49 protein-coding genes and 3 tRNA genes (1 of these 52 running past the window's edge) are annotated in these 57,671 nt (G+C 53.9%); 31 read left to right on the top strand and 21 right to left on the bottom strand.

The features are described from left to right. Positions 1-303: the 3' portion of a hypothetical protein gene (locus ACN0UH_RS05770; RefSeq protein ID WP_417661164.1), read on the top strand. It extends 27 nt beyond the left edge of the window; only the last 303 of its 330 coding nucleotides appear in the window; the start codon falls outside the window, past its left edge; the stop codon is at positions 301-303. Positions 304-415: 112 nt separating this feature from the next. On the opposite strand, the gene ACN0UH_RS05765 is transcribed toward ACN0UH_RS05770, so the two are convergent. Next, positions 416-760: a pilin assembly protein gene (locus tag ACN0UH_RS05765; RefSeq protein ID WP_417661163.1), complete on the bottom strand. Its 345-nt coding sequence runs from the start codon at positions 758-760 to the stop codon at positions 416-418. Positions 761-960: 200 nt separating this feature from the next. Here ACN0UH_RS05765 and ppc point away from each other — a divergent pair, with 200 nt between their 5' ends. From ppc to ACN0UH_RS05740, 5 genes are all read left to right on the top strand, one after another. After that, positions 961-3,597 carry a phosphoenolpyruvate carboxylase gene (ppc, locus tag ACN0UH_RS05760; RefSeq protein WP_417661162.1) on the top strand — a complete coding sequence of 879 codons (2,637 nt, stop codon included), beginning with the start codon at positions 961-963 and terminating at the stop codon, positions 3,595-3,597. 269 nt (positions 3,598-3,866) lie between these two features. After that, positions 3,867-4,514, top strand: coding sequence for an adenylate kinase (gene adk / locus ACN0UH_RS05755; protein WP_417661161.1), 648 nt, complete (start codon positions 3,867-3,869; stop codon positions 4,512-4,514). Between the two features lie 215 nt (positions 4,515-4,729). Continuing rightward, positions 4,730-5,410 (top strand): tRNA (adenosine(37)-N6)-threonylcarbamoyltransferase complex dimerization subunit type 1 TsaB, encoded by a 681-nt coding sequence (gene tsaB, locus ACN0UH_RS05750; RefSeq protein ID WP_417661160.1) that lies wholly within the window; start codon positions 4,730-4,732, stop codon positions 5,408-5,410. Between the two features lie 126 nt (positions 5,411-5,536). Further along, a complete protein-coding gene (locus ACN0UH_RS05745; protein WP_417661159.1) occupies positions 5,537-5,881 on the top strand; it encodes a hypothetical protein in 345 nt (114 codons plus the stop codon). Continuing rightward, on the top strand, positions 5,881-6,762 hold the full coding sequence (locus ACN0UH_RS05740; RefSeq protein WP_417661158.1) for a DUF72 domain-containing protein: 882 nt from the start codon (positions 5,881-5,883) through the stop codon (positions 6,760-6,762). Before ACN0UH_RS05745 ends, ACN0UH_RS05740 begins: the two co-directional genes overlap by 1 nt. 12 nt (positions 6,763-6,774) lie before the next feature. On the opposite strand, the gene ACN0UH_RS05735 is transcribed toward ACN0UH_RS05740, so the two are convergent. The 8 genes from ACN0UH_RS05735 to ACN0UH_RS05700 all read right to left on the bottom strand — a co-directional run bounded on the left by ACN0UH_RS05735 (position 6,775) and on the right by ACN0UH_RS05700 (position 15,661). Continuing rightward, entirely contained in the window at positions 6,775-9,915 is a 3,141-nt protein-coding gene (locus ACN0UH_RS05735; protein WP_417661157.1) for an efflux RND transporter permease subunit, read from the bottom strand. Next, entirely contained in the window at positions 9,912-11,402 is a 1,491-nt protein-coding gene (locus ACN0UH_RS05730) for an efflux RND transporter periplasmic adaptor subunit (RefSeq protein ID WP_417661156.1), read from the bottom strand. Before ACN0UH_RS05730 ends, ACN0UH_RS05735 begins: the two co-directional genes overlap by 4 nt. Continuing rightward, positions 11,399-12,655 (bottom strand): TolC family protein, encoded by a 1,257-nt coding sequence (locus ACN0UH_RS05725; RefSeq protein ID WP_417661155.1) that lies wholly within the window; start codon positions 12,653-12,655, stop codon positions 11,399-11,401. The genes ACN0UH_RS05730 and ACN0UH_RS05725 overlap by 4 nt, the downstream gene beginning before the upstream one ends. Before the next feature lie 124 nt (positions 12,656-12,779). Beyond that, on the bottom strand, positions 12,780-13,109 hold the full coding sequence (locus ACN0UH_RS05720; RefSeq protein WP_417661154.1) for a hypothetical protein: 330 nt from the start codon (positions 13,107-13,109) through the stop codon (positions 12,780-12,782). 20 nt (positions 13,110-13,129) lie between these two features. After that, the gene (locus tag ACN0UH_RS05715) at positions 13,130-13,645 is read right to left on the bottom strand and encodes a DoxX family protein (RefSeq protein WP_417661153.1); all 516 of its coding nucleotides are present in this window, start codon (positions 13,643-13,645) and stop codon (positions 13,130-13,132) included. A gap of 12 nt (positions 13,646-13,657) precedes the next feature. Then, on the bottom strand, positions 13,658-14,437 hold the full coding sequence (locus tag ACN0UH_RS05710; protein ID WP_417661152.1) for a DNA-binding domain-containing protein: 780 nt from the start codon (positions 14,435-14,437) through the stop codon (positions 13,658-13,660). Then, positions 14,434-15,330, bottom strand: coding sequence for a DUF692 domain-containing protein (locus tag ACN0UH_RS05705; protein ID WP_417661151.1), 897 nt, complete (start codon positions 15,328-15,330; stop codon positions 14,434-14,436). The genes ACN0UH_RS05710 and ACN0UH_RS05705 overlap by 4 nt, the downstream gene beginning before the upstream one ends. 25 nt (positions 15,331-15,355) lie before the next feature. Further along, positions 15,356-15,661: a DUF2282 domain-containing protein gene (locus tag ACN0UH_RS05700; protein ID WP_417661150.1), complete on the bottom strand. Its 306-nt coding sequence runs from the start codon at positions 15,659-15,661 to the stop codon at positions 15,356-15,358. Between the two features lie 378 nt (positions 15,662-16,039). Between ACN0UH_RS05700 and ACN0UH_RS05695 the strand changes: the two genes are divergently transcribed. Next, entirely contained in the window at positions 16,040-16,795 is a 756-nt protein-coding gene (locus tag ACN0UH_RS05695) for a class I SAM-dependent methyltransferase (protein WP_417661448.1), read from the top strand. An 18-nt stretch (positions 16,796-16,813) separates the two neighbouring features. On the opposite strand, the gene ACN0UH_RS05690 is transcribed toward ACN0UH_RS05695, so the two are convergent. Further along, entirely contained in the window at positions 16,814-17,452 is a 639-nt protein-coding gene (locus tag ACN0UH_RS05690; RefSeq protein WP_417661149.1) for a TetR/AcrR family transcriptional regulator, read from the bottom strand. Positions 17,453-17,544: 92 nt separating this feature from the next. Between ACN0UH_RS05690 and ACN0UH_RS05685 the strand changes: the two genes are divergently transcribed. The 3 genes from ACN0UH_RS05685 to ACN0UH_RS05675 all read left to right on the top strand — a co-directional run bounded on the left by ACN0UH_RS05685 (position 17,545) and on the right by ACN0UH_RS05675 (position 22,464). Further along, complete coding sequence (locus ACN0UH_RS05685) at positions 17,545-18,648, top strand: efflux RND transporter periplasmic adaptor subunit (protein WP_417661148.1); 1,104 nt, start codon at positions 17,545-17,547, stop codon at positions 18,646-18,648. A 4-nt stretch (positions 18,649-18,652) separates the two neighbouring features. After that, positions 18,653-21,727: an efflux RND transporter permease subunit gene (locus ACN0UH_RS05680; RefSeq protein ID WP_417661147.1), complete on the top strand. Its 3,075-nt coding sequence runs from the start codon at positions 18,653-18,655 to the stop codon at positions 21,725-21,727. 224 nt (positions 21,728-21,951) lie between these two features. Continuing rightward, positions 21,952-22,464: an ATP-dependent zinc protease gene (locus tag ACN0UH_RS05675; protein ID WP_417661146.1), complete on the top strand. Its 513-nt coding sequence runs from the start codon at positions 21,952-21,954 to the stop codon at positions 22,462-22,464. Between the two features lie 81 nt (positions 22,465-22,545). On the opposite strand, the gene rimO is transcribed toward ACN0UH_RS05675, so the two are convergent. Further along, positions 22,546-23,865 carry a 30S ribosomal protein S12 methylthiotransferase RimO gene (rimO, locus tag ACN0UH_RS05670; RefSeq protein WP_417661145.1) on the bottom strand — a complete coding sequence of 440 codons (1,320 nt, stop codon included), beginning with the start codon at positions 23,863-23,865 and terminating at the stop codon, positions 22,546-22,548. A gap of 269 nt (positions 23,866-24,134) precedes the next feature. Between rimO and ACN0UH_RS05665 the strand changes: the two genes are divergently transcribed. Then, positions 24,135-24,617, top strand: a complete 483-nt coding sequence (locus ACN0UH_RS05665) for a VOC family protein (protein WP_417661144.1) — start codon at positions 24,135-24,137, stop codon at positions 24,615-24,617. A gap of 88 nt (positions 24,618-24,705) precedes the next feature. Here the strand turns inward: ACN0UH_RS05665 and ACN0UH_RS05660 are convergent, their stop codons facing one another. Further along, the gene (locus ACN0UH_RS05660; RefSeq protein ID WP_417661143.1) at positions 24,706-25,260 is read right to left on the bottom strand and encodes a cytochrome b; all 555 of its coding nucleotides are present in this window, start codon (positions 25,258-25,260) and stop codon (positions 24,706-24,708) included. A gap of 179 nt (positions 25,261-25,439) precedes the next feature. On the opposite strand from ACN0UH_RS05660, the gene ACN0UH_RS05655 reads away from it, so the two are divergent. Beyond that, on the top strand, positions 25,440-26,630 hold the full coding sequence (locus tag ACN0UH_RS05655) for an NnrS family protein (protein ID WP_417661142.1): 1,191 nt from the start codon (positions 25,440-25,442) through the stop codon (positions 26,628-26,630). A 9-nt stretch (positions 26,631-26,639) separates the two neighbouring features. Further along, the gene (locus ACN0UH_RS05650) at positions 26,640-27,077 is read left to right on the top strand and encodes a CopD family copper resistance protein (protein ID WP_417661141.1); all 438 of its coding nucleotides are present in this window, start codon (positions 26,640-26,642) and stop codon (positions 27,075-27,077) included. 7 nt (positions 27,078-27,084) lie between these two features. On the opposite strand, the gene narL is transcribed toward ACN0UH_RS05650, so the two are convergent. Further along, positions 27,085-27,720 (bottom strand): two-component system response regulator NarL, encoded by a 636-nt coding sequence (gene narL, locus ACN0UH_RS05645; protein WP_417661140.1) that lies wholly within the window; start codon positions 27,718-27,720, stop codon positions 27,085-27,087. Beyond that, positions 27,717-29,519: a HAMP domain-containing protein gene (locus tag ACN0UH_RS05640; RefSeq protein WP_417661139.1), complete on the bottom strand. Its 1,803-nt coding sequence runs from the start codon at positions 29,517-29,519 to the stop codon at positions 27,717-27,719. Before ACN0UH_RS05640 ends, narL begins: the two co-directional genes overlap by 4 nt. 240 nt (positions 29,520-29,759) lie before the next feature. On the opposite strand from ACN0UH_RS05640, the gene ACN0UH_RS05635 reads away from it, so the two are divergent. The 8 genes from ACN0UH_RS05635 (at position 29,760) to moaA (ending at position 41,254) form a co-directional block, all read left to right on the top strand. After that, complete coding sequence (locus ACN0UH_RS05635) at positions 29,760-31,028, top strand: MFS transporter (RefSeq protein ID WP_417661138.1); 1,269 nt, start codon at positions 29,760-29,762, stop codon at positions 31,026-31,028. Positions 31,029-31,040: 12 nt separating this feature from the next. Then, complete coding sequence (locus tag ACN0UH_RS05630) at positions 31,041-32,465, top strand: NarK family nitrate/nitrite MFS transporter (RefSeq protein WP_417661137.1); 1,425 nt, start codon at positions 31,041-31,043, stop codon at positions 32,463-32,465. Positions 32,466-32,520: 55 nt separating this feature from the next. After that, the gene (locus ACN0UH_RS05625) at positions 32,521-36,288 is read left to right on the top strand and encodes a nitrate reductase subunit alpha (protein WP_417661136.1); all 3,768 of its coding nucleotides are present in this window, start codon (positions 32,521-32,523) and stop codon (positions 36,286-36,288) included. A 10-nt stretch (positions 36,289-36,298) separates the two neighbouring features. Continuing rightward, on the top strand, positions 36,299-37,837 hold the full coding sequence (gene narH, locus ACN0UH_RS05620; RefSeq protein WP_417661135.1) for a nitrate reductase subunit beta: 1,539 nt from the start codon (positions 36,299-36,301) through the stop codon (positions 37,835-37,837). Between the two features lie 2 nt (positions 37,838-37,839). Next, entirely contained in the window at positions 37,840-38,595 is a 756-nt protein-coding gene (gene narJ / locus ACN0UH_RS05615) for a nitrate reductase molybdenum cofactor assembly chaperone (RefSeq protein WP_417661134.1), read from the top strand. Further along, positions 38,588-39,268 (top strand): respiratory nitrate reductase subunit gamma, encoded by a 681-nt coding sequence (narI, locus tag ACN0UH_RS05610; protein ID WP_417661133.1) that lies wholly within the window; start codon positions 38,588-38,590, stop codon positions 39,266-39,268. The genes narJ and narI overlap by 8 nt, the downstream gene beginning before the upstream one ends. Before the next feature lie 10 nt (positions 39,269-39,278). After that, positions 39,279-40,199, top strand: a complete 921-nt coding sequence (locus tag ACN0UH_RS05605; RefSeq protein WP_417661132.1) for a peptidylprolyl isomerase — start codon at positions 39,279-39,281, stop codon at positions 40,197-40,199. 62 nt (positions 40,200-40,261) lie between these two features. Next, complete coding sequence (gene moaA / locus ACN0UH_RS05600) at positions 40,262-41,254, top strand: GTP 3',8-cyclase MoaA (RefSeq protein WP_417661131.1); 993 nt, start codon at positions 40,262-40,264, stop codon at positions 41,252-41,254. 159 nt (positions 41,255-41,413) lie between these two features. Here moaA and ACN0UH_RS05595 read toward each other — a convergent pair. The 3 genes from ACN0UH_RS05595 to ACN0UH_RS05585 form a co-directional block, all read right to left on the bottom strand. Then, positions 41,414-41,490, bottom strand: a tRNA-Met gene (locus ACN0UH_RS05595). 225 nt (positions 41,491-41,715) lie between these two features. After that, positions 41,716-41,792: transfer RNA gene (locus ACN0UH_RS05590), tRNA-Met, on the bottom strand. 120 nt (positions 41,793-41,912) lie between these two features. Beyond that, positions 41,913-41,989, bottom strand: a tRNA-Met gene (locus ACN0UH_RS05585). A gap of 247 nt (positions 41,990-42,236) precedes the next feature. On the opposite strand from ACN0UH_RS05585, the gene ACN0UH_RS05580 reads away from it, so the two are divergent. Then, positions 42,237-42,446, top strand: coding sequence for a hypothetical protein (locus ACN0UH_RS05580; protein ID WP_417661130.1), 210 nt, complete (start codon positions 42,237-42,239; stop codon positions 42,444-42,446). Between the two features lie 14 nt (positions 42,447-42,460). On the opposite strand, the gene ACN0UH_RS05575 is transcribed toward ACN0UH_RS05580, so the two are convergent. After that, complete coding sequence (locus ACN0UH_RS05575) at positions 42,461-43,198, bottom strand: GntR family transcriptional regulator (protein ID WP_417661129.1); 738 nt, start codon at positions 43,196-43,198, stop codon at positions 42,461-42,463. Positions 43,199-43,374: 176 nt separating this feature from the next. Between ACN0UH_RS05575 and ACN0UH_RS05570 the strand changes: the two genes are divergently transcribed. The 4 genes from ACN0UH_RS05570 to dinB all read left to right on the top strand — a co-directional run bounded on the left by ACN0UH_RS05570 (position 43,375) and on the right by dinB (position 47,322). Further along, on the top strand, positions 43,375-44,199 hold the full coding sequence (locus tag ACN0UH_RS05570; protein ID WP_417661128.1) for an amidohydrolase family protein: 825 nt from the start codon (positions 43,375-43,377) through the stop codon (positions 44,197-44,199). A 31-nt stretch (positions 44,200-44,230) separates the two neighbouring features. After that, on the top strand, positions 44,231-45,532 hold the full coding sequence (locus tag ACN0UH_RS05565; protein ID WP_417661127.1) for an SLC13 family permease: 1,302 nt from the start codon (positions 44,231-44,233) through the stop codon (positions 45,530-45,532). Positions 45,533-45,632: 100 nt separating this feature from the next. Further along, positions 45,633-46,196: a DUF3087 family protein gene (locus tag ACN0UH_RS05560; RefSeq protein ID WP_417661126.1), complete on the top strand. Its 564-nt coding sequence runs from the start codon at positions 45,633-45,635 to the stop codon at positions 46,194-46,196. A 58-nt stretch (positions 46,197-46,254) separates the two neighbouring features. Further along, positions 46,255-47,322 (top strand): DNA polymerase IV, encoded by a 1,068-nt coding sequence (gene dinB / locus ACN0UH_RS05555; RefSeq protein WP_417661125.1) that lies wholly within the window; start codon positions 46,255-46,257, stop codon positions 47,320-47,322. Positions 47,323-47,371: 49 nt separating this feature from the next. Here dinB and ACN0UH_RS05550 read toward each other — a convergent pair whose 3' ends face one another. From ACN0UH_RS05550 to ACN0UH_RS05540, 3 genes are all read right to left on the bottom strand, one after another. Beyond that, positions 47,372-47,776 (bottom strand): META domain-containing protein, encoded by a 405-nt coding sequence (locus ACN0UH_RS05550; protein ID WP_417661124.1) that lies wholly within the window; start codon positions 47,774-47,776, stop codon positions 47,372-47,374. A 2-nt stretch (positions 47,777-47,778) separates the two neighbouring features. Beyond that, positions 47,779-48,210 carry a hypothetical protein gene (locus ACN0UH_RS05545; protein ID WP_417661123.1) on the bottom strand — a complete coding sequence of 144 codons (432 nt, stop codon included), beginning with the start codon at positions 48,208-48,210 and terminating at the stop codon, positions 47,779-47,781. A gap of 139 nt (positions 48,211-48,349) precedes the next feature. Then, on the bottom strand, positions 48,350-51,121 hold the full coding sequence (locus ACN0UH_RS05540; protein ID WP_417661122.1) for a response regulator: 2,772 nt from the start codon (positions 51,119-51,121) through the stop codon (positions 48,350-48,352). Positions 51,122-51,296: 175 nt separating this feature from the next. Here ACN0UH_RS05540 and cysM point away from each other — a divergent pair, with 175 nt between their 5' ends. From cysM to ACN0UH_RS05515, 5 genes are all read left to right on the top strand, one after another. Continuing rightward, positions 51,297-52,202, top strand: a complete 906-nt coding sequence (gene cysM, locus ACN0UH_RS05535) for a cysteine synthase CysM (protein WP_417661121.1) — start codon at positions 51,297-51,299, stop codon at positions 52,200-52,202. After that, positions 52,202-53,560, top strand: coding sequence for a 23S rRNA (uracil(1939)-C(5))-methyltransferase RlmD (rlmD, locus tag ACN0UH_RS05530; RefSeq protein ID WP_417661120.1), 1,359 nt, complete (start codon positions 52,202-52,204; stop codon positions 53,558-53,560). Before cysM ends, rlmD begins: the two co-directional genes overlap by 1 nt. A gap of 229 nt (positions 53,561-53,789) precedes the next feature. After that, positions 53,790-56,036, top strand: coding sequence for a GTP diphosphokinase (relA, locus tag ACN0UH_RS05525; protein WP_417661119.1), 2,247 nt, complete (start codon positions 53,790-53,792; stop codon positions 56,034-56,036). A gap of 6 nt (positions 56,037-56,042) precedes the next feature. Continuing rightward, entirely contained in the window at positions 56,043-56,873 is an 831-nt protein-coding gene (mazG, locus tag ACN0UH_RS05520) for a nucleoside triphosphate pyrophosphohydrolase (RefSeq protein WP_417661118.1), read from the top strand. A gap of 166 nt (positions 56,874-57,039) precedes the next feature. Continuing rightward, a complete protein-coding gene (locus tag ACN0UH_RS05515) occupies positions 57,040-57,579 on the top strand; it encodes a DUF2058 domain-containing protein (protein ID WP_417661117.1) in 540 nt (179 codons plus the stop codon). Positions 57,580-57,671: the final 92 nt, after the last annotated feature.

The following is a 57,671-nucleotide window of genomic DNA, read 5'->3' as shown; positions in this document are numbered from 1 at the left end:
ATGATTCTGACTGCTGTAGCCACCGTCTGCGCCACCGTTGCGGTGCTGACTTATTACGGTTATGTGCAATTCTCCAAACCGCAGGATGCACTGCTTTTGTCCGAGTTCACCATGCTTAAGACGGTGCCGGGAGAGGACTATAAAGTCTCCCTGAAAGCCGCTTCACAAGTGGCGCAGTGCGTTGACGGTATCGTGGTGATGTTTGATACCGAGCAAAAGGGCTTGAGTGGTGTGTTGGTCAATAATCGCAAGCAGGCGGTGCATTGTTTGGGTGAAAAAACACCACAGCAAATCGAACCTTAAGCAAACGGCTTTGGATAACGGGTTGGCTTTCGAGCGATAACAGATTTGCCACGCAGGCTTGTGCGCCTGCGTGCGATCTAAAACACCAAACGGCTGAGCTACGTTGTTTGGCTCAATGGTCGGTGCTTTTCAGTTGCTCATTCAGGTCATGCAGGTACTTACGTGACAGCGCTAAAAAGCGTGGCGTAGGGCCGATGTCTTCGTAAAGCGGGTCGCCGAGCTCATCGGTTGCCACAACATGGCTGCCTTTGACGTAAGGCAAGCTGGCCTCCAGTTCTTCAAGCGCGGCGCCAATCAGTTCGCCGAGCAACTCTTCTGGGCTGCGCTTGGGGTACATTTCAGCCAAGGCTGCGACTCGTGCAGCAGCTTCGACATCCAGACGAATTTGATAAGGGCTGCGGGTCAGGCGACCTTTAGCGTTCTGCTCCCAATGGCCAGCAAGTTCGCGAATTCTCATTTCTAGCTCATCCTTTGCCTGCTCGTGGCAGGCTTCAGTGCGATCTTGGTTCAGCGTGATTTTCTAAACCACACCTACTACACAAGACTAGACCGCTATTTGGCTGGGCGAGTTCGATGTCGTGTGCTTGTAACCGATTGCCGCAATGGGGCACTCTTGGGGCATGCATTACTCTGTTTACAGCAACGGGGAGCCCGGATATGACCGAAATTGACGCGCGCTTGCGCGAAAACGTCCACCAGCTTGGTGAGTTGCTTGGGCAAACTATCAGCACTCAGTACGGCGCAGAGTTTCTCGAGAAGATTGAGCGTATCCGCAAAGGCGCAAAGGCTGCGCGGCGCGGTTCTAAAGAAGGGGCGAAACAGCTTAGCGAAACCCTCAATAGCCTTAACGACGAAGAGCTGCTTCCCGTTGCGCGCGCGTTTAACCAGTTTCTCAACCTGGCTAATATCGCAGAGCAGTATCACCGCATTCGCCGGCGTACCAGCAGCGAGCCTGAGCCCTTTGAGTCCCGTGCGCTGGGCGAGTTATTGCAGCGTTTACTCAGCACTGGCCACAGCGCCGACGAGTTGGCTCGGCAATTAAGCGGTCTGGACATTGAGCTGGTGCTCACTGCACACCCAACGGAGGTTGCACGGCGTACTTTGATTCAAAAGTACGACGCTATCGCTGCTGAACTGGCGAACCAAGATCATCTCGACCTGACTGACAATGAGCGCAAGCAGATCAGTGAGCGCTTGCGCCGGTTGATTGCCGAGGCTTGGCATACCGAAGAAATTCGTCGTACACGGCCAACTCCCGTCGATGAGGCTAAATGGGGCTTCGCAGTCATTGAACACTCGTTATGGCAGGCGGTGCCAAATTTTATGCGCCAGGCCGACATTGCCTTGCATGCTGCGACGGGTCTGCATTTGCCGCTTGAAGCCGCGCCCATACGCTTTGCCTCCTGGATGGGGGGCGACCGTGATGGCAACCCCAATGTAACGGCCCCGGTAACCCGCGAAGTGCTATTGCTGTCACGCTGGATGGCTGCGGATTTGTATTTGCGCGATATTGACCAACTCGCGGCTGGATTGTCGATGCAAGAAGCCAGCCCTGAACTATGCGCGGTGGTAGGTGAAACCGCTGAGCCATATCGGGCATTGCTCAAACAGTTGCGTGAGCGGTTACGGGAGACTCGACGCTGGGCGCAGGACGCACTACATAGTGATGCGCAAGCCAGTGAAGCGGTGCTGTCTGATAACCGTGAGCTACTTGAGCCATTGCAGCTGTGTTATCACTCACTGCATGAATGCGGTATGGGTGTGATTGCCGATGGGGCATTACTGGATTGTCTGCGTCGTGCGGCGACATTTGGCTTGTTCTTGGTTCGCCTCGACGTGCGTCAGGACTCTTCGCGGCATGCCGCAGCGCTTAATGAAATTACCGATTATCTCGGCCTTGGCAGTTATGCCGAGTGGGATGAAGATCAGCGCTTGCAATTCCTGCTGACCGAGCTGGAAAACCGTCGCCCGTTATTGCCGGAGCATTTCAAGCCCAGTGCCGATACCGCTGAGGTGCTGGCAACCTGCCGTGAGGTGGCACGTGCGCCAGCGGCATCTCTGGGTTCTTATGTGATTTCCATGGCGGGCGCTTGTTCAGATGTGCTGGCGGTGCAGCTGTTGCTCAAGGAAGCGGGCTTGCAACGGCCTATGCGTGTGGTGCCATTGTTTGAGACTCTTGCTGACCTGGACAACGCAGGGCCGGTGATTGAGCGCTTATTAGGCATAAAAGGCTATCGCGCCAAGTTGCACGGTCCGCAAGAAGTGATGATCGGTTATTCCGACTCCTCCAAAGATGCTGGTACTACTGCCGCAGCGTGGGCGCAGTACCGCGCTCAGGAAGCATTGGTTGATATTTGCAAGGCCCACGACGTCGAGTTGTTATTGTTCCATGGTCGTGGCGGCACGGTCGGACGTGGTGGTGGCCCCGCGCATGCGGCGATTCTGTCGCAGCCACCGGGTTCGGTTGCCGGGCGGTTTCGTACCACAGAGCAGGGCGAGATGATCCGCTTCAAGTTCGGGCTGCCAGATATTGCCGAGCAGAACCTTAATCTGTACCTGGCCGCCGTGCTTGAAGCCACACTCTTGCCACCGCCAGCCCCGCAACCAGCGTGGCGCGAGATGATGGATAAACTGGCAGCGGATGGTGTTGCCGGTTATCGCGCCGTTGTACGCGAAACCCCAGAGTTTGTTGATTACTTCAGTCAGGCCACCCCAGAACAGGAGCTTGGGCGCCTGCCTTTAGGCAGTCGTCCGGCAAAACGCCGCGCGGGTGGTGTCGAGAGTTTGCGGGCTATTCCGTGGATCTTCGCCTGGACCCAGACGCGGCTGATGCTTCCCGCATGGCTGGGCTGGGAAAGTGCTTTAAACAATGCACTGCAGCGTGATGAAGGGGGTTTACTGGAACAAATGCGTGAACAGTGGCCGTTCTTTCGTACCCGTATCGATATGCTTGAAATGGTGCTTAGCAAGGCTGACGAGGCAATCGCCGGGCTTTACGATGACCGGTTAGTCGATCCGGCGTTGCAGCCTTTGGGCGCGCATTTACGCGACCTATTGTCGCAGGCCTGTGCGTGCGTGCTAGGCCTGACTCAGCAGTCGCAACTGCTTGGTCACAGCCCAGAGACACTTGAGTCAATCACCGTGCGCAATACTTATCTAGACCCGCTGCATCTGTTGCAGGCAGAGTTATTGGCGCGCTCAAGAATGCGTGAAAATCAGGCTGATACCCCTCTGGAGCAGGCTTTGTTGGTCAGTGTGGCCGGTATTGCTGCAGGTTTGCGCAATACCGGATAACCCAGTACCTGTCTGCACCTGCGTAATACACGGCTTTCATCGCTGCAACACCCGTTTCAAGGGGTATGCAGCGCTGGAGTCGTAAGTGGGGGGGAGCTGCGGTTGTAGGCGTATCCGACTTTCGGTGGCTTGTGCAGGGGGGGACTGCTGTGTATCTTGATCGGCCTTTGGCAGTTTGTTGCGCGAGTGTGCCGCTGCCCTGAATATTCTGAGATTGGCCCCAAGAGGCGAGTCCACTGATTACTAATTACAATTTGAGGAGCACATCGATGCGCGTGATTTTGCTAGGGGCGCCCGGTGCCGGAAAAGGTACCCAAGCGGGCTTCATTACCAAGAAGTTCGCTATTCCACAGATTTCAACTGGCGATATGCTACGTGCCGCAGTTAAGGCCGGCAGCCCACTTGGCCTCAAAGTCAAAGGCGTTATGGACAGCGGTGGTTTGGTATCCGATGAGATCATTATCGACCTGATCAAAGAGCGCATCACCCAACAAGACTGCGCCAATGGTTTTCTGTTTGATGGTTTCCCGCGCACTATTCCGCAGGCAGAAGCACTCAAGCAAGCTGGCGTGGCTATTGACCACGTGGTTGAGATCGCTGTTGCAGACGAAGAAATCGTCGGCCGCATCGCTGGTCGTCGCGTACACCCTGCTTCTGGCCGTGTGTATCACACCGAACACAATCCGCCGAAAGTCGAGGGTATAGACGACGAAACCGGTGAAGAACTGATTCAGCGTGAAGACGACAAAGAAGAAACCGTGCGTCATCGCTTGTCGGTCTACCATTCGCAAACCAAGCCGCTGGTGGATTTTTACCAGAAGATGGCTGCAGCTGATGGTACGCCTAAGTACAGCGCCATTGCTGGTGTTGGCTCGGTTGAAGAGATTACTGCCAAGGTTTTGGCTGCACTCTCTTAAGGCAAACGCGAGAGCACTGGATTCGGCAGCTTTTGCCGGATTGCCAGTATGCATTGACTCAACGGCTCGCTTAGGCGGGCCGTTGTTGTTTATATCTGTTTGTGAGCATTAAGCCTGTTGAGGCCACCACTGATAGACCGCTGTAAGGCCGCACGCCTACAGCTTATTGTGCTCAGCGTTTATACTGCGCGACCATCTGCTTGCTGGATTCACTCATGACCACCTTGTTGGCCCTCGATACCGCCACTGAAGCCTGTTCAGTCGCCTTGCTCCATGATGGCAAGGTGATTAGCCATTACGAAGTGATACCTCGTCAGCATGCTCAACGTCTGCTACCGATGATCAAAACGTTAATGGCCGAGGCCGGTATACCGTTGTCGGCACTCGATGCCATTGCTTTTGGCCGTGGGCCGGGCGCGTTCACTGGTATCCGTATTGCTATCGGTGTGGTGCAGGGGCTTGCGTTTGCGTTGGACCGCCCGGTTCTCCCTGTGTCAAATCTAGCCGTGTTGGCTCAACGCTCGATGCGTGAACATGGCGCCGAGCAAGTTGCCGCTGCGATTGATGCGCGCATGGATGAGGTTTATTGGGGCTGCTATCAGGCGCAGCAAGGTGAGATGCGCCTGCTCGGGCGTGAAGCTGTACTGGCCCCCGAGCTAGCCGCTCTACCAGAAGGTGCAACCGGTGACTGGTTTGCCGCCGGAACGGGGTGGGGCACCTTTGCAGAGCGTATTGGGGTCAAACCCAGTGCTCAAGATCCATCAATGCTGCCGCATGCACAAGACTTGCTGACATTGGCGCAGTTTGCCTGGGCGCGCGGTGAGTCGCTGGTCGCGGATGAGGCACAACCTGTTTACTTGCGTGATCAAGTCGCGACGCCGAAAACCTCACGTTAGCCAGTTTTTTCAGGCCGTTGGTGCAAAAAAGCCAACGGCTGATCAGTTGTTGATTGCCAACCCGCTCACGCACAGCTAAATTGCAGCTGCAAGTACCGTATTTACTGAATTTCAGAGCTTTAATAGATGCGCATTGACGGCTCCATACCTTCATATTCGCCGGACCGCGGCCCTCGCTCGGGGACTGCTGTCACCCCGTATCGCGAAGCCCAACGCGAGACTGAAGCGCGCCGTGAACAACCTGCAACAGTTGGTGCGACTCAAGGCTTTGAACAAGCGCCGCAGATTCGTCGAGTGCAAGCCTCTAGCGAAGGCGGACAGAGCCGCACGATGCAGACGCAGGATTTAACCTTTCAACAGCCCGCCATCAGCAGTCGCGCTTCACAAGCGATTGCCAGTTACAGCAGCACGGCTGAATTCATTACCGAAACCGATGCGCAGCAGGTGCTGGGTCTCGATCTTTACGCCTAGTGCTCCCGTATTTTCTCGGCTGCCCGTCATGGAGCGAATCTGCCTGGCGTGGTGCGGTTTATCCACAAAACAGCACGTCTGCTGATTATCTCAAACAATATTGCCAACTGTTCAATGCGGTAGAAGGAAACACCACGTTCTATGCGCGCCCTGCGCCTGAAACCATTGCCAAGTGGTCTGTGGCGATGCCCGAGCATTTTCGCTTTTGCGCCAAACTGCCCCGCGATATCAGTCATGCCGCCGACTTACGCGAGCAATTCCATGCAATTGATGATTTTCGTCGATTGCTAGCACCTTTAGGTCCGCGTGTTGCGCCTTACTGGTTGCAATTGCCAGCAAGCTTTGCCCCGCAGCGTTTGTTTGAATTGGCGATGCTGATTGAACATTGGGGCACCAGCGCGGAGCATTTTGGTGGCAAGGCATTAGCCATAGAGGTGCGTCACCCGGATTTTTTTGCCAAGGGCGATGCCGAGCGGGCGTTAAATCGGTTACTGCTTGATCAGGGCGTAGAGCGTATTTGTCTGGATTCACGAGCGCTGTTCAGTTGTCATTCCAGCGACCCGGGAATCGTCCACGCGCAAGATAAAAAGCCGCGCTTACCCACTCGTCCCACCGCGTTTAGTCAGGCGCCGCAATTGCGTTTTATTGGTCATCCTCAATTGCTTGAGAATGATCCATTTATGACGCCGTGGCTGGATAAAGTCGCCGGTTGGATCGAGCAAGGCCTGAGCCCCTATGTGTTTTTGCACACCTCGGATAACCGTCTGGCGCCACAATTGGCCCGGCGTTTTCATCAGCAACTGATGACACGCTTACCCGGCATGCCGGAGTTGCCTGCGCTCAACGTAGAAGCCCCAGTTGAACAGTTGGGGCTTCTGTAGTTGGCTTAGTCGTTAGTCACGGGGGAGTCCTTGCGGCTTGCTTCTTCTCATCAACAAGTATGCCGCCGGCACTACGAACAACGACAGCAGCGGTGCGGTAATCATGCCGCCAATCATTGGCGCGGCGATACGGCTCATGACTTCACTGCCGGTACCGCCACCCCACATGATCGGCAGTAAGCCCGCAATAATCACCGCCACCGTCATCGCTTTTGGCCGCACGCGTTGCACTGCGCCTTCGCGAATCGCTTCGATCAAAGCACTTTGACCAGTTCGGCCCTGCTCAAGGCGCTCCAGCCAGGCGTTTTTCAGGTACAGCAACATGATCACGCCAAACTCGGCGGCAACTCCAGCCAAAGCGATAAAGCCAACGCCGGTGGCGACCGAGAGGTTGTAATCGAGCAGATACAGAAACCAGATACCGCCAGTTAGCGCAAAGGGCAGTGTGGCCATGATCAGCAATGCTTCGCTGAAGCGTGAAAAGGTTAAGTAGAGCAGCACCAAGATAATCATCAGCGTTGCTGGCACCACTAATTTCATGCGCTCATTGGCCCGTTGCAGGAACTCGAACTGCCCGGCGTAGCTCAAGCTCATGCCTGGTTGCAGGCTTACCTGTTGATCAATCGCGCTACGCAGATCAGCCATCACTGATGCCAAGTCGCGACCCCGTACATCAACGTAAACCCAGCCGGAAGGGCGTGCGTTCTCGCTTTTGAGCATTGGCGGGCCATCTGTAATCGTCACCTCGGCAACACTGCCGAGGGTGATCTGGCTGCCCTGTGCGGTGTAGATCGGCAAGGTTTTCAGGCGGCTTAACGAGTCGCGCCATTCACGTGGGTAACGCACGTTGATTGGATAACGGGCCAGTCCTTCAATGGTCTGGCCGACATTGGCGCCACCCACGGCGCTGGCGACGATGGCCTGTACGTCAGCAATGTTTAGCCCGTAGCGGGCCGCTGCCTGACGGTTTATGTCGACATCGATATAACGCCCGCCAGTGAGACGTTCTGCGAGCGCTGAGCTGACGCCATCGACCTGTTTTGCAACCTTCTCAACGGCTTGGGTCACCTCGTCTATTTGCAGCAGATTAGGGCCAGCCACTTTGACCCCAATCGGGCTTTTAATACCGGTTGCAAGCATGTCGATGCGGTTACGAATCGGCGCAATCCAGATATTGCTAAGCCCTGGCACCTTAACAACACGGTCGAGCTCTTCAATCAGTTTTTCGGCGGTCATATCTTCGCGCCACTGATCACGCGGCTTGAACTGGATAGTGGTTTCAAACATTTCCAGCGGGGCCGGATCGGTGGCGCTTTCGGCACGGCCGGCCTTACCAAATACCCGTGCGACCTCAGGCACCGTTTTAATCAGCCGATCGGTTTGTTGCAGCAGTTCGGCAGCCTTTTGCACGGACAAGCCGGGCAGTGCCGACGGCATATAGAGCAGATCGCCCTCATCCAATGGCGGTAAGAACTCGCCACCGAGTTGCGACACTGGCCATGCCGCGCTGAGAAATACCAGCACAGCAACAACCAAGGTGGCTTTGGGTTTGCGCAGTACCGCGTCCAGTGCTGGTTGGTAGATGTTGATTAACCAGCGGTTGATCGGGTTTTTTTGCTCACTGGGAATCCGTCCGCGAATCCAGTAGCCCATCAGTACCGGAATCAGCGTAATCGACAGGCCGGCAGCCGCAGCCATCGAGTAGGTCTTCGTATAAGCCAGTGGCGCAAACAAACGACCTTCTTGCGCCTGCAGGGTGAATACCGGAATGAACGAGAGGGTGATGATCAGCAGGCTGAAAAACAACGCTGGCCCAACCTCGACGGCGGCATCACAGATAACTTGCCAATGTTGCTCGCCGCGTAGCTCCTGATCGGGGTGTTTGGCATGCCATAGCTCAATCTTTTTGTGCGCGTTTTCGATCATCACCACGGCGGCATCGACCATGGCTCCAATTGCGATGGCGATACCGCCCAAAGACATGATATTGGCGTTAATCCCCTGCTGCTGCATGATGATAAATGCGATCAAAATGCCAACCGGGAGTGAAACTATTGCCACCATTGATGAGCGTAGATGCCAAAGAAATATCAGGCAGACCAAGGCCACCACGATGAATTCTTCGAGTAACTTGAAGCTAAGGTTGTCGATGGCTCTGTCGATAAGTTGGCTGCGATCGTAGGTGGTTATAATCTCCACGCCGGGCGGTAGGCTGGCTTTGAGTGAGTCGAGTTTGTTCTGCACCGCCGTCAGTGTTTCGCGAGCATTCTTGCCGCTGCGTAAAATCACCACCCCGCCAGCGACTTCACCTTCGCCATCAAGCTCAGCAATGCCGCGGCGCATTTCTGGGCCGATTTGAATGCTGGCAATATCGCCCAGGGTAATCGGGACTGAGTTGGCATCCAGGCGTAGCGGTATTGTGCGGAAATCATTGAGGTTTTCTAGATAGCCCGAGGCTCTGACCATAAAGTCGGTCTCGGCCATGGCCATAACTGCACCGCCAGTCTCTTGATTCGCTAGGCTGATTGCATCTGTCACTTCGCGTTGAGTGATGCCCAGGCTCGCCATCTTCAGTGGATCGAGCTGGACTTGGTATTGCTTGACCATGCCGCCGATACTGGCAACTTCGGCAACATTGGGCAGGGTTTTCAACTCAAACTTGAGGAACCAATCCTGCAGTGAGCGTAATTGACTGAGGTCGTGCTTACCGCTGCGATCGACCAGCGCATATTGGTAGATCCAGCCGACTCCAGTCGCGTCAGGACCGAGTGATGGCTTAGCCCCTTCAGGCAGTTTTCCCTGAATCTGGCTGAGATACTCAAGCACCCGTGAGCGCGCCCAGTACAGGTCTGTACCATCTTCGAACAACACATAAACATAGCTGTCACCGAAGAACGAATAACCACGAACAGTCTTCGCCCCCGGCACCGATAACATGGTTGTTGTCAGCGGGTAGGTGACTTGATTCTCGACAATCTGCGGTGCTTGCCCGATGTATGGGGTGCGGATGATCACCTGCACATCGGACAAGTCGGGCAGGGCGTCGATTGCGGTGTTCTGTACCGCCCAAACGCCCCAGGCAGTGGCAAAGATAGTGGCAAGCAATACCAGAAAACGATTGCCGATCGACCAACGAATCAGTGATGCGATCATGGTTGCATCTCCATTTTCATTGGCTCTATTTGCTCAATCAGTAAGCCGTTATCGCCTTCGCTTACCGCGACTCGTACGGAATCTCCAACCTGCAACCCTTCAAGTAGTTGAGGGCTTGCGACTGGGAATTGCATGGTCATGCCGGGCATCGCCAATGTCTTGAATGGGCCGTGGGCGAGGGTAATGTTGTCTTGCCCAAGCTTGACGATTTTGCCTTCCGCTGGGTGCAATGCAGGGCTTATCGCATTGTTTTGTGGATTGCCAAGCGCTGTGATCTCGATGCCGCGTAAGCTGGCTTCCGAGTCGAGCAGGAACTGACCGGAGGCCACGACTTTCTGACCCGCCTCCAGGCCTTGGGTGATCTCGATCTGCTCGCCAGATTCTTGGCCCAGCGATACCTGCGTGGCTTGATAGCGTCCTTTTTCGGTTACCAGCATCACCAACGCACGTCGGCCGCTGCGGATAACCGCTTCGCTTGGTACCAGTAAAACGGGAGTTGTTGAGGTCTGCGCAAGACGCACGTTGGCGGTTTGCCCCGGGCGCAGTTTGCCGTCACGGTTATCCAGTTCGACGCGCACGCGCAGTGTGCGCGATCGCAAGTCAGCCTGGGGCAAAACTGCGCTGATACGACCTTTGATCACCTCGCTGGCAAGCCCGGGCAGGCGGGCCTCAACAGATTGGCCAGCAGCCAAGCTTGCACCTTGTGCTTCAGGAACCGCTACATCCAGCCAAACGCTGCTTAAGCCGTTTATTCGCGCGAGGGTCATGCCGGCGGCCACAGTCATGCCCTGACGAACATCGAGCTGTTCAATCACTCCGGCGATCGGGCTGGTAACTGTCCATACCGCGTGTAACTTGCCATTGCGTTCGACTTTGCTAATGAGCCCTGCTGGCATGCCGACCAGCCGCATTCGCTGTTTGGCAGCAGCGATAAGACTCCCCGCACCGCTGTTGCGCAGTGCCAGGTAATCTTCTTGGGCGCTGGCCCATTCAGGCACGAATATGTCCGCCAACGGCGCTCCAGCCGGTATTACATCTTGTGCCGCGCGTGCATAGACGCGCTCTACAAACCCCATGCTGCGTGCTTGCAGGATCGCAACATCGCGATCATTCAAGGTCAGGGTGCCCGATGCCTGTATTTCTCGATTAATCGAGCCCAATGTTGCCTCAGCCAGGCGCATCCCCAGGTTTTGGGTGACGCTTGAGTCGATGCTGATGCCCGCGGCTTCGCCATCTTCGTCGCCGTAACGGGGCACCAGTTGCATGTCCATGAAGGGTGACTTACCGGGTTCATCAAACTTCTGCTGCGGGAACATCGGGTCATACCAGTACAGTACTTTCTTCTCTGCGCTGGTAGTTTCAGCAGACTCCTCTGTGGCCATAGCGTTGCCTGCGGCTGGCAGGCTTGCCAACCAGTAGCCAGCCGCTGCGCCGATAGCAAGCAATAAACTGGTGATGATCAAGCGTTGATAAAATTTAGTGCTCACAGGCCTGCCTCCATGTCAGTGAAATACAGGCGGGCGCTGGTGAGTGCGCGCTGCTGTTCGATATCAATCTGTTTGAGTTGTGCCTCGATAAGCTCTTGGCGGGCGCTGATAACGACTGATAACTGGTTGCGGGCGGCACGGTAGTCCGCCATCGACAGCTTTACTTTGTCTTTGGCCAGTGGAATTAAGGTTGTCTGGCTGCGTTTAAATGCACGGTCCAGACGTTGATAGCTAGCCAGGTCGTCCTCTAGCTGTTGAGTGTGCAGGCGCAGTTGTGCTTCCTGCTCAGCTTCGATTTGACTCAGCTTGGAGCTACGTGCGGCAATTTTGGGGTCCTGCCGTGAAGCGCTAAAAATTGGCAGATCAATACTGAGTTGCAGGCTGACCATGTCGCCGAAATCCTGATCGCGATTCTGGTAAGCGACTTCCCAGCTCCAGTCGGATTTTTTTTCAGCCTTGGCTTCACGCAATTGCGCTTGTGCCTCGCTGGTTATTGATGCGAAGGCTGCAAGCTCAGGGTGACGTTCCAGGTTGTGTTTGTAGTACTGCGAGTCGACAGGCCAGTTAGGCATTTGCCCGGTCAGCTTTTCATTTGCGCGCCCCCCGACCCAGCGCCGCAATGCGGCACGCTGTAGCGCAAGGTCTTGGCGTAACTGGTCTTCTTGCTCTTCAAGCAGCGCTGCTTCCATTTGCGGTGCAATGGTGTCTGCAGTCTGCCCATTGCCACTAGCGAGGCGAGCTTGAACCGCTTTGCTGAGCAACTGGTTTTCGCTATAGAGGGTCTTGAACAGAGCAATTTTACGCTCGACAGCCAGAGTCGATATCCATGCCAGCGCCGTTTCGCGGCGTACATTCAAGCGTTCGATCTGCTCTTCAATCTTTGCCCGTTCGACGCTGGCCTGAGCCCTATCAACCCGTGCTTTGCGCTTATCGCCGTTGAGCATTTGCTGCATCACACCGATTTTTGTTGATGTCATCGGCATCGCATGCAGCTCGCCACGATCAGGGCCGTTGATAGGATAGTTTTGCAAACCAAGGAGCAGTTTGGGGTCGGGCAGCTCGCCCGCAGGTATCGCGTCGTTTCTTGCTGCTTCAACTTGTGCGGCTTGGGCCGCAAGTGACGGTGCATCACGTTCGGCCTCACGCATGGCTTCTGCGAGTGACAGCGCATAGGCGCCATGGCTGGCTAGCCCCGATAGCACAGTCGCCAGTGCCCACAGCAATTTGTGCAGGCATGCATATCGAAATTTCATTGTGGCGATTCCAATCATGTGGAGGTCACGCCGAGTGCTGCACCTGAATAACCGGTAGCCGAGCACGCAGCGCCCAACCGTGATCGCTATGGATCCGGCTGGAACTCAATACATAGAAAAGGAATCAGGCCCGGGGAGGGCGCCAAACGCTATCGGGGGCCGTTGATGCTATGAAATCGGTTTGCGCCGATACAACTGGCTGATGAGCAAAATTTGCAGGGGATTTAAAGCTTAGAACTTGAACCATGATGCTATTGGCTTGGCATTCGAGGCCGCTCTTGCAGAACTTCTCGGCCATGTCCATTTGCTCTGCGCAGCACTCCATAGCGTCGTGCTGCACCGTGTTGCCTTCGTTCATTGGGCACGGTAGGCGCACATCTGCTTGCACCAGACCATTAAAGGCCAGTGTCAGGCAGATCAAGATGCGCAGCGCATGCCGAATCAACAGGTTCATTTAACTACTCTAACCGTTTTTTAATGCTTGTAGCCATAGCGACGTGCAATCAAGTGGTCCAGCGATAACATGCCAGGACCTTTGCTTATAAGCATTAAGAACACCGCAGCCCATACCCCGTGAGTTGGATAAGCGCTCGGATAAACCAGCAGCTGAATCACTAGTGTCATCACCAGCAAGCCCAGGGCTGAAAAGCGCGTGGCAAACCCAAACAGGATCAGCACGGGTAGAAAGTGCTCCGCGCATGCAGATAGCGTGGCAGCAAATTCAGGGGATAAAAAAGGCAATTTATATTCATCCGTGAATAGTGGAATTGCCGAAGGGGAGAGTGAGGGAACACCGAAAACGAATGTGCCGGAGACAATATCGATTTCAAGGCCGGAAATTTTTGTCTGTCCGGATTTCCAGAACACGGCAGCGATAGAGAATCGCCCGATAAATGCAATCAGGCTGTAAGGGATTCTTTTCAGCAAATCGATCGCGCTGCTGATAATACGTACCGGCGCTGAAGCCTGTTGGTTGGGTAAATTAATCATGAAGCATCCTTGTTAGGCGGCAGAGTTGGAAACGCTATATCGGGTAATTGCACCTGTTTGAATCAGGTGGCCAAAAATAGGGGAAAGGTCAAAGTCTGGCTCACAAGCGAGGGCATATTCGACAGCAGCCGCAAGTGGTTGTCGTTCCATCAGCGCGCCAAGAAACAGTGCAGCAGCAGCTGATATATGCATCACCTCAACATCCAGTTGGTTACGCAATATCAAGGCATGTTCAGGTTTTTTTGGATTGACCTGCGTAATATCAATATGGCCCTGATGCGCGCCCCACAGCGAGACAATCGCGTGGGCAGAATTAAGTACCGTAAGTGATGGATGCAGGGTAAAAGTCATTCGTTCAAGGGCTTCGGGCTGACTTAACACTTGGCCAATTTGTTCAGGGCCCAGTGCTGCCACATCAGCACTGTGATAAGCCTGAATGCGGGCAAACTCAAGGCGTGCCACGTCAGCAAGATAGGGCAGGCCTTGAGCAGGTGGAAATACCTCGATAAACCGGGCAAAACCAGCCCCGTAAAAGGTCAAGATTCGCGTCTGTGGCGGGAACTCGCGAACAAACACATTGGCCATCGCCCGGAAAAATTCATCGCCGACCAACTGCAATACCACGGGGAAATTATCGGCAAGCGCGTTGATCAATGAACTGATAACGTTGTTGCGATACACCGCAAAACGACTGCTGATGTCAGAGCCATTCCAGGTTTTTAGCTGGGTAGGACAAGGTTGTTCAGCATTGATAAGTGCGCTAGAAAACTCCTGCTGGTAGCCCATGCTCATGCCCGCTCCAGCCGTTGTGTGTGCTGTGCTAATAAATCTTCGGCCTGTTGCATTTCTGCAAGCAGCACAGCAAGAGGCGGAATATCGTTGTCGCGCTCGATCAATGTTGGCAATGGGCCGGTGCGGCTAAGAACGTCGCGGTAGAGCGACCAGACTGCGTTATCTATTGGTGCGCCATGGGCGTCGATTAACAGGCGGCTACCGGCACTGTCTTGATCCTCCGCGAAGCCAGCCAAATGTATTTCACCGACAGCTGCAAGTGGCAGGTTGGCAATGTATTGCTGCGGGTCCCAGTTGTGATTGACACACGATACATACACATTATTGACATCGAGCAGCAGGCCGCAGCCGGTACGCTCGACGACTGCGCGGATGAAATCGGTTTCGCTCATGCTGGAGTTGGCAAACTCAACATAAGTCGAGGGGTTTTCTAGAAGCATGCGCCGTTGCAAGCGTTCTTGGACACGGTCAATGTGCTCACAAACGCGCGCCAGTGTAGTTTGGTCGTAAGGAACCGGTAGCAGATCGTTGTAAAAATTCTCGCCGTGGCTTGACCAGGCAAGATGCTCTGAAAAGGAGTGTGGTTGGTAACGGTTGAGTAGCTCAGCCAGGCGGTCTAGGTGGTCTTCGTCGATAGCGTGTTCAGCCCCGATCGATAAACCGACGCCGTGAATCGACAAGGCGTAGCGCTGACGAATCTGCGTTAGATGATTGTGAAATGGCCCGCCGGCAACCATGTAGTTTTCAGCGTGCACTTCAAAAAAACCAATATCGGTTTTTCCGTTGAGAATCTGCGGGATGTGCTGATTTTTTAAACCTAGCCCTGCTCGAACGGGCAGGGTCAGGTGTATATCAGAAGCGCTGCTTACATGCGGTAAAGGGGACAATGTCATGTGCAGCGCTCCTAATCGTCAGTGCTTAAGCCTTTGGCTTGTACTCAGTCAACTGACCAAAGCCAGTTGGTGAAGTTGGCGACTCAGTTTTTTCACATGTCCCAGTTGGAACGTATTTCCAGGCGTTGGCTTGGTAGTCGGTTTTTGCAGTGCCTGCGCAAGTAGTGCCAGCACCTGCAGCACAATCGTTTTTGCCTTTCAGAGAAATACCGAAGCATTTTTCGTTGTCGGCGGCATGTGCAGTTGTGACTACGGCAGAAGACAGTGCCACAGCTGCGCCCAATGCGAGTGCGAGGCTAGCTGCGGAAACAGTACGGGTCTTGACATTCATAAAGGTGAATCTCCGTTCGTTGGATGCATGTACTCAAACTCAGGATTGGCGATGAATGTGGCTATCGCCGTGAGCGCGCTGCCACTCAAGACAGGGACAAGGAATCCTCCCCATTTGGTTTGGCGCGCTTGGTAATAGAGAGATAGGACGTACGGGTTTATTACAGAGTTGACTGAAATAATTTAAAGACCATGCGTTCCGCGAGTCGATAGAGGCGAGTGCGCACAAGGGAGTTATTCAGATACTCACCTTTCCCCGGATGGCTCTGGCAAAATAGCGGCCGGTTTAGCGCCAGTCTTTTTTTGCGTAACCAAGCCCAATTTAGATGCAGATGAGCAAATGCAAATGAGTGAAGAAAAACCCAGCACTACGGTCCGTATGGATGCACTGGCCCCCCATTTGATGGTTGCCGCTGAGCAATGGGCAGTGCGGTTGGGCTTGCCGCAAGAGGGTGAGGCAGCATTTGCTTTGCAACTGGCGGACAGCGGCTTGCAACTCGCCGAACTTGGCCCGCAAGCACCAGGGCCAATACGTGTAGATTTTGTTGATGGCGCGGTTGCGCATCGGCGTTTGTTTGGCGGCGGGAGCGGCCAGATGATTGCCAAGGCCGTGGGGATTCAGTCGGGTGTGCGCCCGTTAGTACTGGATGCAACTGCTGGGCTTGGGCGCGATGCGTTCGTGCTGGCAAGCTTGGGTTGTACTGTGAGCCTGATTGAGCGTCAGCCACTAATCGCCGCGCTGCTTGAAGATGGCTTGGCACGAGCCGAGCGCGATCCTGATGTAGCGCTGATTACTGCGCGTATGCAGTTGTTTGTCGGTAACGCGATTAGCTTGATGAATGATTGGCAGGGTGAGCGACCGCAGGTGATTTACCTTGATCCGATGTTCCCGCATCGCGACAAAAGCGCTTTGGTCAAAAAGGAAATGCGGGTATTCCGGCCGCTGGTGGGGGATGATATGGATGCCCCTGCTTTGCTGGCTGCTGCGTTGCAATTGGCCAGCCACCGAGTGGTGGTCAAACGCCCGCGTAAAGCGCCGGTCGTTGAGGGCGCTAAGCCCGGTTACGCGCTTGAGGGCAAGTCCAGCCGGTATGATATCTATCCGTTGAAAAAGCTCGTTGCAGCAGACAAGTAACAGCTCATTCGTGCCTGCTTAATCTACTTTATAGGCGCGGATAAACATGGCGACATGCTGCTGGATGTGTTCCAGAGCCGCATCGCCCTCAAGAGCCTCCTCCAAACCTATCAAGACACAAAAGTTGGCGCCGCCCTTGATCAGGCAGAAAAACTGATCCGCGGCGATATGTGGATTGTCGATTTTTAACTTGCCGCTGGCATTGGCGCGTTCCAGCAAGCGCTGCATGGCATCGAGCAAACGTTGGGGGCCCGCCTCGAAGAACAGCTTCGATAGCTTGGTGTCCTGGCCGCTCAGGCTGACCATGACCCGGTGCAGCTCAACTGATTCACGACTATTGATCAGTGTATGAAAGGCGAGTGCAACCTTAAGCAATATGGTTTCGATCGGGGTTTCGTCGGGCAACTCAAACAGCAATTCAGGTATTTGCTCTTCACATTTTGCTTTGACCGCCGCCGAGAACAGCGTCTCTTTATCGGTGAAGTGGTTGTAGACCGTGAGCTTTGACACGCCTGCCTCTGCAGCAATTGCATCCATGCTGCTACCGTCGTAGCCGTTGCGCAGAAATAGCGTCTTCGCCGCCTCCAGAATGGCGCTGCGTTTTGCGAGGTCTTTGGGGCGGCCTGGGCCGTTTGGTTGTAACAACTTGTTTGGCATTGGCGATTTTTAATACTGGACTGGTGAGTTTGGTATTTATACTATACCCGTCAGTATAAATATTCTAAAACTTTCCTCAAAGGCCATCGGTCATGTTCCAGTATGTCTTGCGAGCTGCACTTCCCTTAAGTCTTTTGGCTGTTCTTGCCGCGTGCGGTAATGGTGAAAAAGCCGAGCCGGTGATACGTCCGGCGATGGTGGTCCAGCCAGTGCCTTCCAGTGCGCGACAAGATATCTATCCGGGTGAAGTGCGTGCACGTTATGAACCCGACCTGGCATTTCGGATTGGCGGCAAGGTGATCAAGCGCCAGGTGGATGTCGGTGACCGCGTCAAGAAAGGCCAGCCACTGGCTGAGCTTGACCCGCAAGATGTGCGTTTGCAGCTTGAGTCGGCCCGGGCCCGGGTAACTTCCGCCGAAGCTAATCTGCAATTAGTCAAAGCTGAGCGCGACCGCTACAAAACCCTGCAAGGCCGCCAACTGGTCAGCCGCTCGCAGTATGACAATGCGGAAAACCTGTATCGCGCGGGTGTTGCACGTCTGAAGCAAGCCCAGGCTGACTTTAATGTCGCCAATAACCAAAGTGGTTACGCCGTATTGGAGGCCTCGCAGGATGGGGTCATCGCTCAGCGTGCTGTTGAGGTTGGCCAGGTTGTCGCTGCGGGGCAAACGGTCTTCTCTTTGGCGGCCGATGGTGAGCGTGAAGTCCGTATCGATTTACCAGAGCAGGCGTTTGGGCGCTATCGCGTAGGTCAGCAAGTCAGCGTTGAGTTGTGGTCGCAGCCGGGAACACGTTTTAAAGGTCAGATCCGCGAAATGTCTCCGGCAGCTGATGCCCAATCACGCACCTTCGCCACTCGAGTGACGTTAAACGCTGGAGAAGTGCCTGCTGAGTTGGGCCAGAGTGCTCGGGTGTTTATTGCCCGTGAAGGAGAGGTTGCACTGGCTATTCCACTCTCAGCATTAACCGCAGATGCTGGCGAGCCTTATGTCTGGCTGGTTGATCCGCAGAGCCTGACCTTGAAACGCACCCCTGTGCGTATTGGCCCTTATAGCGACGACTCTGTGCCAGTTCTGGCTGGACTCAAGGCTGATGACTGGGTTGTCGCGGCTGGCACACAAGTGTTGCAGGAGGGGCAGCGAGTCGAGCCGCTGGATCGTGACAACCGCACGATCAAGTTGACGGCGAAGGAGTAACTCCATGGATTTCAACCTCTCGCGTTGGGCCTTGAATAACCGTCAGATCGTCCTTTACATCATGCTTTTGCTGAGTGTCATCGGCGCAATTTCCTACACCAAGCTTGGCCAGAGTGAGGATCCGCCCTTTACGTTCAAGGCGATGGTGATTCGCACCAACTGGCCCGGCGCTTCAGCCGAAGAAGTTTCGCGACAGGTGACTGACCGCATTGAAAAGAAGCTGATGGAAACTGGTGAGTACGAAAAGCTGATTTCATACTCGCGTCCGGGAGAGTCGCAAGTTACCTTTTTAGCCAGCGACTACCTCAAACCTGATGAAGTGAAGGAGCTGTATTACCAAGTCCGCAAGAAAGTAGGCGATATTCGCCATACCTTGCCGCAGGGCATTCAAGGGCCGTTTTTCAACGATGAATTTGGCGATACCTTTGGCAACATTTATGCGTTGACCGGTAAAGGCTTTGATTACCCGATTCTGAAAGATTACGCCGACCGTATTCAATTGCAGCTGCAACGGGTCAAGGACGTTGGCAAGATCGAGTTGCTCGGCCTGCAGGATGAAAAAATCTGGATTGAGCTGTCGAATACCAAAGCCGCGACTCTGGGATTATCGCTGGCCGCAGTGCAACAAGCGCTTAATCAGCAAAACGCGGTGACCACCGCCGGGTTCTTTGAAACACCGACTGACCGTGTGCAGGTAAGGGTGGAGGGTCGATTCAAAACCCCGGAAGAAATCCGTAATTTCCCAATGCGTGTTGCCGGAAGAACCTTTCGCTTGGGCGATGTGGCTGAGGTCAAGCGGGGTTTCAATGATCCTGCGGCGCCACGCATGCGGTTTATGGGGGAAGAGGCGCTGGGTATTGCGGTGTCCATGAAGGACGGTGGCGATATCCTGCAGCTTGGTGAGTCGCTGGAGAGCCAGTTCGCCCGAATCCAGCAAACCTTGCCCGCTGGCATGCAGTTGCACAAAGTGTCCGATCAACCGGCAGCAGTTAAAACAGGCGTTGGTGAGTTTGTTCAGGTGCTGGCCGAGGCATTGATTATCGTACTGCTGGTGAGCTTTTTCTCATTAGGCTTGCGCACTGGTTTGGTGGTAGCACTGTCGATACCTCTGGTGCTGGCTATGACTTTCGCGACCATGTACTACCTCGGCATCGGCCTGCATAAAATATCCTTGGGAGCGCTGGTGCTTGCCCTTGGCTTGCTTGTGGATGACGCGATCATTGCGGTTGAGATGATGGCGATCAAGATGGAACAGGGTTACGACCGGGTGAAGGCGGCTAGTTACGCCTGGACCAGCACCGCTTTTCCGATGTTGACCGGCACCTTGATTACCGCCGCAGGCTTCTTGCCGATTGCCACCGCGCAATCAGGAACGGGCGAATATACGCGTTCAATCTTTCAGGTGGTGTCAATTGCACTGCTGGTTTCGTGGATTGCAGCGGTGGTTTTTGTTCCGTACCTGGGCGCCAAATTTTTGCCTGATCTGGCCAAGCTGCATGCAGCAAAGCATGGTGGTAGTGCAGCAGGACATGATCCGTATGCAACGCCTTTTTATCAGCGGGTGCGGCGCGCTGTCACTTGGTGTGTGCGTCACCGTAAAACCGTGATTGCGGTAACCGCATGCATGTTTGTGGTGTCGTTGGGGCTGTTCAAACTGGTGCCGCAACAGTTCTTCCCTGCCTCGAATCGCCTTGAGTTGATGATCGACTTGAAATTGGCTGAAGGTGCTTCCCTGCGCGCCACCGAAGAACAAACCAAGCGCCTGGAAAAGTTGCTTCAAAACCATGAAGGCATTGAGAACTTTGTGGCGTATGTGGGCAGCGGTTCACCACGTTTCTACCTGCCACTCGACCAGCAATTGCCGGCTGCCAGCTTTGCCCAGTTTGTCGTGCTGACTAAAAACATCGAGCAACGTGAGGAAATTCGCAGCTGGTTGATTAAAACCATGAACGAGGAGTTTCCGACCTTGCGCACGCGTATTTCGCGTCTGGAAAACGGCCCGCCAGTGGGTTATCCGATTCAATTGCGCGTCTCGGGTGAGCATATTGATACGGTGCGGGCGCTAGCGCGTCAGGTCGCAGTCAAAGTGCGTGAAAACCCGTATGTGACTAACGTGCATCTCGATTGGGAAGAGCCGAGCAAAGTCGTGCGGGTCAATATTGATCAGGATCGTGCCCGAGCGCTGGGCATTACCTCTGAGGATATCGCTAACTTCCTGCGTGGAACCCTGATCGGTACGACCGTTAGCCAGTTTCGTGAAGATGATGAGTTGATCGAAATACTGCTGCGCGGGACTGATCAGGAACGACGTAGCTTGGATTTGCTGCCGAGTTTGGCGATCCAGACCAGTAGCGGCAAGAATGTTGCGTTGTCGCAGGTTGCAACCCTTGAGTACGGCTTTGAAGAAGGCATCATCTGGCACCGCGAGCGTTTACCAACGGTCACTGTGCGCGCAGATGTATACGGCAAAGAGCAACCTTCAAGCATCATTGCGCAAATACTGCCGACACTTGACGCGGTTCGCGCAGAGCTGCCTTCAGGTTATTTACTCAATGTTGGCGGTACGGTTGAGGACGCCTCCAAAGGTCAGAAATCGGTTAATGCCGGTATGCCACTGTTTATTGTGGTGGTCTTGACCCTGTTGATGTTGCAACTGAGAAGTTTCTCGCGCACGGCGATGGTGTTTGTCACCGCGCCACTGGGGTTGATTGGCGTGACCTTGTTCTTGTTGCTGTTCAACCAGCCGTTTGGTTTCGTCGCCATGCTCGGCACCATCGCGCTGTCGGGCATGATCATGCGTAACTCGGTGATTCTGGTTGATCAGATCGAGCAGGACATTAGCTCCGGGCAAGATCGTTGGAGCGCGATTATCGACGCCACTGTGCGGCGTTTCCGTCCCATCGCCTTGACTGCGTTGGCGGCGGTGCTTGCAATGATTCCGTTGTCACGCAGCATCTTCTTCGGACCAATGGCGGTGGCGATTATGGGCGGGTTAATTGTCGCTACCGCGCTGACTCTGCTGTTCTTGCCTGCGCTGTATGCCGCTTGGTTTAAGGTCAAAGAGAACCCGCAGAACTAAACGCCTCGGCTCCCGGCGGCTGCGCAAGGGAGCTATTTACCAATAGTGCTTGTCTATTCATTGGCGCGGCCCTGCAACAGACGCATGACAAGAGAGGGTTTCGATCATCTCTTGTCATGTCGTCCAGCAGCATTCTTGCTTAAGCACCGTTCACTTGTGTATCACAAAGTTTTCACAGGTCAGCGCGCACAGTGTTTCGGTGTTCACTCAATGAGGGCGTCACTTTGAAATTGTCGTACATAAAAGCACTAGCCGTATCAATTCTCGCACTGGGCCTCGCTGGGCCGGTAGTTGCAGCTCAGTCGGCCAAGGTTTTTGGTTGGGTAGAGGAAGGCGAGATCGAGCCGGAAGGCATCGCCGTCAAGATCAAGCTCGACACTGGCGCCAAGACCTCATCAATGGATGCCAAGGACCTAGACCGGTTTAGCAAAGATGGCGACGAATGGGTACGTTTTAATGTTGAGCTGGAAGACACTGATACCGGCAAGCTGAAAACCATGGAGGTTGAACGCAAAGTCGTGCGCAATATTAAAGTGCGCGGTGCCGGTGGCTCAGAGCGTCGTCCGGTGGTGATGATGAGCATGTGCATTGGTGATCAGGTGTACAAGGAACAGTTCTCACTGAAAAACCGTGGCAAGATGAACTATCCCGTGCTGATTGGCCGGAGCACAATCGAGCACTTGGGCTTGGTCGATGTATCGAAGACCTTCACCAGCGAGCCCGATTGCAAAAAATAACTGTTTTTGGCGAATGCCAGCCATGAAAAAGCCGCGATAATCGCGGCTTTTTCATGGTGCTTGGCTTAAGCGTACACGGATTTAAACCAGCTCAGCCCACATGTCGTATTCGTCTGCATCGACAATGACTACCCGGACTTTATCGCCCGGTTTTACGTCTGTGCTGGCGATAAATACGCTGCCGTCGATTTCCGGGGCATCGGCGTAGCAACGGGCTACGGCGCCTTGGTCGTCGACTTCATCGATCAGCACATCCATCTCTTTACCGACTTTGAGCTGCAAGCGGGCGGTGCTGATAGCTTGTTGGTGCGCCATGAAGCGATCCCAGCGATCTTGCTTCACATCGTCCGGTACCAGATCATCGAGCAGGTTGGCCGGGGCGCCTTCAACCGGGGAATACTGGAAGCAACCCACACGGTCGAGTTGGGCTTCGGTCAGCCAGTTGAGCAGGTACTGGAAATCTTCTTCGGTTTCACCGGGGAAACCGACAATAAAGGTCGAGCGAATGGTCAGCTCTGGGCATATCTCACGCCAATTCTTGATTCGCGCCAAGGTTTTGTCTTCAAAAGCTGGGCGCTTCATTGCCTTGAGCACTTTTGGGCTGGCGTGCTGGAACGGGATATCCAAGTACGGCAGGATCTTGCCAGCCGCCATCAGCGGGATCAACTCGTCGACGTGCGGGTACGGGTACACATAATGCAAACGCACCCAAACGCCTAGGCTGGAGAGCGCCTCGCACATCTCGGTCATGCGGGTTTTAACCGGCCGGCCGTTCCAGAAGTCGGTTTTGTACTTCACATCAACGCCATAGGCGCTGGTGTCTTGGGAGATAACCAGCAACTCTTTGACGCCAGCTTTAACCAAGCGCTCAGCCTCGCTCAACACTTCGCCAACCGGTCGGCTGACCAGCTTGCCGCGCATTGACGGAATGATGCAGAAGCTGCAGCTGTGATTACAGCCTTCGGATATCTTCAGATAGGCATAGTGACGCGGCGTTAGCTTGACGCCTTGTGGCGGCACCAAATCGATCAGCGGATTATGATCTTGGCGCGGTGGCACGACTTCATGCACGGCATTAACCACTTGTTCATACTGCTGCGGGCCGGTAACCGAAAGCACGCTCGGGTGGACGTCGCGGATTGAGCCTTCTTCAACGCCCATGCAACCGGTGACGATTACCTTGCCGTTTTCAGCAATGGCTTCGCCAATCACTTCCAGCGACTCAGCCTTTGCACTGTCAATAAAACCGCAGGTGTTGACCACGACCACGTCGGCGTCTTCGTAGGTCGGCACGACCTCGTAACCTTCCATACGCAACTGGGTCAGGATGCGCTCGGAGTCCACCAGGGCCTTGGGGCAACCCAGTGAAACGAATCCGACTTTAGGAGCGGTGGTGGACATGCGGCAAACCTCTGGCTACGAGCGGCGGACACGAAGCATGTCCATTGATCAAAAAGTGCGCAATTCTAGCGGCGCTTTGTGCAGTTTTCCAGTGTATTCGCTGGCAATTATTGGTGCTGAGCTAGTGACGGGCGGTTGCCGTTGTCAATTATCGTTAAAACCGGCTGCTGAGGCTGACCGCGCCAGTTATCGCATTGTCTGGAACTAGAGCAGATCACTTGCAGGCGTTGACTAGAATATCTGTCTCAGATATCAGCTGGAGAGCCAAGATGATTTGCAAGAATACCGTTTGTATTTGGTATAACGGCGATGCGTTGGAGGCCGCAAGGTTCTATGCCGAAACATTCGTGGATAGCGCCGTAGGCACTGTTTATCGTGCGCCCGCGGATTATCCGGCAGGTCAGCAAGGCGATGTCCTGACTGTTGCCTTCACAGTGATGGGGGTTGCGTGTCTCGGGCTCAATGGTGGCGGGGGAGTGATGCATAGCGAGGCGTTCTCGTTTCAGGTTGCCACCGACGACCAAGCTGAGACAGACCGTTTATGGAATGCAATTGTTGGAAATGGCGGTCAGGAAAACGTCTGTGGCTGGTGTAAGGATAAGTGGGGGCTTTCATGGCAAATCACCCCGCGTGTACTGTCCGAGGCGATAGCCAATCCTGACCCGGCTGCCGCTAAACGCGCATTCGAAGCCATGATGCACATGACCAAAATAGACATTGCCAAGATCGAAGCTGCGCTAGCGGGCAATTAACTGGGCAGGGCTTACAGTCTGATTCACATTGTCTGTAAGTTGCGCCCGGCACAGAGCAACTCCGGCCGGGCCAGTTGGCGGTGTGTCGTTATTGCTGGCCGCGTTGCGGCAGCATGCGCGTGAGGGTGTTGTCGCGCAGAAGATAGTGGTGAGCAATACCGGCTACGGCATGCAAACCAATCAGCCAATAGCCCGTCGTGCCAGCCAGTTCGTGCCAGTATTTCACTTGTTTGGCTAAATCTGGATTCTTAGCCACTAAAGCAGGCAGCTCCATGCCGAAGAACGGGATTGGTTTGCCTGCTGCGCTCAGGATGATCCAGCCAGCAAGGGGTGCCCCTATCATCAGGGCATAAAGAGCTAAATGCATAAGCTGAGCAGGTATTGCTTGCCACTGCGGGATCGCCGGTACGATTTTAGGTGTCGGAGCGATCAAGCGTGCCAGCAAGCGAAGCCAGACCAGAGCAAAAACCGACAAGCCAAGCATGAAGTGCCATTGTTTGAGCAGCTCTCTCGTGTCGCTACCTTTGGGGAAGTTACCTTTGAGCTCGATGCAGGCGTAGACCCCAATAAATAGAAGGACCATTAGCCAGTGCAGGCTTATAGACAGGCTTCCATAGCGGTGTTCGGTGTTTTTCCAAGTCATAGTCTGGGCTCATCAGGTTAAATAATCTTTTAATAATAAAAACTAAACCTTAAGGATTGCTGAATATATACAGCGCTTAGCAAGTTTAAGCACATGCCTTGACTCAGATCATCTAGGGGAGCAAAAAAAAGGCTATACGGTGCATTCTTGAGGGTTTAACAGGTCGGGCGGTAGACCAAATGCAGATACTTGATAAGCGTAAAGCACTGGCCATTGCGCCATTGTTTCGTTTGGCGTTCAGAGGCTTTTTCTTGTTTGGCAGTCTGCTAGCGATGGTTGCTGTTCCTTTATGGGTGCTAGCGATACACGGCACCTTCAACGGCTGGCAACCGGTTGGTGGATGGCTGGGGTGGCATCAGCATGAAATGGTTTTTGCGTTTGCAGGGGCCATCATCACCGGCTTTCTTTTGACTGCTGTACAAACCTGGACTGGGCGTCCTGGTTTGAGGGGCAAGCCGCTGGCAGTGCTTATTGCCCTTTGGTTGCTGGGACGTTTTTGCTGGTTGCTGAGTGCGCCGTTGTGGCTGTTAATCCCTATAAACCTTTTGTTTATGTTGCTCGTCATTGTGAGCATGGCGAAAGCCTTGGGGGCGGTGAAGCAAACGCGTAATTATCCGATTGTCGTTGTGCTGGTGTTTTTTCTGCTGGCTGAAACTCTCAATCTTTATGGCTTGAGTATGGAGAATCCAGAGTTACAACGTCAGGGCGCCTTGGCTGCTGCATGGCTGATTGCTGGGTTGATGGGGTTGATTGGCGGGCGAGTGATTCCATTTTTCACCCAGAAAGGTTTGGGCCGGTTAGCGCCAGCCCAAACTTGGCCGTGGCTAGACTGGGCGCTGTTAACCGTCAGTCTCTTGATCGCAGTAGTTGAGGCCTTAGGTTGGGCAACGCAGGCGCATTTATGGATCGGCGGATTGTTTTTGCTTGTGACTGTTGCGCATTCGGTCCGAATCTGGAACTGGTTTGATTCCGGTGTGTTGCAGGTGCCGTTGCTGTGGTCGTTGTATTTAGCCTATGCCTGGCTGATCGTCGCCTGTGCGGGGATGGCGTTGTGGCACATGGGTTTGCTCGCTAATCCAAGCCCGGCATTACATGCGTTGACCGTTGGCAGCATCGGCGGCTTAATCCTTGCCATGATCGCGCGAGTTTCACTGGGTCATACGGGGCGCACTTTAACGCTCCCCAAAGGTTTTGCCCTCGCATTTATATGGCTCAATCTGGGGGCCGTCGCCCGGGTGTTTGCAGTGGGGTATTGGTACATGCCAGCACTCAATATTGCGGCTGTTTTCTGGACATTGGCTTTCGCCCAGTATGTCTGTTGCTACGGCCCAATGCTGTGCAAGACGCGTGCTGATGGACATCCAGGATAAGGAGATGCTGTGAGCTATTTGCTGATCAAAATTCTGCATCTAGGTGCTGCCGCATTCTTTATTGGCGGTGTGTTTTTTGAGGTGATGATTGTCAGTCGTGCCAGTCGCCAGCTATCAGATGAGGCTCGCGCACAGTTGAGCTTTGCGCTAGGAGTGCGGGCGCGCAAGGTGATGCATTGGGTTGTGCTTGTGCTGTACGGCGCGGGTATTGCCTTGGCCTGGAATTATCGCGGCATCCTGGCGCAACCATTTGCCAGCAGTTTTAGTTTTTTACTGAGCCTGAAAATCGCTTTCGCACTTAGCATTCTTGGGCATTTCATCTTTGTGGTCTGGTTGCTACGTACTGGCCGCGCTACACCATGGCGTTCGAAGCTGATTCACTACAGCGTGCTGACGCAAATGTTGATTATTGTGGTTCTGGCCAAGAGCATGATGTTTGCTTGGTGAGGCGTTGCTATTTGTCATGCTCAAGCGCCCAGACAGCTGCTTCAACTCGTGAGCTTACACCCAGCTTATGCAGAATATTTTTTACGTGAACCTTTACTGTGCCTTCACTAATGCCAAGTTTATGAGCAAGTTTTTTGTTGCTTAAACCGGTAGCGATCATCTTTAAAACTTGTTGTTCGCGATGCGTAAGGTTGCGCGCGTTATCCGGTGAGCTAGGGCGCAGAGCGCTCGCGAGGGTAAGCGTAAGCGCCGGGCTGATGACCAGGTTCCCGCTCAGTGCTTGTCTGAGCTGCTCGATTAATTGCTCGGGCTCCATGTCTTTGAGTAAAAAACCGTCGGCTTGCAAGCGCAGAGCATCACTGACATCTTCTTGGGCATCTGACACAGTGAACATCAGCACTTTTCCCTTGTAGTGAGCCTCGCGCAGTCGTTTGAGCGTTTCGATGCCGTTGAGTTGCGGCATATTATTATCCAGCAGAATCAGATCCGGCTTGAGTTGTTCGGCCATGAGCAAAGCATCGTAGCCGTTACTCGCTTCAGCAACGACTTGCATGTCAGCTTCAAGCTCAATTAATTGGCGTATTCCCCGGCGCATCATCGGGTGATCGTCAACCAGTAATAGGGTAAAGAAGGCTTGGTTCATGCTGAGGTCTCCGTTGCACACCCGCTGAAAAACACGGCTTTAAATTGCATCTCTATTCGGGTTCCTCCTGCTTCCCGGCAAGCAACACTGAACTGGCCGCCAATACTTTGTGCACGCTCGCGCATGATATTTAAACCATGGTGCTGGCGTTGGTCATAATCACTATCAATACCGCAGCCGTCGTCTTCAATAAGCAGCCGGACAAACTCGCCGTGTTGGCTAATGGTCACCCACACGTGGTCGGCTACAGCATGCTGTGCGCAGTTGGATAGGGCTTCGCGGACGATTTGCAGTAAATGGATCTGTTCGGCAGCACTCAGGCTGAAAGCTAGGGAGGGTGTGTTGAGAATTACCTTTCCGGCGCCTCGTTGGGCAAACTCCTCTGCCGTTTGCTTAAGGGCGTTCTCGAGCCCACTGCCGTCTATCTTCAGGCGAAATGTCGTGAGCAGTTCACGTAATTGCCGGTATGCGCTATTGAGCCCATCACGCAATTCCTCATTGACTTCCAGTAGGTGTTGCGTGGGTTCTTGGCGTTTGATCAAGGTGTTCATTCGACTGACTTGCAGCTTCATATAAGACAATGCTTGGGCCAGGGAATCATGCAGCTCACGGGCGATTGTGGCGCGCTCTGCGAGCAGTAACAGTCGGTTTTCCTGTTCGCGCTGTTGTTCAAGTGACAGTGAGGTGCCAATCAGGTTGGCTAGTGCTTGAATCAGTTCAGTTTCCCAGGTGCGCAAGGCGTGACCATCACTGAATATTGCCCTTAACTCACCCAAACGGACGCCCTGCGAAGTGATCGCAAATACGGAAACTGCCGGGTGTTGATTGAGTGGGTCATCACTCAAGTTGCTGTCGGGGCAAGTTTCACGCTGTTGGTTGCCGCGCAGGATAATTTGTTGTGCTCGCTTGCTGCTGGCGCTTTTATGCAGGCGCAGTGTCAGGTGTAGGTTGCTGAAGCGTTGTTGAAAGCGGTCGATCAAGTTATTGAGTTGCTCGATATTCGCTGCATTGGTGGCCAGGCTTTGGCTGCTCTGGTAGAGCATTTGCAGTGTCGAGTTGGTTTGTTCCAGGTCGCGGGTCTTTTCGTTGATCCGGTCTTCAAGGTTGAGGTGGGACTGTTTTATAACTTCGGCCATGGCGTTGAAGCTTTCCGCCATCTGACCGAGTTCGTCTTCGGAGCGATAGGTAATGCGTGCGTTCAGGTCGCCACGACTAAAGCGGCGAGCACTATCTACCAGTTGCTTGAGCGGGCGAATCACGCTGCTCTTTAATTGGTGTAAGCCAATTAGCAAAATCAAGATTGTCAGCATCAGTGCTGCACATTGAATGCCTTGCTGCCATTTTTGACGATTTTCACTTTGCCGCTGAAGCTGGTCGATAAACTTTTCAAGTTGCAGTACGAAATGTTCAGCTTCAGCAATGAAGACGCTTTTAGTTTTGTGATCCAGCACTGGCAGTACGACGTTTTGCCAGTGCTCGTTGATCGCCAGGAACGCTAGGGCAGTGCTTGAATCCACCTGTCGCTCCGCCACTTGACGCAGTTCCGGGCTAGCAAGCCGTTGTTGCATATCCGCTTTTAAATTGTTGATGGTTGAGCGGGGCGCAGCGGTATCCAGGCGCCAGATAAGTCGATAGGTTGCCATGCGTAATGAACCCGCAGCATTGATAGCTGCAGCATCATCTTTGCTGATGCTAGCGATCACCACGGCGCTCAGCGCGCTACTCAACGCCAGTACCGTGATAAGTGTCACTGCCAAAGCTGCTTTGGCAGGTAATGAGTGCTTAAACCAGCGTCTCAATGCGTGCGTCTCATGGCAATTACCTCTAAATAGTTTGCTGTGAAAGATGTAGTGCATGAGTTTTGGAGTAATTGTGTAACTATATGAATTTATTGAATAATTTATGGGTTTATTGGCTACCTCTTTCGGGGTATTTTAGCAAAATTTTGACTCGACAGAGATAAGAGTTATTGATGTAGGTCATATGGGCTGTCCCAGCGATATCTAGTCTACAAGAACCGTTCGATATGTAGACGTCTGATGACAAGCTTAAAAACCCAGCAAAATCTCGTACTTACAATGAGTACCTTTGCTTTCACCATCTGCTTCATGATCTGGATGATGTTTGCGGTACTTGGTGTGCCGGTTAAAGAGATGCTGCATCTGAGTGAGACCCAGTTTGGGCTGCTGGCTTCAACCCCGGTTCTGACCGGGTCGTTGGTGCGTTTGCCGCTGGGTTTGTTGGCTGATCGCTTCGGCGGTCGGCTGGTGTTCTTTGTGTTGATGCTGGTGTGCGTTTTACCCATCTACCTCATCAGCCACGCCACCGAGTACTGGCAGTTTCTGTTGCTGGGTTTATTTGTCGGGCTGGCAGGCGGCTCGTTTTCGGTGGGGATTGCCTACGTCGCTAAATGGTTTGAAGCATCCACCCAAGGCTTCGCCATGGGCTTGTTCGGTGCAGGTAATGCAGGCGCAGCACTGACCAAGTTTCTGGCGCCTGCAATTATTGCTGCCGCGAGCTGGCAAATGGTGCCGAAAGTGTATTCGGCCATCATGTTTATCACCGCTTTGTTGTTTTGGTTTTTGACCTTTGACAACAAAGCCCATCACGTTGCCAGTAGCGTGCCTCTGCGCACCCAACTGCGTTCACTTAAAGACCCTCGCGTGTGGCGTTACTGCCAGTACTACTCGATCGTATTTGGCGGTTATGTGGCGTTGGCGCTTTGGATGACCGAGTTTTATGTCAACGAATACGGTTTCAGCCTGCAGCGCGCAGCGTTATTCGCCGCCTGCTTTTCGTTACCGGGCGGGATCCTCCGCGCAGTGGGTGGCTGGATGTCCGATAAGTGGGGCGCGCACAGCGTTACCTGGTGGGTGTTGTGGGTCAGTTGGATCTGCCTGTTCATCTTGTCTTACCCGCAAACCGATCTGACTGTGCAAACCATAAACGGCCCCGTGAGTTTTCACCTCGGGCTCAATGCATGGATGTTCACCGTGCTGATGTTTGCCCTCGGCATTGCCTTCGCATTCGGCAAGGCCTCGGTCTTCAAATATATCTCCAATGATTTCCCTCATGACATCGGCGCCGTTAGCGGCATCGTCGGTTTGGCTGGAGGCTTGGGCGGCTTTGTCTTGCCCATATTGTTTGGCGCGCTGGTTGACCTGACGGGCGTGCGCTCATCTTGCTTCATGTTGATGTACGGCGTGGTCTGGGTCTCCTTGATATGGATGTACCTAAGCGAAGTACGCACAGCTCCTCTTATGGGCCAGAGCCAATCGCGCTCAGACGGCCAGCGAATTGATAGTTAAAGGACGCTTGTTATGACTACATCTCACGATTCCTCAGCAGCTAGAGCTGTACAGGTGAATAAAGTTGGCCCGGTTATCGATGACTGGCGCCCAGAAGACCCCGAGTTTTGGGCGAGCTGCGGCAAGCGGGTGGCCACCCGTAATCTCTGGATATCGATCCCCGCGTTGTTACTGGCGTTTGCGGTGTGGATGGTTTGGAGCACGGTGATCGTGCGCCTCAATGCCATTGGTTTTAACTTTGGTACTGATCAGCTGTTCTGGTTGACCGCTCTGCCTGCGCTCTCTGGTGCGACATTCAGGGTGTTTTATTCATTTATGGTGCCGGTCTTTGGGGGCCGTCGCTGGACAGCAATCAGCACCGCTTCACTGTTGATTCCAGCCATCTGGATGGGGATCGCGGTACAAAATCCGGATACCCCGTACAGCGTGTTTGTGCTGATTGCATTGCTCTGTGGTTTCGGTGGCGGCAACTTCGCGTCATCAATGTCTAATATCAGTTTTTTCTACCCCAAGTCACAGCAAGGTATGGCGCTGGGGCTGAACGCGGGCCTGGGCAATCTCGGTGTTTCTGTCATGCAGTTCTCCGTGCCTTTGGTCATTGGTTTCAGCCTGTTTGGCGGCATTGCTGGTGCGCCTCAAGAACTCAAGGACGGCACTCAGTTATGGCTGCAAAACGCGGGCTATATCTGGGTTCCGCTGATTGTCTTGGTCACGCTTGCCGCTTGGTTTGGCATGAATGACCTGAGCAGCGCCAAGGCTTCATTCAACGAGCAGTCGATTATTTTCAAGCGCAAGCACAACTGGATTATGTGCTGGCTGTACTTGGCGACATTTGGCTCATTCATTGGCTTTGCTGCGGCGTTTCCAATGTTGATCAAAACCTCATTTCCTGAGGTCAATGCCTTGAAGTTTGCCTTCTTGGGGCCATTTGTCGGCGCGCTGGTACGACCACTTGGCGGCTGGGTATCTGATCGCATGGGCGGCGCTCGGGTGACCTTCTGGAACTTCGTGTTGATGATCGCTGCGGTCTTGGGCGTGCTGCATTTTTTGCCGCAAGAAAACAGTCCAGGCAGCTTCTACGGCTTTCTCGTCATGTTCATGTTGTTGTTTGTCACTACCGGTATTGGTAACGGTTCGACCTTCCGCATGATTCCAGTGATTTTCCGCACGCTACACCAGCGCTGGAGCGCTGGTAAAAGTCAGGCGGAGCAAGCATTGGCAATGCAAGAGGCCGGTAAAGAGTCTGCTGCGGTCATCGGTTTTACCTCGGCTGTAGGCGCATTCGGTGGCTTCTTTATTCCAATTGCATTTGCCACTTCGATGACCGAGTCAGGTCGCCCGGAAGTCGCCATGTACATCTTCATTAGTTACTACCTGAGCTGCATCGCCGTGACCTGGTGGTGGTACTCGCGCAAGGGTGCACAGACACCTTGCTAACCCCTAGCCGAAATATCACACGGGCGCCCTGCGCCTAACCTGAGAGGAACAATAAATGAGCCACTTACTTGATCAATTGCGGTTTTTCAAACGCAAACAGGGTGAATTCGCCAACGGTCACGGTGAAACGCGCAAAGAGTCCCGCGACTGGGAAGATGTCTATCGTGCGCGCTGGCAGTACGACAAAATTGTGCGTTCAACCCACGGGGTTAACTGTACCGGATCTTGCTCCTGGAAAATTTATGTCAAGAACGGCCTGATTACCTGGGAAACACAGCAGACCGATTACCCGCGCACACGTAATGACTTGCCCAACCATGAACCGCGTGGATGCCCGCGTGGCGCGAGCTACAGCTGGTATATCTACAGCGCCAACCGGCTCAAGTATCCGAAAGTGCGTAAGCCATTGCTCAAACTATGGCGTGAAGCACGTGCGCATATGGAGCCAGTTGAGGCTTGGGCCAGTATCGTTGAAGACCCGGTCAAGGCCGAGAGCTACAAGAGCAAGCGTGGCATGGGTGGATTCATCCGTTCGCACTGGGATGAAGTGAATGAAATCATTGCCGCCGCCAACGTTTACACCACCAAGCAATATGGCCCGGACCGGGTGGTTGGCTTCTCGCCGATCCCGGCGATGTCTATGGTCAGTTATGCCGCCGGGGCGCGTTATTTGTCGATGATTGGCGGTGTGTGCCTGAGCTTTTATGACTGGTATTGCGATTTGCCGCCAGCTTCACCGCAAGTGTGGGGCGAGCAAACCGATGTGCCTGAGTCCGCGGATTGGTACAACTCCAACTACATCATTGCTTGGGGCTCGAACGTTCCGCAGACACGTACGCCAGATGCGCACTTCTTTACCGAGGTTCGATACAAAGGCACTAAAACAGTCGCCATTACCCCGGATTATGCCGAAGTTGCCAAGCTCACCGATCAATGGCTGAACCCTAAACAGGGGACTGATGCCGCGTTGGCGCAAGCCTTTTCCCATGTGATTTTCAAAGAGTTTCACCTGGAAAAACCCAGCGCCTACTTCACCGATTACGCCAAGCGCTATACCGACATGCCAGTGCTGGTGCTGCTTGAAGAGAAAGGCGGCAGCTATCGCGCCGGGCGTTTCCTGCGGGCATCGGATCTGGCTGATAACCTCGGTCAGGAAAATAACCCGGACTGGAAAACCATCGCCATTGATGCCAGTGGTGAGCTGGTGTCGCCGCAAGGTGCCATTGGTTATCGCTGGGGCGAGAAGGGCAAGTGGAATATCGAAGCCCGTGAAGGTGGCAGCGGCCGTGAAGTCGATCTCAAGTTGAGCTTGATCGACAGCGAGCAAGCCAGTGAGGTTGCCTTTCCATACTTTGGTGGCCAGACCCACGCACACTTCCAACACGCTGAAGGTGAAGAGATTCAACTGCGTCGCGTGCCCACCCAGAGCATCACGCTGGCAGACGGTAGCTCTGCAAAAGTCGCCACTGTGTTTGATTTGATGGCGGCAAATCTGGGGATTGATCGTGGTTTGGGCGGCAGCAATGTGGCCAGCAGCTATGACGATTCAAGCGTGCCTGGCACGCCTGCCTGGCAAGAGCTGATCACTGGCGTTAGCCGTGAGAAAGCCATCCAGATTGCCCGTGAGTTTGCTGATAACGCGGATAAGACCAAAGGGCGCTCGATGATTATCGTCGGTGCGGCGATGAACCATTGGTATCACATGGACATGAACTACCGCGGGCTGATCAACATGCTCATGCTCTGCGGTTGCGTGGGGCAAACCGGTGGTGGCTGGGCGCACTATGTCGGGCAAGAAAAGCTGCGTCCTCAGTGCGGTTGGTTGCCACTGGCCTTTGGCTTGGACTGGAGCCGTCCGCCGCGCCAAATGAACGGCACCAGCTTCTTCTACAACCACAGTTCACAGTGGCGCCACGAGAAGCTCAATATGCACGACGTGCTCTCGCCATTGGCCGACAAGTCGAAGTTCCCCGAACATGCGCTCGACTACAACATTCAGGCTGAGCGCGGCGGCTGGCTGCCGAGTGCACCACAGCTTAATCGCAACCCGTTGCAAATTACTCGAGACGCCGCTGTAGCGGGCATGTCGCCGGTTGACTACGTCACCCAATCGCTTAAAGACGGCAGCTTGCGCTTCGCCTGCGAACAACCTGATAACCCCGATAACTTCCCGCGCAACATGTTCATCTGGCGCTCTAACTTGCTGGGATCATCCGGCAAGGGCCATGAGTACATGCTCAAGTATTTCTTGGGCACCAAAAACGGTGTGATGAACGAAGACATCGGCAAAACCGGCGGCACTATTCCTAAAGAAGTTGAGTGGATAGAAGACGCCCCGATCGGCAAGATTGATCTGGTTACCACGCTGGACTTCCGCATGTCATCGACCTGCGTCTACTCCGACATCGTGTTGCCGACGGCAACCTGGTACGAGAAGGACGACATGAACACTTCGGATATGCATCCGTTTATTCATCCCTTGTCAGCCGCTATTGATCCGGCATGGGAATCGCGTTCCGACTGGGAAATCTACAAGGGCATTGCCAAGCATTTCTCGAAAATGGCTGAAGGTCATCTCGGGGTCGAGCATGACTTGGTCACCGTACCACTGTTGCATGACACGCCCGGGGAGTTGGCTCAGCCATACGGCGGCACTGACTGGAAGACTGCTGGTGAAGACCCTGTGCCCGGCAAGAACTGCCCGAATATGATGGTGGTCGAGCGCGACTATCCAAATATCTACAAGCAGTTCACCTCGCTGGGGCCATTGCTCGACAAGCTTGGCAATGGCGGCAAGGGGATTAATTGGAATACCCAGCATGAAGTCGATTTTCTTGGCGAACTCAACCACCGCGTGACTGACGAAGGGGTGAGTAAAGGTCGGCCGCAGATTGAAAGTGCGATTGATGCAGCCGAGGTTATTCTCTCGCTGGCGCCGGAAACCAACGGCCATGTGGCGGTTAAAGCCTGGGCGGCGCTCTCCGAGTTTACCGGCCTCGATCATACGCATCTGGCCAAGTCCAAGGAGCACGAAGCGATTCGCTTTCGTGATATCCAGGCACAACCGCGCAAGATTATTTCCAGTCCAACCTGGTCCGGTTTGGAGGATGAGAAGGTCAGTTATAACGCCGGTTACACCAACGTCCATGAGTTTATTCCTTGGCGCACCATCACCGGCCGCCAGCAGTTCTATCAGGATCACCCGTGGATGGAAGCCTTTGGTGAGCAGATGATGAATTACCGGCCACCGGTAAACACGCGCACCATCGATTTCGTAAAGGGCAAGCGACCAAATGGCAACACTGAGATTGTCCTCAACTGGATTACGCCTCACCAGAAATGGGGGATTCACAGTACCTACACCGACAACTTGCTGATGCTCACCTTGAGCCGTGGCGGGCCGATTATCTGGCTCTCTGAAGATGACGCGAAAAGTGCCGGTATCGTCGATAACGACTGGGTTGAGTGCTTCAACGCCAACGGTGCGCTGACTGCGCGTGCGGTGGTTAGCCAGCGGGTTAAAAACGGCATGGTGATGATGTATCACGCCCAGGAACGGATCGTAAACCTGCCGGGTTCCGAGACAACCAAAACCCGTGGTGGCCATCACAACTCGGTGACCCGTGTAGTGCTCAAGCCAACGCACATGATAGGTGGTTATGCCCAGCAATCCTATGGCTTCAACTACTACGGCACGGTCGGCTGCAACCGCGATGAATTTGTTGTGGTGCGTAAGATGGACAAGGTCGACTGGCTCGACGGAACCGATGTGGGTGGTTTAGGTGGTGATGCACTGCCACAACCACTGCCACAGACTATTTGAGGTAATTGCCATGAAGATTCGCTCACAAGTTGGCATGGTGTTGAACCTGGATAAATGCATCGGTTGCCACACCTGTTCAGTGACCTGCAAAAACGTCTGGACCAGCCGCGAAGGTATGGAATATGCCTGGTTCAACAACGTCGAAACCAAGCCCGGCATCGGTTATCCCAAAGAGTGGGAAAACCAGGATAAGTGGAAAGGCGGCTGGGTGCGCAATGCCGACGGCTCGATCAACCCGAAAATCGGGGGCAAGTTCCGGATTCTGGCAAATATTTTCGCCAACCCGGAGCTGCCGGTTATTGATGACTATTACGAGCCGTTTGATTTCGACTACCAGCATTTGCACACCGCACCTTTAGGCCAGCATCAGCCTGTTGCTCGGCCACGTTCGGTCATTAGCGGCAAACGCATGGAAAAAATCGAGTGGGGGCCAAACTGGGAAGAATTGCTGGGCACCGAGTTTGCCAAGCGGCGTAAAGACAAAAACTTCGACAAAATTCAGGCTGACATTTATGGCGAGTATGAAAATACCTTCATGATGTATTTGCCGCGCCTGTGTGAGCATTGCCTCAACCCGGCATGCGCGGCGTCCTGCCCGAGCGGTGCGATCTACAAGCGTGAAGAAGACGGCATTGTTCTGATCGATCAGGAAAAATGCCGTGGCTGGCGGATGTGCATCAGCGGCTGTCCGTACAAGAAGATTTACTACAACTGGAAAAGTGGTAAATCGGAAAAATGCATTTTCTGCTATCCACGTATCGAAGCGGGCATGCCGACGGTGTGTTCCGAAACCTGTGTTGGGCGCATCCGCTATCTCGGCGTGTTGCTGTACGACGCGGATCGGATTGCTGAAGTTGCCAGCACCGCCAGCGAGCAAGACCTGTATGAGAAGCAGCTAGAGATCTTCCTTGATCCGAATGATCCAGCGGTCATCAAGCAAGCGCTGGCAGATGGCGTGCCCATGTCGGTGATCGAGTCTGCGCAGAAGTCGCCCGTGTACAAAATGGCTGTGGACTGGAAGCTGGCGTTACCGCTGCACCCTGAATACCGCACCTTGCCGATGGTTTGGTATGTGCCGCCACTTTCACCAATCCAGAACGCCGCGCAAACCGGGCAGATTGGTATGGAAGGTATCTTGCCGGACGTTGATAGCCTGCGTATTCCTCTGCGCTATCTGGCCAATTTGCTTACCGCAGGTGATGAAAAGCCAGTCAAGTTAGCCCTTAAACGTCTACTCGCGATGCGTGCTTATAAGCGTGCCCAGCAAGTTGATGGCGTGCGCAATCTGAAAGTGCTTGAAGATGTGGGTTTGACTGAGCTGCAGGTTGAGGAGATGTACCGCTACCTGGCCATTGCGAATTACGAAGACCGTTATGTCATTCCCACTGCGCACCGCGAGGAAGCCATGAGCGATGCATTTGCCCAGCGCTCAGGCTGTGGCTTCAGCTTTGGCAGTGGTTGCAATGGCAGCTCGGACACCAACATGTTTGGCGCCAAGAAAGCGAACAAGCGCGACATCCTCAAAACAGTACAGATTTGGGAGGAGTGAGTATGCAAATTCTCAAGGTTATCTCTCTGCTTCTGGATTATCCCACTGAGCAATTGGTGCTGGCCCAAGCGGAATTGAGTGGTGCGATCGATGCCGCCCGTGAGATCAGTCCTGAGCAGCGCCGTGGGCTGCAAGGACTGCTCAGCGATATAACAACTGGTGATTTGATGGACAGCCAGGAGCACTACAGTGCGCTGTTTGGCCGTGGTCGTTCACTGTCGCTGTTGTTATTCGAGCATGTGCATGGCGAGTCAAGGGATCGCGGCCAGGCCATGGTCGACATGATGGCGCAGTACGAGGCCGCGGGTTTTGCCATCGGTGTCAAAGAGCTGCCTGACTACATTCCACTCTATCTTGAGTACCTCTCCACCCGCGATGACCTCGACGCCCGTGAAGGGCTGGCGGATATCGCACATTTGCTGGCGCTGCTGGCTGCACGTTTGGATGAACGTGAAAGCAGTTACTCCAGCTGCATGCGTGCTTTGCTGCAAATTGCAGGTGAGGAACCTGTTGCCGCTGTGGCCGAGATCCGTGAGCAGGTCGCCGCAGAAGTGCGTGATGATTCGCTGGAGGCCCTGGATAAGGTCTGGGAGGAGGAGGCCGTGGACTTTCTTCAAGCTGAGCAGCAAGACCGCTGCACCAGCCAGGCCACCGGGCCAGGCAAAGTGCGAGAAGAATTACCGGTGCCGTTGCATTGGGTCGATTTCAAGACTGATGAGCAGAGCAGCGCTCAGTTTCGGGAGGTGAAGGATGTCTAACACTAACTTGCTGTTGTTCGGGGTTTACCCCTATGTCGCCTTGGCCATTTGCCTGATTGGCAGTTGGGCACGGTTTGACTTGTCACAGTACACCTGGAAAACCGGCTCCAGTCAGATGCTCAGCAACAAAGGGATGCGGATCGCGAGCAATATGTTCCATGTCGGTATTCTGTTCGTCCTGGCCGGGCACTTTGTTGGTCTGTTGACGCCACCGGCGTTGTATCACATGGTTATCAGCACTGAAAACAAACAGTTACTGGCCATGGTTTCAGGCGGCATTTTTGGCCTGATCTGTCTGGTTGGTTTGTTGATGCTGATTAAGCGACGCCTCACTGATCCGCGCGTGCGGGCCACCTCAAGCGTTTCTGATGTGATGATTTTGCTGGTATTGCTGGTGCAGTTGCTGCTTGGCCTGGGCACTATTTTTGCCTCTACTTCGCACCTCGATGGTTCGGTAATGATCTTGCTTGGTAACTGGGCGCAAGCCTTGGTCACACTGCAACCCGTTGTGGCGGCTAATAGCATTGAAAGCGTTTCGCTGGTGTACAAGCTGCATGTGTTCCTTGGCATGACTTTATTTGTACTGTTCCCCTTTACTCGCTTGGTACACATGGTAAGTGCACCGGTCTGGTATCTGGGCCGTCGTTATCAAATCGTGCGCCAGAAAGGCTGATGGAGTTGCCATGAATAGTGAACACAACGCAGGCCATAACGGCTGCTCCTGCGGCTCGCAAAACCAGGCCGGTCAAGGTGACGCTGTTGTTCAGGTCGAAGCTCAAGCCCTGGCAGCCGAGCCTTTGGAGTTAATCGCCAGCAGCGAGCAGCAGTGGCCAAGGATCAAGGTCAACGGCGTGGCTATCGCGCAAGAGCAGATAGCTCAGGAGATGCAATACCACACGGCTGCCACGCCTGCGGAGGCTATATTTTTAGCCAGTCAGGCGCTGGTCATTCGCGAACTGCTGCATCAGCGCGTCAAGGAGCTGAATTTAACGGTTAAGCCCCAAGGTGCCGAGACCGAAGAGGAAGCGCAGATCAGTGCCTTGATTGAACGTGAAATTGACCTGCCCCGTGCTGATGAACAGGCGTGCCAGCAGTATTTCGACAACAATCGCCAGCGCTATTCCAGTGCGCCATTACTGGCTGCCCGGCATATATTGCTGGCGGCCGAGGGTGACGATGCTGTGGCCAGAAGCGAGACTCGTGAGCAAGCTGAGGGCCTGATCGAGCGATTGCAGGCTGATCCTCAATGCTTTGCTGAGCTAGCCATGGCACACTCAGATTGCCCTTCCAAACAACAAGGTGGAGCACTGGGCCAAATCAGCAAAGGGCAGACGGTTCCTGAGTTTGAGCGGCAGCTGTTTCGCTTGCCGACCGGCTTGGCAACGCAGCCCGTTGAAAGCCGTTACGGCTACCATGTGGTGTGGATTGATCAGCGTATTGAGGGTGAGTTATTGCCCTATACTGCAGTAGTCGGTTCCATTCGCGCCGAGCTTGATCAGCGTGTCTGGCAGGTGGCATTGGTGCAGTACATCAAAGGGCTGGTAGGCCAGGCTGATATTCAGGGAATTGTTCTCGAGGGGGCGGATTCCCCTCTGGTTCAATAGCATTTAGGCTGTAAACGGGTCAGTCATGTCCCGGCTTAACGCGGCACAAGTTAGGAGTGGCTATGCACAGTAATTTGCAGGACGGATTCGGTCGGCGTATCGATTACCTGCGTATGTCAGTGACCGATCGTTGCGACTTTCGCTGTGTGTACTGCATGGCCGAAGACATGACTTTTCTGCCGCGCCAGCAAATTCTCTCGCTCGAAGAGCTTTATCGGCTGGCGGCGTTGTTCGTCGGTCAGGGCGTGAAGAAAATCCGCCTGACCGGCGGCGAGCCATTGGTGCGTAAAGGCATTGTTGGCTTGTGCGAGCAAATTGCTGCGCTACCTGGTTTGCGTGAATTGGTGATGACCACCAACGGTTCGCAATTGGTCAAGTTGGCCAAGCCGCTTGCTGAGGCGGGGGTAAAGCGTTTGAATATCAGCCTGGATAGTTTGCAGGCTGATAAATTCCGCGCCATTACCCGTACCGGTGAGCTGAAACAGGTGCTGGATGGAATTGAGGCGGCGCGTGATGCCGGTTTTGAGAACATCAAGCTCAACACCGTGGCAATGGCCGGGCGCAATGCCGATGAGGTGCTGGATCTGGTCGAGTACGCCATGGCGCGCGGGCTGGACATTACTTTTATCGAAGAAATGCCACTGGGTGACGTGGGTCGCTCCCGTGGCGAGAGTTTTTTCTCAAGCGATCAGGTGCGTGCGCTGATTGCCCAGCGCTATTCAATTATCGACAGTGCCGAACAAAGCGGTGGTCCGGCCCGGTATATTCGTCTGGAAGGCCATGCGAACAGCCGCGTTGGTTTTATCTCCCCGCATTCGCATAACTTCTGTGCCACTTGTAATCGCGTGCGGCTGACCGTGGAAGGGCGTTTGCTGCTCTGCCTGGGGCATGAAAACTCAGTGGATCTGCGCGCGCTGTTACGTCGTTACCCTGAAACTGACCAGCCTTTGTTGGACGCTGTTGCCGCAGGCATGCAGCGCAAGCCCGAGCGGCATGAGTTCAGCCACGATGACCAGATTCAAGTGGTGCGCTTTATGAATGCCACGGGTGGCTAAAGCCCGATTCGCTTAGCACAAAGGCCGCAAATGCGGCCTTTGTGGTTTTTGCAGGCCCAGCAAAGACGCTCAGCAATCTATAGAAGCTCTGGCGTTTAAAGGGATTGGCAAACAGACAGGCACAAAAAAGGCCACTCAATTGAGTGACCTTTATATGTTTGGTTGCGGGAGCCGGATTTGAACCGACGACCTTCGGGTTATGAGCCCGACGAGCTACCAGACTGCTCCATCCCGCGGTCGCCATTCTATCTGTCTGAGGCTCAGTGTCAAACCTAATCTGAAATAAAACTGTTTTCTGTTCAGTTGCTTAGAGTAAATCAGCGGTTCGGCAGGCAAATGCGGAGCACGGCTAAGCAAATACAGAAGAGAGCTAGAAGAGGGCGCGACAGCGCTTGGCTATAAATAAGGCACACAGCAAAAGGCCCCGGCAGTTTTCACTGTCGAGGCCTTATGCATGAATCTGGTTGCGGGAGCCGGATTTGAACCGACGACCTTCGGGTTATGAGCCCGACGAGCTACCAGACTGCTCCATCCCGCGCCGGCCATTCTATAGAGATGAGTGATGCTGTCAATCTATTTCTGCTTTTTAATCAATTAGTTAAATCGTAAAGGGGGCAGAAACAAAAAAGGCCACTCAATTGAGTGACCTTTAAATGTTTGGTTGCGGGAGCCGGATTTGAACCGACGACCTTCGGGTTATGAGCCCGACGAGCTACCAGACTGCTCCATCCCGCGGCGGCTATTCTATCGTCTGAAACGCTGCGGTCAACCACCAACCTCAGAAAAAACTGTTGTTTGTTCAAATGCTTAGCGATTTTGCTGACTTGGCTCGGGCCTCAGCCCTTGTATGCAGCAGCTTTGCGCGATTTTGTGGCAGTTCATCGGACTGTCATGAAAATAGATAGTTATCGACTTATTGCAACGGCCTAGCTCTTCAACTGGGTGTTGCGCTAGAGTCCGTCACATTTTCAGCGAGGTAGTCATGGCTCATACATGTAAAGACTGCGGTGCAGCCGTTGCGGCAACAGATAAAAAATGTTCAGTATGCGGCGAAGAGTTGGTAGCAAAACCCAAGTTATTGCCAATCGCCGCTTTTATGCTGATTGTGATTTTGGTGATCCAGGCTTACATGGATAAGCCAGAGGAAAAAGAGTCAGTTCCGGCTGAGCCCGCCAAAGCAGCGAGCCAATAGCCGCTGCATCTGGCTTATGAAATTTCGATCTGATAACGAAAGGTGTCAGCCGCGCCCCTGGATATGCGGTACTCAAGCGGGGTGTTGTCATAGCTCAGGGCTGTTCGCTCAATGACCACAACTGGTTTGCCGCTGTCGATACCGAGCGCTGCGCCGGTTTGTGCGTCCGCCAACTCCACGGTCAGGGTTTCCTTGGCTGAGGCTACCAACTGCCCGCACTGCTCTTCATAAAAAGGGTAGAGCAGGTTGCCAAAATCCTGCGGGTCTATCTCAAGCAGTTTGGCGAAGCGCGAAGCTGGTAGCCAGATCACTTCAGTGAAAATCGCTCGCTCGCCGCTTGTCCTGACACGCTGCATGCGGATCACTGCATCAGTCGTGCTGAGTTTTAGTGCCTCAATCACCTCTGCCGGGGCTTGCTCAAGGCTGAGCGCGACAATCAGGCTTTGCGGAACCTGATGTTCACCCGAGCTATTAACCTGCCGGAAGAAGCGGAAGAACGAGGAATTAAAATCAGGCCGACGCACATAAGTACCACGGCCTTGGCTGCGTTGCAGCAAACCATCTGCAACCAGCGTGTCGACGGCTTTTCTGACCGTTCCGATTGCCACGCTATAGGTTTTGGTCAGTTCTGCTTCGGTCGGGATTGGCTCTCCCGGACGCCATTCACCAGACGAAATCTTTGCCAGGATCTCGTCGCGAAGCCGTTGATAGAGCGGTAAACGCTGATCTGAGCCAAGGGTTAAGGCATTCATGCATACATCCATACGATTTTTCTGAAGCTACTTTAGCACTGACCAGTGGCATCTGAGCTGTGTTGACAGTTGTCTTTGCTGAATATATGGTCATGCAGTCATATATATGAATATATGACTAAATAAAAATGTGCCTGCTATGGCGCGCCAAGAACAATCGGCCAAGGTAACGACCTATGACCTCTTCGCAACTGTCTGGCATCGACACCCACGCGCACATCTTTAGCCGCGGGCTGCCACTGGCTTCAGGCCGACGCTATAACCCGGATTACGACGCGCTGGTTGAGCAATATCTGGGCTTGCTCGACAGCTGCGGCCTGGCCCATGGCGTGCTGGTGCAACCCAGTTTTCTCGGTACGGACAACAGTTTTATGCTCGCGGCACTGGATAAGTATCCTGAGCGCCTGCGCGGTATTGCAGTGGTTTTGCCGAGTATCTGTGTTGATGAGCTTGATCGTTTGGCTGCATCTGGCGTGGTTGGGGTTCGTTTGAACCTGGTTGGCCAGCAGTTAGAAGACTATTCAAATGAGTGCTGGCAGAATTTTTTCCAGCAGATCGCCGCACGGGACTGGTCGGTTGAGATACAGCGCAGCCTTGATGACTTGGCGCAGATCCTGCCAGCAATCCTGCAAACTGGCGTCAATGTGGTGATTGATCACTTTGGCTTGCCCCATGGCGGAATCAACCCGCAGCAGGCAAACCACAAGGCTTTTCTTGAATTACTCGCCAATCAACAGATTTGGCTCAAGCTTTCGGCGCCATATCGCAGCGATTTAACTGCGCAACAGGTTGCGGACATGTTCGGGTTATTACGCGTTGCCAGTGGCGGCGTCGACCGCATGCTTTGGGGAAGCGACTGGCCACATACCCAGTTTGAGAATTCGACAAGTTACCGCGAGCAGTTCCAGAAAGTTCAAGCGCTGCTAGGCGATCCGCTTGAGTGGCAAAAAGTCATGTGCGCAAACCCTTCACGGCTTTTTAAGTTCGTGAACACTATTTAACGCATTACAAGAATAACTGGCGGGTCTGAAAATGATGAGTTTGATTGTGATCGCGGCAATCGTGATCTCCATAGCCTTGGGCTACAAGACCAAGATCAATATTGGCTTGTTTGCGATTGCCTTTGCCTACTTGATTGGTTGCTTTGTGATGGGCTTGAGCCCCTCTGATGTGATCAAGATGTGGCCGCTGAAGATGTTTTTTATCATCTTCTCTGTGTGTCTTTTTTACAGCTTTGCGATTGTTAACGGCACGCTCGAAAAGCTGGCTGAGCACTTGCTTTATAGCTGCCGTAAATTCCCGCATTTGTTGCCTTATGCGGTATTTCTGACCTCGGCGCTGATTGCCGGTTTGGGCGCTGGCTATTACACAGTGCTGGCCTTTATGGCGCCGCTGACCCTGATGCTCTGTGAGCGCACGCGTATGAGCCTGATTCTTGGTGCTATGGCGGTGAATTACGGGGCATTAGGTGGTGCTAATTTTGTCTCGAGCCAGAGCGGAATTATCTTCCGCAGCCTGATGACCAATTCTGGTATTGCTGAAAACACGGCGTTTATTAATAGCTTCGGTATTTTCATCAGTACTTTTGTTATTCCGTTGATCGTAATCACTGGTTTTGTGCTGTTTACCGGGCATAAAAAGCTAATGCAAAGCTCTACCTACACGGTCACTGAGCCAAGCCCGCTGAACAAACAGCAGAAAACCACGCTGTTATTGACGGTGCTGATGATGGCTTTGGTATTGATCGCTCCGATCGCACAGATATTGCTGCCTGAGAATCAAAGTGTCGGCTTCATTAACTCGAAAATGGACATTGGTTTGATCGCCAGTGTGTTTGCTGTGATCGCGTTGTTGCTCAAACTGGGCGATGAACGCAAGGCCATGGCGACGGTGCCCTGGGCTACGCTGGTGATGATTTGCGGCGTTGGCATGTTGATCGCCATCGCAATCAAGGCTGGCACTATTGATCTGTTGGCATCATGGATCGGTACTTCGATCCCTCCTGTTATGGTGCCGGTCGCGTTCGGTGTTGTCGCAGCATTAATGTCGTTGTTTGCCAGCACACTCGGCGTCGTAACACCTGCGCTGTTCCCGATTGTGCCGCCGATTGCAGCTTCGCTGGGCATAGATCCGCTGGTGATATTCGTGTGTATTGTGGTTGGTGCACAAGCTACTTCAATCTCGCCATTTTCCTCTGGTGGCAGCCTGTTGCTGGGGTCATGTCCCACCGAACAGAGTCGTTCCGAGTTTTTCCCCAAGCTGTTATTCCGTGCTGCGCCGCTTGGTTTTGCGGTCGCGTTGCTCTTCAATATAGTCCTCACTCTGGTTTACTAAGCGTTATCCAGCGGCTCGTTTCGTCCTGAGTGGACTTGTTGTTTATTCGATTGGCTGTTTGCTCAACAACGCGTACCGATCTCTGCGTTCTCGGGTGATAATGACGGCCAATCGAATTTCAGAAAGGAGCCCGCTGGTGGCGTTCGTAATTAAACCGCTTGATCCGCTGGTTTACCGACAGCAAACCCGTCGCAGTACGTTGCTGGTTGCTGTCAGCTTCCTCGTGTTGACGCTGCTGTGCTCAACACTTGCTGTAAAGCTGTTGGGGCAGCCTGGCGGTGATAACTTCAGCCTCAATGTTGCCGGGGTGGTGGTTGCGCTGTTACTCACTATTGCATTGGTACGCAGCGTGTTCTGGTCGCAGCCGTGGATGGCCGCTGCGGTTTATGGCTGGCAGCTCAAGCGCAACCTGATGCGCATCACCAATGTCATGCATCACGTCACTGCTGGGGTTAAGGTTGAAGACCCGTTGAGTATGAAAATACTGCGTTTCTATCACTTGGGCGTTAGCCAGATGCACCAGTTGGATGGCAACTCCAGCGAGCACGTGCAGATGCTTGCGCAGATGGACCAGCATCAACAGAAAATGCAGGCGCTGGATATTCCGCTTGAGCAGACAACATTCGACCCTGAGTGGATCAAGCAGCTTGAACGCCGGGCTTGATGCATGACTAAATAGCGCAACCTCAGCTACAGTCGTACTCAGCGGATGCATGATCTAATTGGCTACCACTAAGCGCAAAATAATCCACGTCGACTGTGACTGTTTTTATGCAGCCATTGAGATGCGTGATGATCCGAGCTTGGCAGGTAAGCCGCTGGCCGTGGGCGGAACGGCTGATCGACGCGGTGTAATTGCGACCTGTAATTATGAGGCGCGCGCATACGGTGTGCGTTCTGCCATGGCTTCCGGGCATGCGCAAAAGCTGTGTCCAGACTTGCTGATCGTCAGGCCGCGCATGGATGCATACAAAGCAGTTTCACGTGAGATACACGCCATATTTCGCGACTACACCGACCTGATAGAGCCTTTGTCGTTGGATGAGGCTTTTCTTGATGTGACTGACTGTCCGCACTTTGCGGGAAGTGCGACGCGTATCGCCCAAGATATTAGGCGCAGAGTCTCGTCAGAGCTGCATATCACCGTTTCGGCAGGGGTGGCGCCAAATAAGTTTTTGGCCAAGATCGCCAGTGACTGGAAAAAACCCAACGGCTTATTCGTGATTACCCCGGATCAAGTCGATGACTTTGTGGCCGATCTCGCGGTGGCCAAACTGCACGGGGTTGGCAAAGTAACTGCAGCTAAGCTGGCACGCCTGGGTATTCAAAAGTGCAGTGAACTGCGTGAGTGGGACAAGCTTGGGCTGGTACGCGAGTTCGGTAGTTTTGGTGAGCGCTTGTGGAATTTGGCGCGAGGGATCGATGACCGCGCAGTACAGACTGACAGTCGTCGCCAATCGGTCAGCGTTGAGAATACCTACAATCAGGATTTGCCAGATTTAGCGGCTTGCCTGGAGCAGTTGCCCGATTTGTTGCACGAGCTTGATCGGCGCATGGCCCGGCTTGATAGCAGCTACAGAGCGGATAAGCCGTTCGTAAAAATCAAATTTCATGATTTTACCCAAACCACCCTCGAACAAGCAGGCGCACGCCGTGATCTGGACAGCTACAAGCTGCTGATGAGTGCGGCTTTTTCTCGTGGAAACAAGGCTGTGCGCTTATTGGGAGTGGGGGTGCGCTTGCACGACCTGCGTGGGCGGCATGAGCAGCTTGAGCTATTTGAACGCTAGTAATCAAACAGCTCAAGCCATCCCTGTGTTGCGGTATTGAATGTGGCTATCAATCAGTGACTGGCCACAAGCGCAGCGGTTTACCTTCGCTCGGCCATAGGCGCAGTTGATTGGTCGGCGAGAAGTCCCAGCGCGTGATACTTGGCAGGCTCTGGAGGAAGCGAGCTTCTTGCTCCATCAGGGCAGGGGCGCACATTTTTCGCGTACTGCCGGCTTGCTCGAAGCTAATGTTGCCGCCTTCAAGTTTATAGCTGGCAAACCAATGATTGCAGCCTGCATTGCCATATGCTCGGCCGTCACTGCCGAGGGTAATGGTCAAGTGGCTGTAGTCGATCAGCGGGCGTTCGCCAATCCATTCAACTTGGTAGGTTTGATCTGTTTCAATTTTCATCGTGTCGGTCGCACAACCCACTAGGCTGGCACTGATTAGGCCGATGGCGAGTAATGTTTTCATTGTCATTCCTTCTGACATTGCGGGCACGTGTGGCGCTCGTTCTTGCTTTGCCACCCCAGTTCATTGACCCGCTGCTGAGCCGCAAGTGCCTGAGCTTTTTTACCCAGTGCACTATCCACCGCAAATTCGATGTCAATTTGCTTGGCACAGCTGTCGCAAGTGACTTGCCAATTATGAATCGCCAGCTCCTTGAATGCCGGGCCAATAGCAACTGCAACCCACTGGCCCGGCGGATTGATCAGGTGGCGCACTTTCTCAACTTGCAGGCGCATGCTTAGATCACGGCTGCCTTTGAGGGTGACAATCAGGCTGTCGCCGCTTTTGATTGAGCCGCCGTTGCCAGTGACTTGATAACGCCCGGGCGCCATTGCTCGGCATTCAATTAAGGTGTGCTCAGGATTGAGCAAGCTGTAGCGAAAATCGTGTTCGGCCATGGTTCCTCCAAATTCGCGCGAATGCTATCACGCAGCGGCCTAAACCTGATCACTGTGATGACCTTGAACTCACTGTTTATAGCACAAGGACATGAGCCAGCCCGCGCTCGCAGCATGGCTTGGCGCGAGCAGGCAGCTGTTAGACGCGAGCTTGGGTCTCGAACATCAAGCGCTCGATGGCCGCTTCAAGCTGATCCAGCGCTTTGGGGGCCATTGGATCACCTTGCTTGAGTAGCGTCTCGCTACGCAGGCAGGTCGCTCGCAATTGCGGGACTCCGCAGTAGCGGGTGGCGCCATGCAAACGGTGTACACGTTCGATTAGAAGCGTGTTGTTGCCTGATTGGCGGGCCAGACGTATCGCTTGCAGGTCGGTGGGTAAGCCAGCCAGCAGCATGTTGAGCATCTCCGCAGCCAAATCAGCTTTGCCAGCGGCCAAGCGTAGGCCTTCTTCGGTATCCAGGATGCTGATCTGGTTGAGGTCAATGTCTGGACGCATGTTGTCTTCTACAGGCTCGGGCATAAGTGCGCGCAGTGCCAAGCCAGTCCATTTGAGCACTACTTGGGCCAGTTGCCGTTCACTGATTGGCTTGGTCAGGTAGTCATCCATGCCGCTTTGCAACAGGGTACGCTTTTCATTGGACAGTGCATGGGCTGTGAGGGCGACAATTGGCACCGCACTTTTGTTTTGTTCGATTTCCCAGAGGCGAATCGCCTCGGTGGTTTCACGACCGTCCATCCCCGGCATTTGTACATCCATGAAGATCATGTCAAAGCGGTCATTCCTGGCTTTGTCCAGCGCTTCGTGACCATCTTTAGCGATGTTGACCTTGGCACCCATATCTTCAAGCAGGGTTTGCACTAAAAGCAGGTTGGCGGGATTGTCGTCTACGCAAAGAATTTGTGGGGGGCGAGCAAGCTCCGGGACTTCGGCTATTAAGCGTTGCTGACGCGGACTGACCATCTCGCTCAAGGAGCGTTGCAGCTTGCGGGTGCATGCAGGTTTGGCGTGTAGCTGGGTATAAGCGTCGGGAAGGGCGCTGTGATACAGAGCTTGCTCGGTGGTCGGACAGAGCACGATAAACTTGCAGGACATTTGCTCCAGCTGGCGGATGTAGGGGGCGAGCTTTTCTGGCGGTTGCTCGCGGAATGTTACGCCCATGACCGCAATGCCAATTGGCTGGGCACCATTTTGCGAGGCTTTAATTGCCTCAAGCAGGCTGTCTGGCTCACTAAACGGGCTGACATTCAGCCCACAATCTTCGAGTTGGTGCTGCAAAACCTGGCGCGACAGTTCATGGCCTTCCATGATCGCTACATTACGGCCAAGTAGTGGCGGGCGCGGCAGATCTTCGACATCTGCTCGTGCTTTAGGCAGGCTCAGGCTGATCCAAAACTCCGAGCCTTCGCCAGGAGAGCTGTCAACGCCAATTTCGCCACCCATTTGTTCGACCAGGCGTTTCGAAATCGCCAAGCCCAAACCAGTACCTCCGGCCTGACGGGAAAGCGAATTATCGGCTTGGCTAAAGGCTTGGAAGAGCAAGCGCAGGTCGTCGTCGGAAAGACCAATGCCGCTGTCTTGCACGCTAATGCGTATTTGTGCGCGACTGTCGTTTTCGTCTTCAAGCATCACGCGGACGACAATACTGCCTTCGCGGGTGAACTTGATCGCGTTATTCACCAGATTGGTCAGGATTTGCTTGAGGCGCAGTGGATCACCCAGCAATGACAGTGGTGTATCGCGATAGACTAGGCTAAGCAGTTCAAGGTGCTTCTCATGGGCGGTTGGTGCCAGAATTGTCAGGGTGTCTTGAATAAGCTCGCGCAGGTTGAAGGGGATGTTTTCAAGCACCAGTTTACCGGCCTCGATCTTCGAGAAATCAAGGATCTCGTTGATGATCCCGAGCAGGTTGTCTGCCGATTTTTCAATGGTGCTGAGGTAATCCTGTTGCCGAGGGCTCAGTTCACTTTTTTGCAATAGGTTAGTGAAGCCCAGAATACCGTTTAGTGGTGTGCGGATTTCATGGCTCATATTGGCCAGGAATTCGGATTTGATGCGGCTGGCTTCAAGTGCTTCTTTACGTGCGAAATCCAGCTCGATGTTCTGGATTTCAATGGTTTCGAGATTTTGGCGAACGTCCTCGGTCGTCTGATCAATGCTGTGCTGCAGTTCTTCCTGAGCATTTTGCAGGGCTTCGGCCATGCGATTGATGCCTGAGGCAAGCTCATCCAGTTCTTGGCTGCCGAGCGGCGGTAAGCGTGTTTCGAGCTTGCCTTCCTTAAGCTGTGCCACGCTCTCTTTAACCCGGCGCAAAGGGTCATTGATTGAGTGGCTCATCCGCAATGCGAGCAGTGCTGTGACCACAAGGCCACTCACCACCAGTAATAAGCTGGTAACCAGGCTGCGATAACCGCTGAGCAGGGTGGCGTGATGCGACAGCTCAAGCTCTACCCAGCCGACCAGGTTGTCGCTGCTTTGATGTACGGGCTCGCCAGTTAAGTTCAAATGATGCTCAAACACTGGAAGTAAAAAACGTGTGGCGTCTTCGTTTGAGTGCTTGGCGGTGAGCTTTTCAGTGCCGCTGCCAGTTGTCGGCATCGGGTTAAGCATGCTCGGCCCAGCATGGACGAGCAGGACTTTATCTTTATCGAGCAGACTGACTGCCCGAACATCCTGTTGTTCAAGGGATTGAGTCGCAATGCGCTGGAGTACGCTGATATCTCCACGCAAAAAGGCAGGGGCGCTTAGCGGTGCCAATTGTTCGGCAATCATCTCGCCGCGCTGCAGCAACTGGCCCTGTAGGCTTGAAAGCTGCGCCCAGATGAAATATCCGCCGAGCAGGAATGCCAGCAGGCTGGTCGGCAGCAGCGTCAATATCAACACGCGGCCTTTTATGCCTAGGTCCTTGAACACGCACATTCCTCTCTGATTATGACTGCGCAGTGTACCGTTTGCGCTCGATCCAACAATAGACTGCTGCAGGTTCTTATAACAAAGCAGGCTAGCGGTTGGCGTGCTTTATTGTTGGCGCGCAGTGGTTTGCCGTTATCATAGACATCCCTCAAGTCGTTTGGACCTGATTGACGTCATGACCTTGCAATTTCCGACTATCGCCGAGTGCATCGGCAACACGCCTTTGGTGCGTCTGCAGCGCCTGCCTGGCAACACCTCCAATACCCTTTTGGTAAAACTGGAAGGTAACAATCCAGCTGGCTCGGTCAAGGATCGCCCGGCGTTGTCGATGATTACCCGGGCAGAGTTGCGCGGCGATATTCAGCCAGGCGACACGCTGATTGAGGCAACCTCGGGTAATACCGGAATTGCCTTGGCCATGGCGGCGGCGATCAAGGGCTATAAGATGATTCTGATCATGCCCGACAACTCGACCGCTGAGCGCAAGGCGGCAATGACTGCTTACGGTGCTGAGTTGGTGCTGGTGTCCCGTGAAGAAGGCATGGAAGGCGCTCGTGATCTTGCAGAAAGTCTGCAGCGTGGTGGGCGTGGAAAAGTGCTCGATCAGTTTGGTAATGGTGATAATCCGCAAGCGCACTACGACACCACGGGTCCTGAAATCTGGCAGCAGACCCAGGGCTCTATTACTCACTTCGTGAGTTCAATGGGCACCACAGGCACGATCATGGGGGTTTCGCGTTACCTCAAAGAGCAGAACGATCAAGTGCAAATTGTTGGTTTGCAACCGCAAGAAGGAGCCTCTATTCCGGGTATACGCCGCTGGCCGCATGAGTATTTACCGAAGATTTTTGATGCCGAACGTGTTGATCAAATTGTCGACATGGGGCAGGACGAAGCCGAACAGGTCATGCGCCGGCTAGCGCGTGAGGAGGGGATCTTCTGCGGCGTTTCTTCTGGTGGTGCTGTTGCCGCTATGTTGCGTCTGTCGCAACAGGTCGAAAACGCGGTCATGGTGGCGATCATTTGTGACCGTGGCGATCGTTATCTGTCGACCGGTATCTACGACGTGCCGCAGCACTAATGGCCAAGAAAAATAGCGGTTTACGCTTCCAGCCCAGTGGCGGCACGCGTGCTCCACAGGTAGCAGTGGGCAAGAAGCAGAAGCTAAGCATCGAGCGCTTGGCTAACGATGGTCGCGGAATCGCATTCAGTGAAGGGCGTACCTGGTTTGTGTCGGGCGCTTTGCCGGGCGAGCAGGTTGAGGCGCGTGTGCAGTCGGCGCGCAGCCAAGTGGTCGAGGCGCGCAGTGAGCGCATCTTGCAGGCCAGTCCTGAGCGTCGTCCTGAACCTTGTGAGCATGCTCGCATTTGTGGTGGCTGCAGTGTGCAGCACATGCCGCATAGCGATCAGTTGGTGCTTAAGCAAGCCGCGCTTGAAGAGCAATTAAGCCGCTTGGCACAAGTGCAGCCAGAACTTTGGGCACCTGCGTTAACGGGGCCTGAATTTGGCTACCGGCGACGTGCTCGGGTGGCTGTACGCTGGGACCCAAAACTGAAAAAGCTAGCGGTAGGGTTTCGCGCGGCGGCGAGCCAAGACATAGTTTCAATCAGTGAGTGCCCGGTCCTGGTACAGCCCTTGCAACCGATTCTGCGCGGCTTACCAGAGGCGCTGCGCGAGCTTGAAAAGCCGCAAGCGATTGGTCATGTTGAGCTGTTCCATGGCACAACAAGTGCGATGTTGGTGCGCCACACGGCTGCATTGCCAGAGGCTGATCTCGATCGTTTGCAGCAGTTTTGCGTTGAGTACGACGCGCAGTTGTGGTTGCAAGGCGTGTCTGAACCAGAACCCTTTATTGCCGGGCAAAAATTGGGCTATGCCCTGGCTGATTGGGGGCTGCAACTGAATTATCGGCCCGGTGATTTTGTTCAGGTGAATGAACCGGTTAACCAGTCGATGATTGCTCAAGCCTTGGATTGGCTGGCGCCGCAAGGCAATGAGCGGGTTCTTGATCTATTTTGTGGGCTGGGTAATTTTGCCTTGCCGTTGGCGCGTCAAGCGCAAGAGGTGGTTGCGGTTGAAGGTGTGCAGGCGATGGTTGAACGAGCCTCTGCAAATGCGTTGGAAAATTCGCTGAATAATGTGCACTTTTATCATGCGGATTTGTCCGAATCGCTGGCTGGAAAAAGTTGGGCGAAAGGTGGTTTTGCTGCTGTTTTACTTGACCCTCCTCGTGATGGTGCCTATCAAGTAGTGAAAAACCTTGCTGCACTGGGTGCAAAGCGGGTGGTGTATGTATCCTGTAATCCGGCAACACTTGCACGTGATACTGAACAGTTGGTCGCTCAGGGTTACCGTTTGAAAAAGGCTGGCATTCTCGACATGTTTCCGCAGACAGCGCACATTGAGGCGATGGCCTTATTTGAGTTAACCAGCATTTAACCGGGTAATTTTTGTTTGGCTCTTGCTGGTCGCGAGGCGTGAGAGCGTCTCATGCAGTTCGAAGGTCGTAGATCGGGACCGTTTGCAATGCTCTAAAATGAGTGGTCCTGGCTTGCGCAAGCAGGGGTGTGAAGGATTTGCGCCTTACAGCAGTTAACCGACCCACTCAATTTAGTGAGTCGGTGTAGATTCGTAGCGCAGTACGCGCTTCGTAGGGAAGGTATGCAAAATGGTTCAGGTTAGAGCGCATCAGCCGATCAACGATGACGGCAGCATCAACCTTGAGGCATGGCTGGATCATGTGCAGGGCGTTGATCCAGCATTGGATCGTGACGCATTGCGCGGCGCATGTGAGTTTGCCCGTGAGGCAGAACAGCAGGCCAATGCAGCGCAAAATCTGTGGAGTGAAGGTGCCTCCAGTTTCCGCGTAGGCCTGGAAATAGCTGAGATTTTGGCCGACCTCAGGCTTGATCAAGACTCTTTAGTTGCGGCCGTGCTCTATCGCGGTGTCCGCGAAGGTACTGTCGAGTTGGCTGCAGTGCACCAGCGCTTCGGTCCGGTAGTCGCCAAGTTGATCGAAGGCGTGCTGCGCATGGCCGCCATTAGCGCCAGTATGAATCCGCGCGATTCCTTAGTGTTGGGCTCGCAGGCACAGGTCGATAACCTGCGCAAAATGCTTATCGCGATGGTCGATGACGTGCGCGTTGCCCTGATCAAGCTGGCTGAACGTACCTGCGCGATTCGCGCGGTCAAGTTGGCCGACGACGAGAAACGCCAGCGCGTTGCCCGCGAGGTCTTCGATATTTACGCGCCGTTGGCTCACCGTTTAGGGATCGGGCATATCAAGTGGGAGCTAGAGGATTTGTCCTTTCGCTACCTTGAGCCCGAGCAATACAAACAGATCGCCACCTTGTTGCACGAGCGCCGTCTGGATCGTGAGCACTACATCAATGAAGTGATGGACCAGCTACGTTCAGAGCTTGAGGCCACCGGCATCAAGGCGGATATCAGCGGGCGGGCCAAACACATTTATTCCATCTGGCGGAAAATGCAGCGCAAAGGCCTGCAGTTCAGTCAGATTTACGATGTGCGGGCGGTACGTGTTCTGGTTCCGCAAATGCGCGACTGCTACACCGCGCTGGGTATCGTCCATACCTTGTGGCGGCACATTCCCAAGGAGTTCGACGATTACATCGCCAACCCGAAGGAAAACGGCTATCGCTCGTTGCACACCGCGGTTCTAGGGCCTGAAGGTAAAGTGCTTGAGGTGCAAATCCGCACCGCAGCCATGCATGAAGAGGCTGAGCTGGGTGTGTGCGCGCACTGGCGCTACAAAGGCACCGACGTTAAAGCTGGCTCGAATCACTACGAAGAGAAAATCTCCTGGTTACGTCAGGTGCTCGAGTGGCATGAAGAGCTGGGTGACATAGGCGGCCTGGCTGAACAGCTGCGCGTCGACATCGAACCAGACCGAGTCTATGTCTTTACCCCCGATGGCCACGCCGTTGATTTACCAAAAGACTCAACGCCGCTGGACTTCGCTTACCGTGTCCATACTGAAATCGGTCATAACTGCCGCGGCGCCAAGGTAAACGGACGCATCGTGCCGCTGAGCTATAGCCTGCAAACCGGTGAGCAAGTGGAAATCATCACCAGCAAGCAAGGCACGCCAAGCCGTGACTGGCTGAACTCCAACCTTGGCTACATCACCACTTCGCGTGCCCGGGCCAAAATCGTTCACTGGTTCAAGCTGCAAGACCGTGATCAGAACGTCGTGGCAGGTAAGGGCTTGCTTGAGCGTGAACTGGGTCGTTTGGCGCTGTCGCATGTTGATTTTGAAAAGCTGGCTGAAAAAGCCAATCTGAAATCAGCTGAAGACTTGTTTGCCGCCTTGGGCGCGGCGGATGTGCGCTTGGCGCATGTGGTAAACCTGGCTCAGCAGTTGATTGAGCCTGAGCGCAATAGCGAACAGCTTGAGCTTATCCCGCGCAAGGCATTGGGCTTCAAACCTGGCAAGCGTGGCGATATTCAGATTCAGGGCGTTGGCAACTTGCTCACACAGATGGCGGGTTGTTGCCAGCCGTTGCCGGGTGATCCGATTGTCGGCTACATCACGATTGGCCGAGGTGTCAGCATTCACCGCCAGGACTGCGCGGCAGTGTTGCAGTTGGCGGGACGTGAGCCTGAGCGAATGATTCAAGTCAGTTGGGGGCCGGTGCCGGTCCAGACCTACCCGGTCGATGTGGTTATTCGTGCCTATGACCGTTCAGGCCTGCTGCGCGATGTGACGCAAATACTGCTCAACGAGAAGCTCAATGTACTGGCGGTCAACACTCAGTCGAACAAGGAAGACAACACCGCCACAATGTCGATTACCATTGAAATTCCCGGCCTTGAAGCGCTTGGGCGTTTGCTTGGGCGGATTTCGCAGTTGCCTAATATCATTGAAGCTCGACGTTTGCGCAGCAGTTCCTGAGGGCTTATGTACCAATTAACAGACTTGCTACACCTGATGGCGCGCTTGCGTGACCCGCAACATGGTTGTCCTTGGGATCTGCAGCAATCGTACGCGACGATCGTGCCTCACACGCTTGAGGAAGCCTACGAAGTGGCTGACGTAATTGAGCGTGGTGATTTTGATCATTTACCTGGTGAGCTGGGCGACCTGCTGTTTCAGGTGGTCTATTACAGCCAACTGGCAACTGAAGAGGGGCGCTTTGGTTTTGCCGAGGTGGTCGACGCTATTACTAGCAAGCTGGTGCGTCGCCATCCCCATGTGTTTCCTGATGGGGATTTGTACGGCGCAGTTGATCTGCCCAAACTTGATGAGGCGGCGGTCAAGCAGCGCTGGGAAGAGATCAAGGCCGAAGAGCGTGCGCAGCGAGCGCAGGCGCCCGAGCAGCTTTCGTTGCTCGACGATGTGCCTATGACCTTGCCGTCGCTGTCGCGTGCAGTGAAGCTGCAAAAGCGTGCGGCGCAAGTCGGGTTTGACTGGCCCGAGGCACTGCCGGTTGTTGATAAAGTTCGCGAAGAGCTGGATGAAGTGCTCGAAGCGATGAGCGAAAATGATGAGCAGGCAATAGCTGAAGAACTGGGCGACTTATTGTTTGTGGTGACTAATCTTGCTCGCCACTTGAAGGTTGACCCTGAGACGGCATTGCGCGCGGCGAACACCAAATTTGAACGCCGCTTCCACTTTATCGAGCAAGCGCTGCGCCAATCAGGGCGTGATATTGCTCAATGCGATCTAGAGTCGCTCGATGTTTTGTGGGGTGAAGCCAAGAAGCTGGAAAAACAGCAAACACTTGGCTGATGGCCAATAAGCAATCAATATGCGCGGCAGGTTATTTATCGCGACCTGCGGGCCCTGTACAGCACTATTGATACAAGGCCCATGCGGCAGTTGTTATTAGATTAATAGAAATGGCAACAAGACCTACGTGGATCGAGGTTGCTGTCGTTGAATACTGGGGTAAGTCATGGCTTTATCACTACGCGACCAGCTACTGAAGGCAGGGTTGGTTAACGAGAAACAGGCCAAGCAGGCTAGTAAGCAAAAGCAAAAACAGCAACGCATGGAGCATAAAGGTCAGGTCGAAAAAGACACCTCGCAACAGCAAGCTGCGCAACAGGCGATGGCAGAGAAAATTGCGCGTGACCAAGAGCTGAATCGTCAGCAGCAAGAAAAGGCCGAGCAAAAAGCCAAAGCAGCACAAGTTAAGCAACTGATTGAAGCATCGCGCTTGCCTAAGCTGACAACTGAGGATTACTACAACTTTGCTGATGACAAGAAAGTAAAGCGTCTGCCGGTCAATGATTTGGTGCGTAACAAATTAAGCAGTGGTTCCTTGGCGATTGTGCGACATGGCGGTGGCTATGAAGTGATCCCACGTGAAGCTGCGCTGAAAATTCAGGAGCGCGACCCGCGTCGCGTAGTACTGCTGAACACACCGACCGAAGCGCCAGATGCAGATGACCCGTACGCGGCCTACCAAGTGCCGGACGACTTAATGTGGTGATTCAGTTTTGCGGACTGTCTAGTCCTGAAATAGGTTTACACCTGTTTCACCCTAACGCCCGATGCACCGCATCGGGCGTTTTGTATTTCAGC

It is taken from the genome of Pseudomonas sp., assembly GCF_048265905.1.
Taxonomy (GTDB): domain Bacteria; phylum Pseudomonadota; class Gammaproteobacteria; order Pseudomonadales; family Pseudomonadaceae; genus Aquipseudomonas.
Note: the sequence above shows the minus strand (reverse complement) of the source record. Positions and strands in the feature narration are given on the sequence as shown.

Bases quoted from the DNA above. Each gene is read 5' to 3' on its own strand.
- ACN0UH_RS05565 (WP_417661127.1), top strand. From the start codon at position 44,231: ATGATGAGTTTGATTGTGATCGCGGCAATCGTGATCTCCATAGCCTTG.
- ACN0UH_RS05745 (WP_417661159.1), top strand. From the start codon at position 5,537: ATGCGCATTGACGGCTCCATACCTTCATATTCGCCGGACCGCGGCCCT.
- ACN0UH_RS05630 (WP_417661137.1), top strand. From the start codon at position 31,041: ATGACTACATCTCACGATTCCTCAGCAGCTAGAGCTGTACAGGTGAAT.
- narJ (WP_417661134.1), top strand. From the start codon at position 37,840: ATGCAAATTCTCAAGGTTATCTCTCTGCTTCTGGATTATCCCACTGAG.
- ACN0UH_RS05685 (WP_417661148.1), top strand. From the start codon at position 17,545: ATGTTCCAGTATGTCTTGCGAGCTGCACTTCCCTTAAGTCTTTTGGCT.
- relA (WP_417661119.1), top strand. From the start codon at position 53,790: ATGGTTCAGGTTAGAGCGCATCAGCCGATCAACGATGACGGCAGCATC.
- ACN0UH_RS05660 (WP_417661143.1), bottom strand. From the start codon at position 25,260: ATGACTTGGAAAAACACCGAACACCGCTATGGAAGCCTGTCTATAAGC.
- narI (WP_417661133.1), top strand. From the start codon at position 38,588: ATGTCTAACACTAACTTGCTGTTGTTCGGGGTTTACCCCTATGTCGCC.
- ACN0UH_RS05765 (WP_417661163.1), bottom strand. From the start codon at position 760: ATGAGAATTCGCGAACTTGCTGGCCATTGGGAGCAGAACGCTAAAGGT.
- ACN0UH_RS05700 (WP_417661150.1), bottom strand. From the start codon at position 15,661: ATGAATGTCAAGACCCGTACTGTTTCCGCAGCTAGCCTCGCACTCGCA.
- ACN0UH_RS05665 (WP_417661144.1), top strand. From the start codon at position 24,135: ATGATTTGCAAGAATACCGTTTGTATTTGGTATAACGGCGATGCGTTG.
- ACN0UH_RS05545 (WP_417661123.1), bottom strand. From the start codon at position 48,210: ATGGCCGAACACGATTTTCGCTACAGCTTGCTCAATCCTGAGCACACC.
- moaA (WP_417661131.1), top strand. From the start codon at position 40,262: ATGCACAGTAATTTGCAGGACGGATTCGGTCGGCGTATCGATTACCTG.
- ACN0UH_RS05550 (WP_417661124.1), bottom strand. From the start codon at position 47,776: ATGAAAACATTACTCGCCATCGGCCTAATCAGTGCCAGCCTAGTGGGT.
- tsaB (WP_417661160.1), top strand. From the start codon at position 4,730: ATGACCACCTTGTTGGCCCTCGATACCGCCACTGAAGCCTGTTCAGTC.
- rimO (WP_417661145.1), bottom strand. From the start codon at position 23,865: ATGTCCACCACCGCTCCTAAAGTCGGATTCGTTTCACTGGGTTGCCCC.
- ACN0UH_RS05655 (WP_417661142.1), top strand. From the start codon at position 25,440: ATGCAGATACTTGATAAGCGTAAAGCACTGGCCATTGCGCCATTGTTT.
- cysM (WP_417661121.1), top strand. From the start codon at position 51,297: ATGACCTTGCAATTTCCGACTATCGCCGAGTGCATCGGCAACACGCCT.
- ACN0UH_RS05690 (WP_417661149.1), bottom strand. From the start codon at position 17,452: ATGCCAAACAAGTTGTTACAACCAAACGGCCCAGGCCGCCCCAAAGAC.
- ACN0UH_RS05580 (WP_417661130.1), top strand. From the start codon at position 42,237: ATGGCTCATACATGTAAAGACTGCGGTGCAGCCGTTGCGGCAACAGAT.
- ACN0UH_RS05695 (WP_417661448.1), top strand. From the start codon at position 16,040: ATGGATGCACTGGCCCCCCATTTGATGGTTGCCGCTGAGCAATGGGCA.
- ACN0UH_RS05735 (WP_417661157.1), bottom strand. From the start codon at position 9,915: ATGATCGCATCACTGATTCGTTGGTCGATCGGCAATCGTTTTCTGGTA.
- ACN0UH_RS05680 (WP_417661147.1), top strand. From the start codon at position 18,653: ATGGATTTCAACCTCTCGCGTTGGGCCTTGAATAACCGTCAGATCGTC.
- ACN0UH_RS05725 (WP_417661155.1), bottom strand. From the start codon at position 12,655: ATGAAATTTCGATATGCATGCCTGCACAAATTGCTGTGGGCACTGGCG.
- ACN0UH_RS05705 (WP_417661151.1), bottom strand. From the start codon at position 15,330: ATGACATTGTCCCCTTTACCGCATGTAAGCAGCGCTTCTGATATACAC.
- ACN0UH_RS05560 (WP_417661126.1), top strand. From the start codon at position 45,633: ATGACGGCCAATCGAATTTCAGAAAGGAGCCCGCTGGTGGCGTTCGTA.
- adk (WP_417661161.1), top strand. From the start codon at position 3,867: ATGCGCGTGATTTTGCTAGGGGCGCCCGGTGCCGGAAAAGGTACCCAA.
- ACN0UH_RS05605 (WP_417661132.1), top strand. From the start codon at position 39,279: ATGAATAGTGAACACAACGCAGGCCATAACGGCTGCTCCTGCGGCTCG.
- ACN0UH_RS05625 (WP_417661136.1), top strand. From the start codon at position 32,521: ATGAGCCACTTACTTGATCAATTGCGGTTTTTCAAACGCAAACAGGGT.
- ACN0UH_RS05635 (WP_417661138.1), top strand. From the start codon at position 29,760: ATGACAAGCTTAAAAACCCAGCAAAATCTCGTACTTACAATGAGTACC.
- ACN0UH_RS05715 (WP_417661153.1), bottom strand. From the start codon at position 13,645: ATGATTAATTTACCCAACCAACAGGCTTCAGCGCCGGTACGTATTATC.
- narL (WP_417661140.1), bottom strand. From the start codon at position 27,720: ATGAACCAAGCCTTCTTTACCCTATTACTGGTTGACGATCACCCGATG.
- ppc (WP_417661162.1), top strand. From the start codon at position 961: ATGACCGAAATTGACGCGCGCTTGCGCGAAAACGTCCACCAGCTTGGT.
- ACN0UH_RS05570 (WP_417661128.1), top strand. From the start codon at position 43,375: ATGACCTCTTCGCAACTGTCTGGCATCGACACCCACGCGCACATCTTT.
- ACN0UH_RS05710 (WP_417661152.1), bottom strand. From the start codon at position 14,437: ATGAGCATGGGCTACCAGCAGGAGTTTTCTAGCGCACTTATCAATGCT.
- mazG (WP_417661118.1), top strand. From the start codon at position 56,043: ATGTACCAATTAACAGACTTGCTACACCTGATGGCGCGCTTGCGTGAC.
- ACN0UH_RS05720 (WP_417661154.1), bottom strand. From the start codon at position 13,109: ATGAACCTGTTGATTCGGCATGCGCTGCGCATCTTGATCTGCCTGACA.
- ACN0UH_RS05515 (WP_417661117.1), top strand. From the start codon at position 57,040: ATGGCTTTATCACTACGCGACCAGCTACTGAAGGCAGGGTTGGTTAAC.
- ACN0UH_RS05575 (WP_417661129.1), bottom strand. From the start codon at position 43,198: ATGAATGCCTTAACCCTTGGCTCAGATCAGCGTTTACCGCTCTATCAA.
- narH (WP_417661135.1), top strand. From the start codon at position 36,299: ATGAAGATTCGCTCACAAGTTGGCATGGTGTTGAACCTGGATAAATGC.
- rlmD (WP_417661120.1), top strand. From the start codon at position 52,202: ATGGCCAAGAAAAATAGCGGTTTACGCTTCCAGCCCAGTGGCGGCACG.